At 74.7% G+C, this 54,882-nt stretch carries 59 protein-coding genes (2 of these 59 only partly in view); 37 read left to right on the top strand and 22 right to left on the bottom strand.

Annotated features, from left to right (window positions below; translation table 11 throughout):
- Positions 1-470, bottom strand: the beginning of a protein-coding gene (locus ACFPK1_RS07080) for an HNH endonuclease signature motif containing protein (RefSeq protein ID WP_378020186.1). The gene continues 1,288 nt to the left of window position 1, outside the view; the window shows 470 of its 1,758 coding nt (coding positions 1-470); it begins with the start codon at positions 468-470; its stop codon lies off the left edge, out of view.
- A gap of 459 nt (positions 471-929) precedes the next feature.
- Here ACFPK1_RS07080 and ACFPK1_RS07075 point away from each other — a divergent pair, with 459 nt between their 5' ends.
- Together ACFPK1_RS07075 and ACFPK1_RS07070 are read left to right on the top strand one after the other, a co-directional pair.
- The gene (locus ACFPK1_RS07075; protein ID WP_378020185.1) at positions 930-1,763 is read left to right on the top strand and encodes an EamA family transporter; all 834 of its coding nucleotides are present in this window, start codon (positions 930-932) and stop codon (positions 1,761-1,763) included.
- A gap of 20 nt (positions 1,764-1,783) precedes the next feature.
- On the top strand, positions 1,784-2,584 hold the full coding sequence (locus tag ACFPK1_RS07070; RefSeq protein ID WP_378020184.1) for a class I SAM-dependent methyltransferase: 801 nt from the start codon (positions 1,784-1,786) through the stop codon (positions 2,582-2,584).
- Here the strand turns inward: ACFPK1_RS07070 and ACFPK1_RS07065 are convergent.
- Complete coding sequence (locus ACFPK1_RS07065) at positions 2,568-3,563, bottom strand: helix-turn-helix transcriptional regulator (protein WP_378020183.1); 996 nt, start codon at positions 3,561-3,563, stop codon at positions 2,568-2,570. The two genes, ACFPK1_RS07070 and ACFPK1_RS07065, sit on opposite strands and share 17 nt — an antisense overlap.
- 119 nt (positions 3,564-3,682) lie before the next feature.
- On the opposite strand from ACFPK1_RS07065, the gene ACFPK1_RS07060 reads away from it, so the two are divergent.
- From ACFPK1_RS07060 to ACFPK1_RS07050, 3 genes are all read left to right on the top strand, one after another.
- Positions 3,683-4,480: an alpha/beta fold hydrolase gene (locus ACFPK1_RS07060; RefSeq protein WP_378020182.1), complete on the top strand. Its 798-nt coding sequence runs from the start codon at positions 3,683-3,685 to the stop codon at positions 4,478-4,480.
- Positions 4,481-4,482: 2 nt separating this feature from the next.
- Positions 4,483-5,640 (top strand): LLM class flavin-dependent oxidoreductase, encoded by a 1,158-nt coding sequence (locus ACFPK1_RS07055; RefSeq protein ID WP_378020181.1) that lies wholly within the window; start codon positions 4,483-4,485, stop codon positions 5,638-5,640.
- A gap of 99 nt (positions 5,641-5,739) precedes the next feature.
- Positions 5,740-7,032 carry an MSMEG_0569 family flavin-dependent oxidoreductase gene (locus ACFPK1_RS07050; RefSeq protein WP_378020180.1) on the top strand — a complete coding sequence of 431 codons (1,293 nt, stop codon included), beginning with the start codon at positions 5,740-5,742 and terminating at the stop codon, positions 7,030-7,032.
- A gap of 4 nt (positions 7,033-7,036) precedes the next feature.
- Here the strand turns inward: ACFPK1_RS07050 and ACFPK1_RS07045 are convergent, their stop codons facing one another.
- Both ACFPK1_RS07045 and ACFPK1_RS07040 read right to left on the bottom strand, forming a co-directional pair.
- Complete coding sequence (locus ACFPK1_RS07045; protein ID WP_378020179.1) at positions 7,037-8,254, bottom strand: fatty acid desaturase family protein; 1,218 nt, start codon at positions 8,252-8,254, stop codon at positions 7,037-7,039.
- 52 nt (positions 8,255-8,306) lie between these two features.
- On the bottom strand, positions 8,307-9,425 hold the full coding sequence (locus ACFPK1_RS07040; protein ID WP_378020178.1) for a ferredoxin reductase: 1,119 nt from the start codon (positions 9,423-9,425) through the stop codon (positions 8,307-8,309).
- 167 nt (positions 9,426-9,592) lie between these two features.
- On the opposite strand from ACFPK1_RS07040, the gene ACFPK1_RS07035 reads away from it, so the two are divergent.
- From ACFPK1_RS07035 to ACFPK1_RS07020, 4 genes are all read left to right on the top strand, one after another.
- Positions 9,593-10,387 (top strand): MerR family transcriptional regulator, encoded by a 795-nt coding sequence (locus ACFPK1_RS07035; protein WP_378020177.1) that lies wholly within the window; start codon positions 9,593-9,595, stop codon positions 10,385-10,387.
- Positions 10,384-11,394, top strand: coding sequence for a sigma-70 family RNA polymerase sigma factor (locus ACFPK1_RS07030; RefSeq protein WP_378020176.1), 1,011 nt, complete (start codon positions 10,384-10,386; stop codon positions 11,392-11,394). The genes ACFPK1_RS07035 and ACFPK1_RS07030 overlap by 4 nt, the downstream gene beginning before the upstream one ends.
- Entirely contained in the window at positions 11,391-12,242 is an 852-nt protein-coding gene (locus ACFPK1_RS07025; RefSeq protein WP_378020175.1) for a class I SAM-dependent methyltransferase, read from the top strand. The genes ACFPK1_RS07030 and ACFPK1_RS07025 overlap by 4 nt, the downstream gene beginning before the upstream one ends.
- A 100-nt stretch (positions 12,243-12,342) precedes the next feature.
- A complete protein-coding gene (locus tag ACFPK1_RS07020; RefSeq protein WP_378020174.1) occupies positions 12,343-13,758 on the top strand; it encodes a selenium-binding protein SBP56-related protein in 1,416 nt (471 codons plus the stop codon).
- 13 nt (positions 13,759-13,771) lie between these two features.
- Here the strand turns inward: ACFPK1_RS07020 and ACFPK1_RS07015 are convergent, their stop codons facing one another.
- Positions 13,772-14,587, bottom strand: coding sequence for an SDR family NAD(P)-dependent oxidoreductase (locus tag ACFPK1_RS07015; protein WP_378020173.1), 816 nt, complete (start codon positions 14,585-14,587; stop codon positions 13,772-13,774).
- 109 nt (positions 14,588-14,696) lie between these two features.
- Here ACFPK1_RS07015 and ACFPK1_RS07010 point away from each other — a divergent pair, with 109 nt between their 5' ends.
- The 5 genes from ACFPK1_RS07010 to ACFPK1_RS06990 are packed head-to-tail and all read left to right on the top strand — an operon-like array spanning position 14,697 to position 17,906.
- Positions 14,697-15,590, top strand: a complete 894-nt coding sequence (locus ACFPK1_RS07010; RefSeq protein WP_378020172.1) for a VOC family protein — start codon at positions 14,697-14,699, stop codon at positions 15,588-15,590.
- Positions 15,587-16,066, top strand: a complete 480-nt coding sequence (locus ACFPK1_RS07005) for an SRPBCC family protein (RefSeq protein WP_378020171.1) — start codon at positions 15,587-15,589, stop codon at positions 16,064-16,066. Before ACFPK1_RS07010 ends, ACFPK1_RS07005 begins: the two co-directional genes overlap by 4 nt.
- An 18-nt stretch (positions 16,067-16,084) precedes the next feature.
- Complete coding sequence (locus tag ACFPK1_RS07000; protein ID WP_378020170.1) at positions 16,085-16,486, top strand: nuclear transport factor 2 family protein; 402 nt, start codon at positions 16,085-16,087, stop codon at positions 16,484-16,486.
- Entirely contained in the window at positions 16,486-17,130 is a 645-nt protein-coding gene (locus tag ACFPK1_RS06995) for a class II aldolase/adducin family protein (protein ID WP_378020169.1), read from the top strand. The genes ACFPK1_RS07000 and ACFPK1_RS06995 overlap by 1 nt, the downstream gene beginning before the upstream one ends.
- A 23-nt stretch (positions 17,131-17,153) precedes the next feature.
- Positions 17,154-17,906 carry a GntR family transcriptional regulator gene (locus ACFPK1_RS06990; protein WP_378020168.1) on the top strand — a complete coding sequence of 251 codons (753 nt, stop codon included), beginning with the start codon at positions 17,154-17,156 and terminating at the stop codon, positions 17,904-17,906.
- Between the two features lie 3 nt (positions 17,907-17,909).
- Here ACFPK1_RS06990 and ACFPK1_RS06985 read toward each other — a convergent pair whose 3' ends face one another.
- From ACFPK1_RS06985 to ACFPK1_RS06970, 4 genes are all read right to left on the bottom strand, one after another.
- Positions 17,910-18,800 carry a VOC family protein gene (locus tag ACFPK1_RS06985; RefSeq protein WP_378020167.1) on the bottom strand — a complete coding sequence of 297 codons (891 nt, stop codon included), beginning with the start codon at positions 18,798-18,800 and terminating at the stop codon, positions 17,910-17,912.
- Positions 18,788-19,705 carry a fumarylacetoacetate hydrolase family protein gene (locus ACFPK1_RS06980; RefSeq protein WP_378020166.1) on the bottom strand — a complete coding sequence of 306 codons (918 nt, stop codon included), beginning with the start codon at positions 19,703-19,705 and terminating at the stop codon, positions 18,788-18,790. Before ACFPK1_RS06980 ends, ACFPK1_RS06985 begins: the two co-directional genes overlap by 13 nt.
- A 28-nt stretch (positions 19,706-19,733) precedes the next feature.
- Positions 19,734-20,849, bottom strand: coding sequence for an alcohol dehydrogenase catalytic domain-containing protein (locus tag ACFPK1_RS06975; RefSeq protein ID WP_378020165.1), 1,116 nt, complete (start codon positions 20,847-20,849; stop codon positions 19,734-19,736).
- Positions 20,850-20,955: 106 nt separating this feature from the next.
- Positions 20,956-21,552: a dihydrofolate reductase family protein gene (locus ACFPK1_RS06970; protein WP_378020164.1), complete on the bottom strand. Its 597-nt coding sequence runs from the start codon at positions 21,550-21,552 to the stop codon at positions 20,956-20,958.
- Between the two features lie 125 nt (positions 21,553-21,677).
- Between ACFPK1_RS06970 and ACFPK1_RS06965 the strand changes: the two genes are divergently transcribed.
- Positions 21,678-22,889 (top strand): pyridoxal phosphate-dependent aminotransferase, encoded by a 1,212-nt coding sequence (locus ACFPK1_RS06965; RefSeq protein WP_378020163.1) that lies wholly within the window; start codon positions 21,678-21,680, stop codon positions 22,887-22,889.
- Between the two features lie 306 nt (positions 22,890-23,195).
- On the opposite strand, the gene ACFPK1_RS06960 is transcribed toward ACFPK1_RS06965, so the two are convergent.
- Together ACFPK1_RS06960 and ACFPK1_RS06955 are read right to left on the bottom strand one after the other, a co-directional pair.
- A complete protein-coding gene (locus ACFPK1_RS06960; protein ID WP_378020162.1) occupies positions 23,196-23,969 on the bottom strand; it encodes an ABC transporter permease in 774 nt (257 codons plus the stop codon).
- Positions 23,966-24,592 carry an ATP-binding cassette domain-containing protein gene (locus tag ACFPK1_RS06955; protein ID WP_378020161.1) on the bottom strand — a complete coding sequence of 209 codons (627 nt, stop codon included), beginning with the start codon at positions 24,590-24,592 and terminating at the stop codon, positions 23,966-23,968. The genes ACFPK1_RS06960 and ACFPK1_RS06955 overlap by 4 nt, the downstream gene beginning before the upstream one ends.
- Before the next feature lie 74 nt (positions 24,593-24,666).
- Between ACFPK1_RS06955 and ACFPK1_RS06950 the strand changes: the two genes are divergently transcribed.
- The 10 genes from ACFPK1_RS06950 to ACFPK1_RS06905 all read left to right on the top strand — a co-directional run bounded on the left by ACFPK1_RS06950 (position 24,667) and on the right by ACFPK1_RS06905 (position 32,328).
- On the top strand, positions 24,667-24,840 hold the full coding sequence (locus tag ACFPK1_RS06950) for a hypothetical protein (RefSeq protein WP_378020160.1): 174 nt from the start codon (positions 24,667-24,669) through the stop codon (positions 24,838-24,840).
- A gap of 19 nt (positions 24,841-24,859) precedes the next feature.
- Positions 24,860-25,486 (top strand): hypothetical protein, encoded by a 627-nt coding sequence (locus ACFPK1_RS06945; RefSeq protein WP_378020159.1) that lies wholly within the window; start codon positions 24,860-24,862, stop codon positions 25,484-25,486.
- Positions 25,487-25,515: 29 nt separating this feature from the next.
- Positions 25,516-25,956: a hypothetical protein gene (locus tag ACFPK1_RS06940; RefSeq protein ID WP_378020158.1), complete on the top strand. Its 441-nt coding sequence runs from the start codon at positions 25,516-25,518 to the stop codon at positions 25,954-25,956.
- 99 nt (positions 25,957-26,055) lie between these two features.
- The gene (locus ACFPK1_RS06935; RefSeq protein WP_378020157.1) at positions 26,056-26,718 is read left to right on the top strand and encodes an HAD family hydrolase; all 663 of its coding nucleotides are present in this window, start codon (positions 26,056-26,058) and stop codon (positions 26,716-26,718) included.
- A gap of 65 nt (positions 26,719-26,783) precedes the next feature.
- Entirely contained in the window at positions 26,784-27,983 is a 1,200-nt protein-coding gene (locus ACFPK1_RS06930) for a sedoheptulose 7-phosphate cyclase (RefSeq protein WP_378020156.1), read from the top strand.
- Positions 27,980-28,801, top strand: a complete 822-nt coding sequence (locus ACFPK1_RS06925; RefSeq protein WP_378020155.1) for an O-methyltransferase — start codon at positions 27,980-27,982, stop codon at positions 28,799-28,801. Before ACFPK1_RS06930 ends, ACFPK1_RS06925 begins: the two co-directional genes overlap by 4 nt.
- An 11-nt stretch (positions 28,802-28,812) precedes the next feature.
- Entirely contained in the window at positions 28,813-29,601 is a 789-nt protein-coding gene (locus tag ACFPK1_RS06920) for a TauD/TfdA dioxygenase family protein (protein ID WP_378020154.1), read from the top strand.
- Complete coding sequence (locus ACFPK1_RS06915) at positions 29,598-30,905, top strand: ATP-grasp domain-containing protein (protein ID WP_378020153.1); 1,308 nt, start codon at positions 29,598-29,600, stop codon at positions 30,903-30,905. The genes ACFPK1_RS06920 and ACFPK1_RS06915 overlap by 4 nt, the downstream gene beginning before the upstream one ends.
- A 1-nt stretch (position 30,906) precedes the next feature.
- A complete protein-coding gene (locus ACFPK1_RS06910) occupies positions 30,907-31,923 on the top strand; it encodes a D-alanine--D-alanine ligase family protein (protein ID WP_378020152.1) in 1,017 nt (338 codons plus the stop codon).
- Positions 31,924-31,941: 18 nt separating this feature from the next.
- A complete protein-coding gene (locus tag ACFPK1_RS06905) occupies positions 31,942-32,328 on the top strand; it encodes a VOC family protein (protein ID WP_378020151.1) in 387 nt (128 codons plus the stop codon).
- Here ACFPK1_RS06905 and ACFPK1_RS06900 read toward each other — a convergent pair.
- From ACFPK1_RS06900 to ACFPK1_RS06880, 5 genes are read right to left on the bottom strand one after another with little or no spacing between them, the layout of a single operon-like run.
- Positions 32,316-32,981, bottom strand: a complete 666-nt coding sequence (locus tag ACFPK1_RS06900; protein ID WP_378020150.1) for an ABC transporter ATP-binding protein — start codon at positions 32,979-32,981, stop codon at positions 32,316-32,318. The two genes, ACFPK1_RS06905 and ACFPK1_RS06900, sit on opposite strands and share 13 nt — an antisense overlap.
- Positions 32,978-33,943 (bottom strand): oligopeptide/dipeptide ABC transporter ATP-binding protein, encoded by a 966-nt coding sequence (locus ACFPK1_RS06895; protein WP_378020149.1) that lies wholly within the window; start codon positions 33,941-33,943, stop codon positions 32,978-32,980. The genes ACFPK1_RS06900 and ACFPK1_RS06895 overlap by 4 nt, the downstream gene beginning before the upstream one ends.
- Complete coding sequence (locus ACFPK1_RS06890) at positions 33,940-34,857, bottom strand: ABC transporter permease (RefSeq protein WP_378020148.1); 918 nt, start codon at positions 34,855-34,857, stop codon at positions 33,940-33,942. The genes ACFPK1_RS06895 and ACFPK1_RS06890 overlap by 4 nt, the downstream gene beginning before the upstream one ends.
- A complete protein-coding gene (locus ACFPK1_RS06885) occupies positions 34,850-35,860 on the bottom strand; it encodes an ABC transporter permease (protein WP_378020147.1) in 1,011 nt (336 codons plus the stop codon). Before ACFPK1_RS06885 ends, ACFPK1_RS06890 begins: the two co-directional genes overlap by 8 nt.
- Complete coding sequence (locus ACFPK1_RS06880) at positions 35,857-37,458, bottom strand: ABC transporter substrate-binding protein (RefSeq protein WP_378020146.1); 1,602 nt, start codon at positions 37,456-37,458, stop codon at positions 35,857-35,859. The genes ACFPK1_RS06885 and ACFPK1_RS06880 overlap by 4 nt, the downstream gene beginning before the upstream one ends.
- Positions 37,459-37,575: 117 nt before the next feature.
- Between ACFPK1_RS06880 and ACFPK1_RS06875 the strand changes: the two genes are divergently transcribed.
- The gene (locus tag ACFPK1_RS06875; protein ID WP_378020145.1) at positions 37,576-39,786 is read left to right on the top strand and encodes a S9 family peptidase; all 2,211 of its coding nucleotides are present in this window, start codon (positions 37,576-37,578) and stop codon (positions 39,784-39,786) included.
- Positions 39,787-39,899: 113 nt separating this feature from the next.
- Entirely contained in the window at positions 39,900-40,514 is a 615-nt protein-coding gene (locus ACFPK1_RS06870; protein WP_378020144.1) for a superoxide dismutase, read from the top strand.
- A gap of 98 nt (positions 40,515-40,612) precedes the next feature.
- Here ACFPK1_RS06870 and ACFPK1_RS06865 read toward each other — a convergent pair whose 3' ends face one another.
- Positions 40,613-41,632, bottom strand: a complete 1,020-nt coding sequence (locus ACFPK1_RS06865) for an acyl-CoA dehydrogenase family protein (protein WP_378020143.1) — start codon at positions 41,630-41,632, stop codon at positions 40,613-40,615.
- A gap of 93 nt (positions 41,633-41,725) precedes the next feature.
- On the opposite strand from ACFPK1_RS06865, the gene ACFPK1_RS06860 reads away from it, so the two are divergent.
- The 4 genes from ACFPK1_RS06860 to ACFPK1_RS06845 all read left to right on the top strand — a co-directional run bounded on the left by ACFPK1_RS06860 (position 41,726) and on the right by ACFPK1_RS06845 (position 45,009).
- A complete protein-coding gene (locus ACFPK1_RS06860) occupies positions 41,726-42,445 on the top strand; it encodes a metal-dependent transcriptional regulator (RefSeq protein ID WP_378020142.1) in 720 nt (239 codons plus the stop codon).
- A gap of 69 nt (positions 42,446-42,514) precedes the next feature.
- On the top strand, positions 42,515-42,763 hold the full coding sequence (locus ACFPK1_RS06855) for a FeoA family protein (protein WP_378020141.1): 249 nt from the start codon (positions 42,515-42,517) through the stop codon (positions 42,761-42,763).
- Between the two features lie 3 nt (positions 42,764-42,766).
- A complete protein-coding gene (locus ACFPK1_RS06850) occupies positions 42,767-43,606 on the top strand; it encodes a FeoB small GTPase domain-containing protein (RefSeq protein WP_378020140.1) in 840 nt (279 codons plus the stop codon).
- Positions 43,603-45,009: a nucleoside recognition domain-containing protein gene (locus ACFPK1_RS06845; RefSeq protein ID WP_378020139.1), complete on the top strand. Its 1,407-nt coding sequence runs from the start codon at positions 43,603-43,605 to the stop codon at positions 45,007-45,009. The genes ACFPK1_RS06850 and ACFPK1_RS06845 overlap by 4 nt, the downstream gene beginning before the upstream one ends.
- 195 nt (positions 45,010-45,204) lie before the next feature.
- On the opposite strand, the gene ACFPK1_RS06840 is transcribed toward ACFPK1_RS06845, so the two are convergent.
- Entirely contained in the window at positions 45,205-46,062 is an 858-nt protein-coding gene (locus tag ACFPK1_RS06840; protein WP_378020138.1) for a CbtA family protein, read from the bottom strand.
- Entirely contained in the window at positions 46,062-46,274 is a 213-nt protein-coding gene (locus ACFPK1_RS06835; protein ID WP_378020137.1) for a CbtB domain-containing protein, read from the bottom strand. Before ACFPK1_RS06835 ends, ACFPK1_RS06840 begins: the two co-directional genes overlap by 1 nt.
- Positions 46,275-46,540: 266 nt before the next feature.
- Here ACFPK1_RS06835 and ACFPK1_RS06830 point away from each other — a divergent pair, with 266 nt between their 5' ends.
- The 6 genes from ACFPK1_RS06830 (at position 46,541) to ACFPK1_RS06805 (ending at position 53,219) form a co-directional block, all read left to right on the top strand.
- The gene (locus tag ACFPK1_RS06830) at positions 46,541-47,329 is read left to right on the top strand and encodes an ATP-binding cassette domain-containing protein (RefSeq protein ID WP_378020136.1); all 789 of its coding nucleotides are present in this window, start codon (positions 46,541-46,543) and stop codon (positions 47,327-47,329) included.
- Positions 47,326-48,120 carry an ABC transporter ATP-binding protein gene (locus ACFPK1_RS06825; RefSeq protein ID WP_378020135.1) on the top strand — a complete coding sequence of 265 codons (795 nt, stop codon included), beginning with the start codon at positions 47,326-47,328 and terminating at the stop codon, positions 48,118-48,120. Before ACFPK1_RS06830 ends, ACFPK1_RS06825 begins: the two co-directional genes overlap by 4 nt.
- Positions 48,117-49,373: an MFS transporter gene (locus ACFPK1_RS06820; RefSeq protein ID WP_378020134.1), complete on the top strand. Its 1,257-nt coding sequence runs from the start codon at positions 48,117-48,119 to the stop codon at positions 49,371-49,373. Before ACFPK1_RS06825 ends, ACFPK1_RS06820 begins: the two co-directional genes overlap by 4 nt.
- A complete protein-coding gene (locus ACFPK1_RS06815) occupies positions 49,370-50,854 on the top strand; it encodes an ABC transporter substrate-binding protein (protein ID WP_378020133.1) in 1,485 nt (494 codons plus the stop codon). The genes ACFPK1_RS06820 and ACFPK1_RS06815 overlap by 4 nt, the downstream gene beginning before the upstream one ends.
- Positions 50,855-50,930: 76 nt before the next feature.
- Positions 50,931-52,655 (top strand): ABC transporter permease subunit, encoded by a 1,725-nt coding sequence (locus ACFPK1_RS06810; protein WP_378020132.1) that lies wholly within the window; start codon positions 50,931-50,933, stop codon positions 52,653-52,655.
- Positions 52,656-52,664: 9 nt separating this feature from the next.
- Positions 52,665-53,219 carry a histidine phosphatase family protein gene (locus ACFPK1_RS06805; RefSeq protein WP_378020131.1) on the top strand — a complete coding sequence of 185 codons (555 nt, stop codon included), beginning with the start codon at positions 52,665-52,667 and terminating at the stop codon, positions 53,217-53,219.
- Here the strand turns inward: ACFPK1_RS06805 and ACFPK1_RS06800 are convergent, their stop codons facing one another.
- The 3 genes in view from ACFPK1_RS06800 to ACFPK1_RS06790 are tightly spaced (at most 29 nt apart) and all read right to left on the bottom strand, a layout consistent with a single transcriptional unit that may run on beyond the window.
- Entirely contained in the window at positions 53,220-53,594 is a 375-nt protein-coding gene (locus tag ACFPK1_RS06800) for an ester cyclase (RefSeq protein WP_378020130.1), read from the bottom strand.
- Positions 53,594-54,334 (bottom strand): precorrin-6A synthase (deacetylating), encoded by a 741-nt coding sequence (gene cobF / locus ACFPK1_RS06795; RefSeq protein WP_378020282.1) that lies wholly within the window; start codon positions 54,332-54,334, stop codon positions 53,594-53,596. Before cobF ends, ACFPK1_RS06800 begins: the two co-directional genes overlap by 1 nt.
- A 29-nt stretch (positions 54,335-54,363) precedes the next feature.
- Positions 54,364-54,882 carry the 3' portion of a hypothetical protein gene (locus tag ACFPK1_RS06790; protein WP_378020129.1) on the bottom strand. It continues 927 nt past the right edge of the window, so only the last 519 of its 1,446 coding nucleotides appear in the window; the start codon falls outside the window, past its right edge; it ends in the stop codon at positions 54,364-54,366.

Genomic DNA, 54,882 nt, shown 5'->3' with positions numbered 1-54,882 from the left:
GCCGTCTCCGGGTCGCAGGTCTCGGTCTGCTCGAGCAGCACCCGCGCGTGCCCCAGCGAGATCAGCCCCTCCTCGAGCGCCGCAAGGGTGCGGGGCAGGCGGTCGACCAGGGCCTCGGCCTGGAAGAGCCGGATCTCGCCGGTGCGCGGGGCGACGCGCGCCAGGGTGGCGACCTCCATCGCCACGGACTCGGACACCAGCTCGCCCCGCCCGGCGCCGCGGACCCGCGCCTGTCGCGCCTGCAGGTACTCCGCCGTCTCGCGGTGGAGCCGGCCGGTCGCCCAGTTGACGAGCGCCTCGTACCCGGCGAGCCGCTCGGCCGCGTCGTAGCCCTCGTCGACGGCGAGGTCGACGGGCTCGGAGGCCTCCAGGGCCGCCGCCAGCTCGGGCCCCGGGGCCCACTCCGACCAGAGGGGCGCAGCGGAGGGACGTGGCTCCTCGGCCACCGCCGTCCATCCACTGTCGAACACGTGTTCGATGATACCAGTCACAACGTCTCCGCGGGTGTCACCGCCGAGAGCGGCCCGCGTTGGAGGAGATGGCGGCGCGGTGCCGGCGGTGACCGCCGGGCGCTCACTCGCGGCGCTCGGTGGGAGTGGGCGTCGAGGCCAGTTGGTCTCGACTGGAGAGCGGTGGGCACCTCGACGGCCATCCGCGGTGTCGATCGGCGTCGGCCGACGGGCGACCCCCGAGCAGGGTGCGCCGATCGGCGTTAGGGTCCGGGCCAGCACGTGGTTGCGCCTAGGGTTCCGCCCGCCTCCCGTCGCCCAGCCCACAACCAGGGACGGCCGGGGTCTGGACCGAGCGGCGCCACGGCCGCCCCCGACCCACGGTCCGGGCCGGTCGACACCTGACGGGAGAGAAGCCCCGAGGGCTCCTGTTCGACGTGCCCGCCTCCGGACGGGCAGCGACACCAGGGAGCCTCCTCGGTGACACCCGCCATCACTGCCCTCACCCTGCTCGCCGCGGTCCTGCACGCGACGTGGAACGCCGTCGCGCACGGCGTGCCCGACCGTCTCGTGGGGTTCGCCCTCATCGGCACGACGTACGTCGTCATCGGCGGCGGTGCCGCGCTGGTGCTCGGGCTGCCGCCGGCCGCGGCGTGGCCCGCGATCCTCGCCTCGGCGGCGGTCCACGTCGTCTACACGCTGCTGCTCTGGTGGAGCTACCAGCTCGGCGAGTTCAGCCAGGTCTACCCCGTGGCGCGCGGCACGGCGCCGTGGGTGGTCGCGCTGGTCGAGATCGCGCGCGGCGAGGACGTGCCGGCGCTGCAGCTGGTCGGGATCGGCGTCGTCTCGCTCGGCCTGCTGAGCCTCGCCCTCGACGGCGGGCGGCTCTCGCGCGCCACGCTCCCCGCCCTCGGGGCGGCGCTGGCCACGGGCGTCAGCATCGCCACCTACACGGTCGTCGACGCCACGGCGGTGAGCACGACGCCGGTGCCGGTCTACGCGGCGTGGATGTTCCTGCTCCAGGGCCCCGTGATGCCGCTCGTCGCCGCGGCACGACGCGGACGGGGCCTGCTGACGCAACGCCGGGGCGTCGTGCTCGCCGGGCTCGGCGGCGGCGTGGTGTCCCTCGCGGCGTACGGGCTGGTGCTCGTCGCGCAGACCAGCGGGGCCACCGCCGCGGTCGCCGCGCTCCGCGAGACCAGCATCGTCTTCGGGGCCCTCATCGGCGCGGTCTTCCTCGGCGAGCGCCTCGGTCGCGGCCGGGCGATCTCCGCGGCGGTCGTCGCCCTCGGGATCGTGCTGGTCGACCTCTGAGGCGTAGCGTCCCGACGACCATGACCGCCTACAGCCAGGGTCACGCGGCGAGCGTGCTGGCGTCCCAGACGTGGCGGACGGTCGCCAACTCGGCCGCCCACCTCGCCCCGCACCTCGAGGCCGGCGCGCGGGTGCTCGACGTGGGCTGCGGCTCGGGGACGATCACCGTGGACCTCGCCCGGCGGGTGGCGCCCGGCGAGGTGGTCGGCGTCGACATCGACGACGCGACGCTGACGAAGGCCCGCGCACACGCGGCGGGCGTCGACAACGTCCGCTTCGTCACGGGGGACGCGTACGACCTCCCCGACGGCCCCTTCGACGTCGTGCACGTCCACCAGGTCCTGCTCCACCTCACCGACCCCGTCGCCGCGCTCCGGGAGATGCTGCGTGTCGTCCGCCCCGGCGGGCTCGTCGCCGCCCGCGAGTGCGACTACGCCGCCATCGCCCTGTGGCCGCACGACCCGCGTCTCGACCGCTGGCTCGCGATCTACCGGGGTGTCGCGCACGCCCACGGCACCGAGCCCGACGCGGGCCGCCGCCTGCTGGCGTGGGCGCACGCGGCGGGCGCCGCCCACGTGACCCCGAGCGCGTCGATCTGGTCGTTCGCGACGCCCGACGACCGTGCCTGGTGGGGCGGGCAGTGGGCGGAGCGCATCGTCGCCTCGACCATCGCCGAGCGCGCCGTCGACGGCGGCTTCGCGACGCGGGACGAGCTCGCGGACATCGCCGAGGCCTGGCGCACGTGGGCCGCCCACCCCGACGGCTGGTTCAGCATCCCTCACGGCGAGGTGCTGATCCGCCGGGCTAGCGACGCAACGTAGACGAGGGCGTCTCCCCGAACCGCGCCCGGTACGCGGCGGCGAACCGGCCGAGGTGCGAGAACCCGTGACGCATCGCGACCGCCGCGACACCCTCGCCGGGCTCGGCGGCGAGCAGGTCCTCGCGCGCGGCCTCGAGGCGCCGGCCCCGCAGGTAGCCCATGGGCGTGGTGCCCAGCTCGCGGCGGAAGGCGGCGTGCAGGGCCCGCTCGCTGGTGCCGGCGCAGGCGGCGAGGTCGGCGACGGTGAGCGTGCTGTGGTGGGCGGACTCGACGAGGTCGAGCACCCGGCGCAGCACCCGCCGCGGGGCGGGCGGGGACCGGCGGAAGATCCGCTCGCGGTGGTTGTGGCGCGTGCCCAGCAGCAGCGCGGTGACCACGGCGTGCTCGACCTCCCCCGCCAGCACCGCCGGGACCTGCCCCGGCGAGTGCGCGAGCAGCGCCCGCAGGCTCGCCACCGCCCCGATCACGGCGCGCCCGCCGCCGTCGACGTCCAGCCCCGGCTCGAACACCAGCGGCGTGTCGGGGACGTCCTCGACGAGGCCCCGCAGGCCGCGCTCGAGGCGCTCGCGCTCCATCGCGACCATGAACTGCTCGGTCCCCGGGCGCCACCGCATGTCGACGCGCTCGGCGTAGTCGAGGACGACGCCGCGCGCCCGGTCGCCGACGACGCTGCGCCCGGAGGCCGCGAAGGAGACCGCCCCGCGCGGGACGAAGCTGATCGTCACCCACGGGATCGGCGGGGTGCAGGTGACCGTCACGGGCGCGCGGTAGCGCGACCGCAGCACGCCGACCCCGCCGACGCGCCGCCACGACACCGCGGCGTCGAAGTCCTCGACGTGGTCGTCGACGGTCATCGTGTGCCCGCACCCGAGGAACTCCATCGTCCGCGACCGCGCCTCCGCGGGGCGCGCGGTGCGGACGTCGACGGTGTCGGCGCCGAGCTCGGGGCGCGCCAGGTCCTCGGTGAACGCGACTGACATCCCTGCTCCCCGCCAGAGAGGGATCCGCTGCAGGAACCGGCCGACGACGGCGGTCAGCGGATCGTGCCGGACGCGGCGCACTTCCTAGTGTCCGCACTCACATCCTGACAGGAGGATCCATGACCGTCACCGACGTCGACCCCTCCACACCCGCCATCCGGAAGCGCGACGCCGGCAGCGGCGAGATCGCGTACCGCCGCGCGGGGCAGGGGCACCCGGTGCTGCTGCTGCACTCCGCGGGCGGCGCGAACGAGTGGGGCCCGCTGCAGCTGGGGCTCGCCGGCGTCGGCGACCTCGTCGCCCCCGACCACCCCGGGTTCGGCCTGTCCGACGACCTCCCCGAGCTGCACACCGTCGACGACCTCGTCTACCACTACCTCGACCTGCTCGACGGCCTCGGCCTCGACCGGGTCGACGTCGTGGGCGTGTCCTTCGGCGGCTGGGTGGCCGCCGAGCTCGCGATGCACTCCCCCGAGCGCGTCCGGCGCCTCGTGCTCGGGGCGGCGGTCGGCCTGCGGATCCCCGAGGCGCCGATCGCGGACCTGTTCCTCATGAACCCGCCGCAGCTGATGCGCGCGCTGTTCCACGACGAGGCCCTGGTGACCGCGGCGCTGTCGGCGGAACCGACCACCGACCAGATCCTCGCCACCTACCGCGACCTCGGCGCCCTCGCCCGCTTCGGCTGGCACCCGTTCCTCAACGACCCGAAGCTCGAGCGCCGCCTGCACCGCATCACCGCGCCGACCCTCGTGCTCGCCGCGGGCGAGGACCGCCTGGTCCCCCGCGCGCACGCCGAGCGCTACGCCGCGCGCATCCCGCACGCCCGGATGCAGGTCGTCGAGGACTGCGGGCACGCCCTGCACGGCGAGCGGCCCGCCGAGGTCACCGCCGCCGTCGTCGAGCACCTGGGGAGCTGAACATGAAGGTCAATTTCTTCCACCTGATGCCCTACCCGTACCTGCCCGACGACTTCGACGACGTCGAGAAGTACCCGTCGCCGTCGCTGACGTTCTCCAACGCCCACTTCGACCCGGCGATCGGCGTCGACCTCTACCACCGCTACCTCGACGAGCTCGAGTACGCGGAGTCGGTGGGCTTCGACGGCGTCGTGGTGAACGAGCACCACCAGTCGGCCTACGGGACGATGCCCTCGCCGAACATCATGGCCGCGGCGCTGGCCCGCCGGACGAGCCGGGCGACGATCATGGTGCTGGGCAACGCGATCCCCCTGCGCGGCAACCCGCTGCGGGTGGCCGAGGAGATCGCGATGCTCGACCACCTGACGAAGGGCCGGCTCCTGTCGGGCTTCGTGCGCGGCATCGGCTGGGAGCACTTCGGGCACAGCATCAACCCCGCCGACTCGCGGTCCCGCTTCAACGAGGCGCACGACCTGATCAAGAAGGCGTGGACCGAGCCGGGCCCGTTCAGCTGGTACGGCGAGCACTACGAGTACCGCTACGTCAACATCTGGCCCCGCCCGCTGCAGCAGCCGCACCCGCCGATCGCGGTGCCGGGCGCGGGCAGCCCGGAGACGATGCGCTGGGTCGCCGAGAACCACTACACCTACGTCTCGGTCTACGCGCCGACCCGCGTGGTGAAGACCTGGTTCGACGGCTACCGGGCCGCGGCCGCCGACCTCGGCTACGTCCCGGAGCCCGAGAAGATCGGGATGGCGCTGCCGGTGTTCGTCGGCGAGGACGACGCGTCGGCCCACCGCGAGGCGCGCCAGTACGTCGAGTGGCTCTTCCACCGGGGCCTGCGGCAGGGCCTCGAGATCGTCTTCCCGCCCGGGTACATGAGCGCGGCGGCGATGCGCGGGCTGCTCAAGGCGAACCTCAAGGCCTACCCGGAGCTGTCCTACGACGAGCTCCTCGAGCACGGGTACGTCGTCGTCGGCGGGCCCGAGCAGGTCCGCAACCGGCTCGGCGAGCTGCGCGACGAGCTCGGGTTCGGCCAGCTCATGGCCATGCTGACCATCGGCGCGATGCCGGCGGACATGGTGCGGCGCAACACCGAGATCTTCGCCCGGGAGGTCATCCCGGAGCTCAAGAAGGCCCCGGTGACCGTGCCGTCCTGACCCGTTACACGCGGCAACGAGCGCGCAGTCCGGAGGCAATCGTCCCGCAACCGACCCCGCCGATCGTGAGGAGGAAGCCGAGCGACGCGGGGAGCGAGCATGGAGTTGTCGGGCGGGCACTGGCCGGTCGTCGTCGTGGGCGGCGGGCAGGCGGGGCTGTCGATGAGCCGGTGCCTCGGCCGGCGCGGGATCGACCACGTGGTGCTCGAGCGTGCCGAGGTCGCGCACTCCTGGAAGACCTACCGCTGGAACTCGTTCAGCCTGGTCACGCCGAACTGGCAGTGCCAGCTGCCCGACTTCCCCTACGCGGGCGACGACCCGCACGGCTTCATGGTGCGCGACCAGATCGTCGAGTACCTCGAGGCGTACCGGGCGTTCGTCGACCCGCCGGTCGTCGAGGGCGTCGAGGTCACCCGCGTCACCCGCGACGAGCGGGGCACCTACCGGCTGGCGACCGGCGCCGGCGAGCTGACCGCCGACCAGGTCGTCGTGGCCACCGGCGGCTACCACACGCCGATCACCCCGCCCCTGTCCCAGCCGCTGCCCGAGACGATCACGCAGGTCCAGTCGCAGGACTACCGGTCCGGCGCAGCGCTGCCGCCCGGCGAGGTCCTGGTGGTGGGCAGCGGGCAGTCCGGCGCCCAGATCGCCGAGGACCTGCACCTCGAGGGCCGGGCGGTCCACCTCGTGGTCGGCGACGCCCCGCGGGTGGCGCGGTTCTACCGCGGTCGCGACGTCACCGACTGGCTCGCCGAGATGGGCTACTACGACATGCCCGTCACCGAGCACCCGCGCCGCGAGGCGGTCCGGGCGCAGGCCAACCACTACGTGACCGGGCGCGACGGCGGCCGCGACATCGACCTGCGAGCGCACGCGCGCGACGGCATGGCGCTCTACGGCCTGCTCACCGACCACCGCGACGGCGTCCTGCACTTCAAGCCGGACCTCACCGAGCGCCTCGACCACGCCGACGAGGTCTCCGAGTCGATCAAGGACACGATCGACGCCCACATCGCCCGCCACGGGGTCGACGCCCCCGTCGAGGCGCGCTACACGCCGGTGTGGCGCCCGGACGGCGAGACCCTCGAGCTCGACCTCGCCACGAGCGGCATCACGTCGGTCGTGTGGTGCATCGGCTTCCGCCAGGACTTCCGGTGGATCGACGTGCCGGTGTTCACCGGCCGCGGCGCCCCCGCCCACAGCCGTGGGGTGACCAGCTCGCCCGGGCTGTACTTCCTCGGGCTGCCGTGGCTGTGGACGTGGGGGTCGGGCCGCTTCTCCGGCGTCGGACGGGACGCCGAGTACCTCGCCGAGCGCATCCGCTCGCAGCGCGGACTCACCGGCACCGGCCCGCGCGGGGACGTCTGCAACGTCCTCGCGCTGGGCTCGTGAGGGCTTACGTCCCGGGGTGCTTCGGGGTGTTCGCCGGCGCCGGCGCGGTCTGCGGCGTCGACGGGGCGTGCTCGCCCTCGGCGCGCACCACGCCCGCGCTGCGCGGGAGCCCCCGGGCCTGACGGCGCTCCGAGGCCTCGCGGAGCTTCTTCGCCGGCAGCGACAGGCGCCAGATCGAGCGCGTGGCCTGCCAGAACTGCCGCGGGAACGACCCCGTGGTGTAGGGCAGCTCATACTTCTCGCACAGCGCGAGGACGCGCTCCTGGATCTCCGGGTACCGGTTGCACGGCAGGTCCGGGTACAGGTGGTGCTCGATCTGGTAGCCGAGGCTGCCCGACATGATGTGCATCAGGCGGTTGCCGGTGAAGTTCGCCGAGCCGAGCAGCTGGCGCAGGTACCACTCGCCCTGCGTCTCGTTCTCCAGCTCCTCCTCGGTGAACACCTCGGCGCCGTCGGGGAAGTGCCCGCAGAAGATGATCGCGTACGACCAGACGTTGCGGATGAGGTTCGCCGTCAGGTTGGCGGTCGCCGTCGGGACGAAGTTCTTGCCCGTGAGCGCCGGGAAGAGGATGTAGTCCTTGCCGATCTGGCGGGCCTGCTTGACGAGGATCCCGCGGAACTTCCTCTTGAACTCCTCGGGGTCCTCGAGCTGCCACTTGACCAGGCCGTCGATGTCGAGGTCGTGGAGCGACACGCCGTACTCGAACGCCAGCATCAGCATCGCGTTCACGACGGGCTGGGTCAGGTAGTACGGGTGCCACGGCTGGTCGGAGCGGACGCGCAGGATCTCGTACCCGACGTCCTTGTCCTTGCCGATGACGTTCGTATAGGTGTGGTGCAGGTAGTTGTGGGAGTGCTTCCACTGGTCGGCCGGGCAGACGTTGTCCCACTCCCACGTCGCCGAGTGGATCTCCGGGTCGTTCATCCAGTCGAACTGGCCGTGCATGACGTTGTGGCCGATCTCCATGTTCTCGAGGATCTTGGCCACGGACAGCGTCAGCGCGCCCGCCCACCACAGCTCGCGGCGGTGGCTGCCGAACAGCATCGCGCGGGCGGCGACGTTGAGCCGACGCTGGATGGTGATCAGACGGCGGATGTAGGCGGCGTCCTCGTCGCCGCGCTTCTCCTCGAAGTCGGCGCGGATCTGGTCGAACTCGCGGCCGAGGGCCTCCACGTCCGCCTCGGTGAGGTGGGCGAACTCCTTGACGTCGGCGATGGCCATGGGGTCTTCCTTCCGACGGGATCGGGTCTCGGATGTCTGCGTGTGTCGAGGATCAGATGTCGAGCACGACGTCACCGGCGGCGGCGCCGATGCACGTCTGGACCTTCACGGCGTCCCAGTCGGCGCCGCCGCTGCCGTCGGCGCGGTGCTCGGTGCCGTCGCGCAGGTCGCGGACGACGCCTTGTCGCAGCGGGACGACGCAGGTGTGGCAGATACCCATGCGGCAGCCGAACGGGAGCTGCAGGCCGGCCTGCTCGCCCGCCTCGAGGAGGGTGGTGGCGCCGTCGATCTCGACGTCCACCCCCGACTGCTTGAACGTCACGGTGCCGCCCTCGGCCTCGCCGCCCGCGAGGTCGACCGAGAAGCGCTCGACGTGCAGCTGGTCGGAGAGGCCGGCGTCGGTGAAGACGCGCTCGGCGTCGTCGAGCAGCGCGTTCGGCCCGCACACCCAGGTCTGGCGCTCCTGCCAGTCGGGGCAGAGGTCGGCGAGGTTGTCGAGGTCGAGGTGGCCGTCGGTGCGGGTGTACTGCTTGTGCACGCGCAGGTTCTCGTGCTTCTCGGCGAGCTGGTCGAGCTCGTCGGAGAAGATCAGGCTGTCGGCGTCCGGCGCCGAGTGCGCGACGAGGACGTCGGGCATGGTGCCGCGGCGGTCGAGCGTGCGCAGCATCGCGATGATCGGGGTGACGCCGCTGCCGCCGGTGAGGAAGAGGATCTTCTTCGGCGGCGGGTCGGGCAGCACGAACTCGCCGCTGGGCGGCGCGAGCCGCACGATGGTGCCGGGCTCGAGCCCCTCGACGAGGTGCTTGGACAGGAAGCCCTCGGGCATGGCCTTGACCGTCACCGACAGATGCCCCTGGTCCTTCCGGGGCGGCGAGGTCAGCGAGTACGACCGCCAGTGGAAGCGTCCGTCCACCGAGACGGCGATGCCCACGTACTGGCCGGCCTGGTGGTCGAACGACCAGCCCCAGCCGGGCTTGATGACGAGGGTGACCGCGTCCTCGGTCTCGGGCACGACCTTGACGACCTTGCCGCGCAGCTCGCGGGCCGACCACAAGGGGTTGATCAGCGAGAGGTAGTCGTCGGGGAGCAGGGGTGTGGTGAAGCGGCTCGCCACCTTGCGCAGACGGCGCACACCGCGGGGGAGTCGGCCGGGGGTCTGCCCATCGCTCACGTCGCTCACCTCCGCCACGCTACACGGTACCTGAAGTACCAGGAACCGTGCGTCACAGTTACTCGCCCGTTGCCTCTGTATGACCCGCCACGCGAGGGATGAAACACGATCACGTGTCATATGTCGCCTGACGATGTCACGAACGGTGGTCGCTAGCGTGGGGAGTGGTGGAGACGGGGGAAGCCGGACACTCGGCGCACGACATGACGGTCGACGTCCTCGCCCGTCGTGCCGGCATGACGGTGCGCAACGTCCGCGCCCACGCCGCCCGGGGCCTGCTCCCGCCGCCGCGCCTGCACGGGCGCACCGGCTACTACGGCACCGAGCACCTGGCCCGCCTCGAGCTGATCACGCAGCTGCAGGAGCAGGGTTTCGCGCTGGCGGCGATCGAGCGGCTGGTCGCGTCGACCCCGCGACAGTCGGCGGAGGAGGCGCTGGCGCAGTACCTCCACATGCTCGCGCCCTGGGCACCGGAGCCCGCGCTGGAGCTGGCCGAGACGGAGCTGCCGGGCTGGCTCGGGGTGGACGTCAGCGGCGAGACGTGGCGCGCCCTCGTGGCCGCCGGCCTCGTGGTGCACCTCGAGGGCGGGCGCATCCGCGTCCCGAACCCGGGCCTGATCCGGGCCGGTGCCGAGGCCGTGCGCCTGGGTATGCCGGCCGCGGATCTCGTCGTCATGCGCGAGGAGCTGACCACGCACGTCGGTGCCGTCACCGCGCGCTTCGTCGACCTGTTCCGCCGCACCGTCTGGGCGGACTACGTCGGCGACGGGCTGCCCGCCGACCGCGCCCAGCAGGTGCGCGACGTCGTCGGCGCGCTCCAGCCGGTCGCCGCGCAGGCGCTGCTCGCCACGTTCCGGGAGTCGATGCCGGCCGCCATCTCGCTCTTCCTCGAGGAGGTCTCCGACGCCTTCGAGCAGGGTGGCCCCCGGGACGCCGCGGCTGCGGCAGACTCGGACCGGTGAGCGAGACGACGGTGCCCGACACGGATCTCGCGTCCGCCCGGGCGGGCGACGACGTCGCGTTCGGCCGCCTCGTCGCGCCGCTGCGCCGGGAGCTGCACGCGCACTGCTACCGGATGCTGGGCTCGTCGCACGACGCCGACGACGCGCTGCAGGACACCCTCGTGCGGGCGTGGCGGAAGCTGGCGGGCTTCGAGGGCCGCAGCTCGCTGCGCACCTGGCTCCACACGGTCGCCACGCGGGTGTGCCTCGACCTCGTCGACGCGCGGGGACGCCGCGCGCTGCCGATGGACCTCCACGCGGCGAGCGACCGGATCGTGACCGACGACGTGCCGCTCACCGAGGTGGCCTGGCTCGGCCCCTACCCGGACGAGCCCGGCGCGCGCGCCGAGGAGCGCGAGGCCGTGGAGCTCGCGTTCGTCGCCGCGCTGCAGCACCTGCCGGGCAACCAGCGCGCGGCGCTCGTGCTGTTCGAGGTGCTCGGCTTCTCGGCCGCGGAGATAGCGACCGCCATGGACACCTCGACGGCGTCGGTGAACTCGGCGCTGCAGCGGGCCCGCAAGCTGGTCGCGGAGAAGGTGCCGGCGGTCAGCCAGCAGCGCACGCTGCGCGAGATCGACGACGCCCGGCTGCGGTCGGTCGTCGCCGGCTACTCCTCGGCGCTCGAACGGGGTGACGCCGACGCGCTGGTCGCGCTGCTCACCGAGGACGTCACGTGGTCGATGCCGCCGATGGGCCGGTGGTACGCGGGGATCGCGGACGTCGAGGCGTTCGCGCGCGCCGTCCCGGTCAGCGGCAGCTGCGGGTCGTGGCGCCACCTCGAGGTCGTCGCCAACGGCCAGGTCGCCGTGGCGTCCTACCTGCGCCCGCCCGACGCGCCCGCCGGCGCGCCGCACCGGCCGTGGTCGATCGACGTGCTGACCCTGCGCGACGACCGGATCGCCGCCGTGACCTCGTTCATCGGCGCGGAGCACCACGCCGCGTTCGGGCTGCCGCCGGAGCTCCCGTGAGCACTCCCGGCGACGACGCCGGTGACGACGCCGGCAACCACGCCCAGCACGAGGCCTGGAACGGCCCGACGGGCACGATCTGGACGACGTGGGCGGACCGCTTCGACGCCGGGGTGGCCGCGCACCACACGGCGTTCCTCGACGCCGCGGAGATCGCGCCGGCCGAGGCCGTCCTCGACGTCGGCTGCGGCGCCGGGCGGACCTCCCTCGACGCGGCCCGCGCGGCGGTCGACGGCCCGGTCACCGGCGTGGACATCGCCGCCGGGCTCCTCGCGGTCGCGCGCCGCCGGGCCGTCGAGGCCGGGGTGCGCAACGTCGCGTTCCGGGAGGCGGACGCGCAGGTGCACCCGTTCCCGCCCGCCGAGCTCGACGTGGTCGTGAGCCGGCACGGGAGCATGTTCTTCGCCGATCCCGTCGCGGCCTTCACCAACCTCGCCGCCGGCCTGCGCCGCGGCGGGCGGGTCGTCCTGCTGACCTGGCGGGGCATCGAGCACCAGGAGTGGATGCGCTCGTTCCTCTCGGTCGCGGGCGTGCGCAACTCCCCGCCGACCGACGCCCCGGGCCCGCTCTCGCTGAGCGAGCCCGCCCGCATCCACCGCGTCCTGCGCGCCGCGGGCCTGGCCGACGTCAGCGTCACCGCCCACCGGGCGCCGATGTACTACGGCGCCGACGTCGACGACGCGTTCGGCTTCGTCGCCGACCTGCAGTCCGGCCTCCTGGGCGACCTGCGCCCGGAGACCCGCGACCGCATCCTCACCGCCCTGCGGGCCGACGTCGCGGCCCACGAGGGCGCCGACGGCGTCACCTACGACTCGGCCACCTGGATCGTGCGGGCCCGGCGCCCCTGACGCCGGACGGGCCTCCGCGCTACGGCGGACGACGCCTTGGACCCGGTCCGCGCGGCTGTGACGCTGGACTGTTCCACCGCCGACACCCGGGGGGCGTCCGATGACCTCGCCGACCACCGACCCGACCTTCTACCGCTCGCCCGCGGACGCCGCCGCCGCGCCGCCCGAGCAGCTCGCGTACGTCGCCGCGTTCGACCGGGCCGGGACGCTCCCGGACGCGATGGCGGTGGTCGACGTCGACTCGCGCTCGCCGCGGTACGGGCACGTCGTCGGCTGGACCGAGCTCCCCGCCGGCGCGGAGCTGCACCACTTCGGCTGGAACGCCTGCAGCAGCGCCCTGCAGCACGAGGGCCACGACACGGACGGCCTCTCCCGGCGCTACCTGCTCGTGCCGGGCCTGCGGTCCTCCGACGTCCACGTCCTCGACACCCACCCCGACCCGCGCGCCCCGCAGGTCGTCAAGACGATCGACGCCGCCGAGCTGTCGGCGAAGGCCGGCTACTCCCGCCCGCACACCCTGCACTGCGGACCCGAGGGCATCTTCCTGACCTGCGTCGGCGGCCCGCTCGAGGACCCGGACGGGCCCGGCGGGGTCGCACTGCTCGACCACACGACGTTCGAGGTCGTCGGCCCCTGGGAGACCGACCGCGGACCGCAGCGGCTGGCCTACGACGCCTGGTGGCACCTCAACCAGAACGTGCTGGTCTCCAGCGAGTGGGGCACGCCGTCGATGATCGAGGACGGCCTGGTGCCCGAGCGCCTCCTCGGCGGGGACTACGGCCACCACCTGCACTTCTGGGACCTCGCGAAGGGCGTGCACCAGCAGAGCATCGACCTCGGCGCCGAGCACCAGATGGTGCTCGAGATCCGCCCCTCCCACGACCCCGAGGCCACCTGGGGCTTCGTCGGCGTGGTCATCTCGACCGCCGACCTCTCCGCCTCGGTGTGGCGCTGGCACCGCGACGACCCCGGCGGCCCGTGGGAGCTGGACAAGGTCATCACGATCCCCGCCGAGCCCGCCGACCCCTCGCTGCTCCCGCCCGCGCTGGCCCCGTTCGGGGCCGTCCCCCCGCTCGTCACCGACATCGACCTCTCGGTCGACGACCACTTCCTCTACGTCTCCTGCTGGGGCACCGGCGAGCTCAAGCAGTACGACGTCAGCGACCCGGCGCACCCGCGCGAGGTCGGCTCGCTCCGGCTCGGCGGGATCGTCGCGCGCCGACCGCACCCCGGACGGCCCGACGAGCCGCTGGCGGGCGGCCCGCAGATGGTCGAGGTGAGCCGCGACGGGCGCCGCGTGTACGTCACGAACTCGCTCTACGGCGCGTGGGACGACCAGTTCTACCCCGACGGCGTCGGCGCCTGGATGGCGAAGCTGGACGTGTGGCCCGACGGCGGCTTCACCCCGGATCCGCGCTTCTTCCCGCACGGCGACGAGTTCCGCGGCCGCCGCGTGCACCAGGTGCGGCTCCAGGGCGGCGACGCGTCGTCGGACTCGTACTGCTACCGGAGCTGAGGCACCGTGCGGTTCAGCGGAAGCCGGCCGTGACCCCGCCGTCGATCGAGATGTTCTGGCCGGTGACCCACAGCGACTCGTCCGAGGCCAGGTAGACCGCGAGCGCGGCGACGTCGATCCCGGTGCCGGGACGCCGGATGAGGTGCATGCCCATCTGGAAGTTCCGCAGCTCCTCGCCGACGAACCGGTCGGTGGCCGGCGAGGTGACGAACCCCGGGGAGATCGCGTTGGCGCGCACCCCGCGCTCGGCGCCCTCGGCGGCGAGCGAGCGGGTCATGGCGATGACGCCGCCCTTGGCCGCCGAGTGCGCGACCTGGCCCAGGGGGGCGATGCCGCGCAGCCCTGACATCGAGGCGGTGTTGATGATCGAGCCGTTGCCGCTCGCCAGCAGGTGCGGCCAGGCCGGCGACGTGGTGTGGAAGACGATGTCGAGCTCGACGTGGAGCACGTGGCGCCAGAGGTCCAGCGACATGTCGTCGAAGGGCGCGAACCCGGCGCCGGCGGCGTTGTTGTAGAGCACGTCGATGCCGCCGAGGCGCTCGGCGCTCTCCTCCACCCAGCGCGCGGCGGCCGCCGGGTCGGCGAGGTCGACGGTGCTGCCGACGACGTCGAACCCCTCGGCGGCGAGCACCGCCGCGGTGCCCTCGGCGGCGCCGTCCTGCACGTCGCAGCCGGCCACGCGGGCGCCCTCGCGGACGAACGCCGCCTGCGCCGCCTCGCCCTGGCCGCCCGCCGTGCCGGTGAGCAGCACCCGCTTGCCGGCGAGTCGTCCCCCCGTCGCGGACGTCGGGGCGGGGGCGCGGGCGGCGTCGGCCAGGAGGGTGCTCATGGGTCCAGAGTGTGCACACCTTGGTGAGCGCGTCAATGCGTGCGGATGCGTCCCGAGCTGCTCCGTCGGCGTGGTTGACATCACCCGTAACTGTATTCACTCTGAGGGGGTGATCGAGCTGGTCGACATCGCCTACGTCCGCTCCGGCGCGGCCGACCTGGCCGGCGCCGTCCGGTTCGCGACCGACGTGGTCGGGCTGGAGCACGTCGACGGTGGGGAGCCCGGCGTCGCCCACCTGCGGGCCGACGGCCGTCACCACTGCCTGGCGTTCGTCGAGGGGGCGAGCGGCGTCATCGCCTCGGCCTTCGCGGTGGCCGACCCCGGGGCGCTCGCGCTGGCGGAGACCGAGCTCGAGACCCGAGGGTTCACCGTGCGCCGCGGCTCCCCCGAGGAGGCGCGCTCCCGGCGGGTCGGCGAGTTCGTCGGGTTCGACGACCCGTTCGGCAACCACATCGAGCTGGTCGTCGGGCAGCAGACGCTCGCGCGCCCGGTGCGCCACGGGCGGGGCGCGGGCATCACCGAGTTCGGCCACCTCTGCCTCGACGCCCCCGACGTCGCCGAGGCCCACCGGTTCTGGTCGACGACGTTCAACGCGCGGGCCTCGGACTGGATCGGCGACGCGGCCTGCCTCATGCGCATCGACGAGGTCCACCACAAGCTCGCGGTGTTCCGGGGCGACGGGCCGGGCCTGTGCCACGTCAACTTCCAGGTCGCCGAGCTCGACGACGTCTTCCGCAACTGGCACCACCTGCAGGACCACGACGTCGTGATCGAGATGGGCCCGGGCCGGCACCCGCAGTCGGGCGCGGTCTTCCTGTACTTCCTCGGCCCCGAGGGCCTGACCTACGAGTACTCCTACGGCGTCCGCCGGATCACCGACGAGGCGGCGTGGCGGCCCCGGTTCTTCGACCCGGCCGAGCCCGGCTCGATCGACATGTGGCTCGGCCCGACGCAGAAGCCGCTGACCCAACCCCAGCTGGTCCCGGAGGGCCTGCGCTCATGATCTTCGTGACCCACGCCCTGCCCGTGAACGAGCCCGGCGAGCCGCTGATCACCCGCGACGCCCTGTGGGACGGGCTCGTGCGCAAGGCGGAGAACGCGCTGCCGTTCGTCCCGGCCATCACCGACTGCACCGTGACCGCCCGGTACAGCGAGACGGTCTTCGACCGCGACATCGTGCTCCAGGGCCGGGCGTTCTCCGAGCGCATCACGCTCGAGCACCCGCACCGGGTCGTGTTCACCCGCATCGCCGGACCGGTGCTGGGCACGATCGCCAACGAGATCGAGGGCGACGACCCCGATCAGCTCACGCTGCGCTTCAGCTTCGCGCTGGTCGTGGCGGGCGAGCCGGGCGGGTCCGCGGGCGAGCAGGCGCACGCCGACCAGATGACCGGCATGTACCGCGGCGCGGTCGCCGCCACGCTCGACGCCGTCCGCAAGATCGCCGCCGGCGCTGCCGTCCGACCCCAGTCCGTCTGATCAACCCCGGGAGCCACCGTGTCCGATTGGGTCACCGACTACTACGCCGACGTGGACGCGCTGCGCCTCGAGCCGTTCGTCGCGCGCCACGCCGAGGACGCCGTCGTCGTCTTCGGCAACCAGCCGCCGACGGTCGGCATCGCGGCGATCCGCGACGCGTTCGAGGGGTTCTGGGCGATGATCGGCGGGATGCGCCACGAGGTGCACCACCGCTGGGACGAGAACGACGGGAAGACGGCGATCCTCGAGGTCACCACCCACTACACGACCCGGGGCGGCGCCCACGTGCCGCTGCCGTGCGTGTCGATCCTCGACCGCGACGACGCCGGCAAGGTCACCTCGTTGCGCATCCACATCGACCTGGCGCCGCTGTTCGCCGCGATGGAGACGGAGTCCCGGGAGGCTGCGACCATCTCGTGATGACCGAGGTGCGCGAGCAGGTCGCGCTGGCCGCACGGACGCTGGCCCGGCACGGCCTGGTCACCGCGTTCGGGCACGTGTCGGCCCGCGTGGGGGACCTCGTGGTGATCACCCCGCCGATCGCCCCGGGCGACGTCACCGCCGACGCGCTGGTGACGCTCGACGCCGCGGCCGACGAGCTGCCGGCGGGCACCGCCCCCGAGACCTGGGCGCACCTCGCGATCTACCGCGCCCGCCCCGACGTCGGCGCCGTGGCGCGCGCCCAGCCCGAGTCGGCGTTCGCCGCGTCGGCGATCGCGACCGAGCTGGTCCCGCTGCACGGGCAGGCGTCCTGGCTGGGTCGCCGGGTGCCGGTGCACGGGGCCGCGAGGCTGCTGCGCGACCGGGAGCGCGCCGAGGCCGCGGCGGAGACCCTCGCCGACGCGGACGCCGTGCTCCTGCGGGGCAACGGCGCCCTCACCGTCGGCGCCGACGCCGGGGCGGCGGTGGCCCGGATGTGGCTGCTCGAGGCGGCGTGCCGGGTGGCCCTGGCGACCGTCGGCCACGGCCCGCGGGCGCTGACCGACGACGAGATCGACGCGTGGCGCGGGGCCGCCCCGCCCCTGATGGAGCGGCTGTGGCGTCACCTCGCCGGGCTGCCGTGAGCACTTCTGCATACACTCCCCCCGTGTCGATCGGCGAGCTCCTCGGGGGACGGGACGGGCTGCGGATCCCGGACCCGCGCCAGACGAGCGTCACCGTCCACACCTACCTGCGCGACCTGATCATCAGCGGCGACCTCCCGCCCGGCACCCAGCTCAAGCAGGCCGAGCTGGCACGGGTGCTCGCGGTGTCGCGCACGCCGCTGCGCGAGGCGTTCCGGATGCTGCAGGAGGAGGGGCTCATCTCCGCCGAGCCCAACCAGCGCAGCCGGGTCGTCGGGCTCGACGCCGAGGAGCTCGACTCGCTCTACGCCGCCCGCGTGACCCTCGAGTCGCTCGGGGCGCGGCTCACCGCCGGCACGCTGAGCCGCGAGGAGCTGCGCAGCGCCACGGCCGCGTTCCGCGAGATGGAGCGCACCTACCGCGCCGGCGACATGGCGAGCTGGACCGTCGCCCACCGCAGCTTCCACCGCCTGCTCGTCGGGCGCTGCGGCGCGACCGTGCTGCGCACCATCAACTCCTACGCCGAGCAGAGCGAGCGCTACGTGCGCCTCGACCAGAACCAGCACGGCAACGACTTCTCGGCGCGCCAAGAGGAGCACCAGGCGATCTTCGACGCGGTGCGCACCGGCGACGGGTCGGCGGCGGTCGCGGCGATGGCGAACCACCTCGCGGGGACGGCCCGGCGCGTGGTGAACGGCCTGTCCACCAGGCCCCCGGGCCACGGCACGCCGTGCGTCGACGCGGCGCTGTCCCTGCTGCTGGATGGGTGTCGGTGAACCTCAGTGATCCAGTGACGGCGGGTCGATCGGCCCCCACTGGTTGACCGTCGCCAGGTCGACCTCCCACGTCCGCGGGTACATCGGGAACTCCTCGTGCCAGGGGCGCGGTTCCCAGTAGCCCTTGGCCTCGTCGTGCACGACGTCGATCTGGGTGAACAGCTCGATGACGTTGCCGTCGGGGTCTCGGTGGTAGGTGAACAGGTTGTGGCCCGGCCCGTGGCGCCCGGGACCCCAGTGCAGCCGGTACTGCTTCTGCGCGAGGTGGTCGAGCATCGAGATCAGATGGTTCGGGTCGCGCATCTCGTAGGCCACGTGGTGCATGCCCGAGTACTTCTGGCTGGCCATGAAGTTGGCGGCGTGGTGGTCGGCGTTGCAGCGCATGAACACGAAGAAGTCGCCGACGGTGTCCGACCACCGGAACCCGAGGAGGTCCTGGTAGAAGTCCTGCATCGGGGCCAGCTGCGGGGTGTAGGCCGCGACGTGGCCGAGCTTGGTGGGGCGCAGCGGGGTGAAGCCCCGGACGCCGCTGGGGTCCTGCGCGGTGACCAGGTGCAGGGCGACGCCGGTGAGCGGCTCGTCGAGCACCAGCACGTCCGGGGTGCCCGGGCCGATGTCGCTGCGCCGCTCGGTGACGTAGCCGGCGTCCTTGAGGCGCGCCTCGGCGCTGTTGAGGTCCTCCCAGAGCTCGTACCCGACGACCTGCCGCGCCTTCGCCTCGCCCCGGGTCACGACCACGCAGTGGTGGTCGGTGCCGGTGGTCAGGAACGCCCCGTGGCCGTCGCCCTCGACGAGCACGAAGTCCAGGACCTTCGTGTAGTACTCGACGAGACGCTCGACGTCGGGGGTCTCGAAGCCGACGTAGCCGAGCTTCGAGACGTTCACCGTGCCCATGAGACGTCCTCCCTCTCCATCACGTGGTTGCGCAGCGCCCCGATCCCGTCGATCTCGGCGAGGGTCTCGTCGCCCGGGGCGAGGAAGTCGCCGCGCGGGAAGCCGACGCCGGCCGGCGTCCCGGTGGCGATGACGTCGCCCGGCTCGAGGGTCACCGCGCGGCTCGCGGCGGCGATCAGCCGGTCGATCGGGGTCACCATGTCGGTGGTGCTCGAGTCCTGCTTCACGACGCCGTTGACCGACAGGCGCAGGGCGGTGTCCTGCGGGTCGCCGACCATCCACGACGGCACGATCCCCGGCCCCAGCGGGCAGAACGTGTCGCCGGCCTTGGCCAGGACCCAGTCGTGCCCGAACGGCGGGGCGACCGCGTCGCTGCGTTCGAGCAGGTCGCGGGACGTGACGTCGTTGACGATCGTCCAGCCGGCGACCACCTCGTAGGCCCGTTCGACCGGGACGTCGACGCAGCGGCGGCCGATCACCGCGGCGAGCTCGACCTCCCAGTCGATCTTCCGGCCGGCGCGGTCGGGCAGCACGATCGCGTCGTCGGGTCCGATCACCGAGGTGGTCGGCGGCTTGAAGAAGAAGTACGGCGCGACGTCGCCCTCGGGGCGCGCGACGCCCATCTCGGTGAGGTGGGCGTAGTAGTTGGCGCCGGCGCAGAGCACCTTGCGCGGGTGGAGCAGCGGGGCGGCCAGCACCGCGCCGGGCACCGGGTCGAGCCGGTCGGGGTCGAGGCCGCGCAGCGCGGGCGCGAGCTCGTCCCACGCCCCCAGCACCTCGAGCATCGTGCGCCCGGCGAGCTCGTCGGGGGCACGGCGGATCACGCCGCCGGCGCGCACACCGACCTCGGCCTTCGACACGTCACCCTGGTGGTGGGTGACGAGCATCCACGGCGGCTCGCGCACGCGTCCTCCTCCTCGTCCAGCCGTCGGTTCAGCCGTTGTCCGCGGCGGCGGTGGTCAGCACGATCCGGCCCATGTTGTCGTCGGCCTCGAGGAAGCGGTGCGCGAGCGCCGCCGCCTCCAGGGGGAAGGCGCGGTCGACTACCGGGCGGAACCCGCGCCCGACCTCGGCCCAGAGCTCGCGGGCGCTCGCGTCGTTGCCGGTGCGCACCCCGAGGATCCGCTGGTTGAGCGTGTAGAGCCGCGCCAGGTTCAGCGGCACGGTGCCGCCGAGGAAGGCCCCGGACGACACCACGGTGCCGCGCGGGGCGAGGACGTCGGTGACGCGGCCGAAGATCTCCGGCTCGCCGAGGTCGTCGACGGCCACCGCGACGCCGGCGCCGCCGGTGAGGGCGCGGACGTCGTCGACGAAGGGGTCCGAGGTGGGGTCGAGCGCGGCCTCGAGCCCGAGGCCGAGCAGGCGCTCGCGCTTCCAGCCGGCGCGCGAGGTGCCGATGACGCGGGCGCCGAGGTGGCGGGCGAGCTCGGCGGTGGTCGCCCCGAGCGCCGAGGCGGCCCCGACGACGAGCACCCAGTCGCCCTCGCGCATCCCGGCGCGGCGCAGCTGGTTCATGGCGACGGGGCCGGCGAGCGCGACACCGGCGGCGGTCGCGGGGTCGAGGTCGTCGGGGATCGCCCAGACGGCGGCCGCCGGGACGGCGGTGTACTCGGCGTAGGCGCCCCGGCCGTGCACCCCGGCGATGTGCAGGCGGGGGCAGGCCTCCTTGTCGCCCTCGGCACAGGCCGCGCAGTCGCCGCAGCCGAGCACCGGCCACACCGCGACGTGCTGGCCCACCTCGACCCCGCGCACGTCGGCGCCGACCGCCACGACCGTGCCCGCGTGCTCCACCCCGAGGACGTGCGGCAGCGCGGGCTTCACCGGGTGCCGCCCGGCGCGCAGGGACACGTCGAGGAAGCGCCCGACGCACACGGCCGCGACCCGCACGAGGACGTCACCCGGGCCGGGCTCCGGGGTGGGCACGGTGTCGAGGGCGAGCACGTCGGGCGGCCCGAAGCGGTCGAACACGACCGCCGACATCGTCGCCGGGATCGCGGACGGGACGGCGGGCCAGACCGCGGGGACCGGAGTCGCGGAGAGGGTCGGCATCGACGGGCTCCCTTCTCGTGCGGCACGGAGCGCAGCGGAGCTGCCGCGCCGGAGGCCGGGCACTGGCCGCCATAGTGCACACACTTTGGCGGCCCACGCAATGCGCTCAGGCGCCCCGGCGCACCCGGTACCGCAAGTGCGTCACGCGGCGTCCCGGCACCACCAGGTACGGGTCGTCGAGCACGACCTCCGGGGCGTCCTCGCCGAAGAACCGCTTGCCGCGCCCGAGGACCACCGGGGCCAGGTCGATCTCCACCTCGTCGACCAGGCCCGCGGCGAGCGCCTGGCCACCCACGTCGCCGGCCGTCACCGAGACGTCGCGGTCGCCGGCCCGCTCCTGCGCGACGGCCACCGCGGCCTCGATGCCCTCGGTGACGAACGTGAAGGGGGCGGTGCCGTGGTATGCCCAGTCGGTCGGCACGCGGTGGGTGAGCACGACGACGTGGCCGCCGGCCGGGGGGCGGCCCTCCCAGCCGTTCGTGTGGTCGAACAGGTGGCGCCCGACGACCCCGGCCTCGATGCGCCCCCACTGCTCGCGCATCCAGTCCGCGCTCGCGCGGTCCGTGCGGAACGGACGCTGCTCGTCCCCGGCGTGGACGTCGACCTCCCCCGCCGAGAACCAGTCGAAGATCGGGCCCACCGAGTCGTCGGGGCGGGCGATGAACCCGTCGAGCGACATCGTCGCGATCAGCACCACGGCCATCGCTCTATTCAACCACATAGTTGAACAACCGGAGAGGCCCGTCACACGTCCTCGTTTGGTAGACCGGGACGCGGCACGGTGTCGTGTCAGGGCTCACCGACGAGTGCGTGCGAGAGGTAGTGCCAGTGGAGTTCCGGCAGTCGAACAAGCTCCGCGACGTCTGTTACGAGATCCGCGGTCCGGTGGTCGAGCAGGCGAACCTGCTGGAGGAGGCGGGCCACAGCGTCCTGCGCCTCAACACCGGCAACCCGGCGCTGTTCGACTTCGAGGCGCCCGAGGAGATCGTCCAGGACATGATCCGGATGCTCCCCAGCGCGCACGGCTACACCGACTCGCGCGGCGTCCTGCCCGCGCGGCGCGCCGTCGCCCAGCGCTACCAGGCGCGCGGGCTCGAGGTGGACGTCGACGACGTCTTCCTCGGCAACGGGGTGTCCGAGCTGATCTCCATGGCCGTGCAGGCGCTGGTGGAGGACGGCGACGAGGTGCTCGTGCCCGCGCCCGACTACCCCCTGTGGACGGCCGTGGTCACGCTCGCCGGCGGCCGCGCCGTGCACTACCGCTGCGACGAGTCCGCCGACTGGGCCCCCGACCTCGACGACGTCGCCGCCAAGGTCTCCGACCGCACCAAGGCCGTCGTCATCATCAACCCGAACAACCCGACCGGGGCGGTGTACTCGAAGGAGGTCCTCGAGGGCCTGCTCGACATCGCCCGGCGGCACGGCCTGATGGTGATGGCCGACGAGATCTACGACCAGGTGCTCTACGACGACGCCGTGCACCACGACGTCGCCTCGCTCGCGCCCGACCTCGTCGCGCTGACGTTCTCGGGGCTCTCGAAGACCCACCGCGTCGCCGGCTTCCGCTCCGGCTGGCTCGTCGTCACCGGCCCGCGCCAGCACGCGCGCGACTACCTCGAGGGCCTGGCGATGCTGGCCTCGATGCGCCTGTGCGCGAACACCCCGGCGCAGTACGCGATCCAGGCGGCGCTCGGCGGGCGGCAGACCATCGGCGAGCTCTGCGCCCCGGGCGGGCGGCTGCGCGAGCAGCGCGACCGCGCGTACGAGAAGCTCAACGCGATCCCCGGCGTCTCGTGCGTGAAGCCCCGCGGCGCGCTCTACGCCTTCCCGCGCCTCGACCCGGACGTCTACCCGATCAAGGACGACGAGCAGTTCGTGCTCGACCTCCTGCGCGAGGAGAAGATCCAGGTCGTGCAGGGCACGGGCTTCAACTGGCCGACCACCGACCACTTCCGCATCCTGACCCTCCCCCACGCGGAGACCCTCGACGACGCGATCACCCGCATCGGCTCGTTCCTGGAGACCTACCGCCAGGGCTGATGAGGCACGGGGTGTGTCAGCGTGGCGGCCACGCTGACGTCGAATGCCAGGATCGCCACACGCTCACCGGCGCGACACGCCGGGCGGGCTCGCGGGTCCTCGTCACCCTGGAGATCACAAGCACCTGGTGCACCCGGATCCGCGCCCGGACGTGCGTGAGGTGCTCCTGATCAGTGCACGGGGCGGCGATCACCGGGCGCGCGAGGCCTCCCGGAGATCACGAGCACGTGGTGCACCCCGACCGGCGCCCCGACGTCGATGAGGTGCTCGTGATCACCAGGTCTCGGCGGGCCCGGGCGCGCCGGCTCAGGATGCGGGGCGACCGGGCACCACGAGGCGGTGGTCCGGGGTGAACAGGCGCCGCACGATGCCCAGGGCCACGACGGTGGTCGTCGTGGCGGACGCCGCGAGGACGAGGAACATCACCACGGCCTGCACGAGCACCGCGGACACCGGGTCGACGCCGGCCAGGATCAGCCCCGTCATCGCGCCCGGCAGGAAGACCAGGCCCGTGGCCTTCGTGGTCTCGATCTGCGGGGTCAGCGCCGAGCGCATCGCCGCCCGCAGGTAGGTCCGCGAGGCCACCGACGACGGCTGGCCCAGCGCCAGGCGCGCCTCGACCTCGTCGCGCTTGTCGCGCAGCTCCTCGACCAGCCGGCGCCCGACGAGCACGGTCGCGGTCATCGCGTTGCCGATGATCAGCCCGGCGATCGGCACCAGCGTGCGCGACGACAGCGGCAGCACCCCGAGCCCGAAGATCACGAGCATCGTCACCGCGCTCGCGGCCAGGAACGACAGCGCGGCGATCAGCAGGAGGCGCGGCACCTCCGGCGCGCGCTGCCGGGCCGTCCACCCGGCGTAGGCGACCATGAGCGCCACCCACAGCCACGACCACCACAGCGACCGCTCCGGCGCGAGCAGCAGCACGAGCACCCCGCCGACCAGCAGCAGCTGCACGAGGGCGCGCGCCGCCGCCCAGAGGATCGAGAGCTCCAGCCCCAGGCGCCAGGCCAGGGACACGCCGGCCGCGACGCCGACCAGCAGCAGCGAGGACGCGAGGCCGGGCAGGCTGACGGTCACGCCGTCACCCGCCCGTCGGCGACGTGCAGGACGCGGTCGGCGACGCGGCGCACTTGCTCCTCGTCGTGCCCCACCCACACGACGGTGAGGCCGTCGCGGGCCAGCTCGAGGACCGAGCGCTCGAAGGCCGTGCGCGGGCCCTCGTCGAGCGCCGAGGTGGGCTCGTCGAGCAGCACCGCCTCGGGCTCGGTGATCAGGGTGCGTGCGAGGCACATGCGCTGGAGCTCGCCGCCGGAGAGGGTGTCGGCGCCGCGGTCGAGGAGGGCGGCGTCCAGCGAGACGCGCTCGAGCACCCGGTGCACCGCGTCGTCGTCCGCGTCGGGCGCGGCGACGGCGAGGTTGTCGCGCACGGTCCCGGCGAAGGGCGTCGCGCGCTGGAACACCATGCCCACCCGCCGGCGCAGCGCGAGCACGTCGAGGTCGTCGAGCGGCGTCCCGTCGTAGGACACCGTCCCCGCGTCCGGGACGTCGAGGCGGTCGAGCAGGCGCAGCAGGGTCGTCTTGCCCGCGCCCGACGGCCCCCACAGCACCGTGACGCCGTCGGCCGGGATGTCGGCGTCGACGCCGTCGAGCACCGTGCGGTCACCGCGGCGGACCACGACGCCGCGCAGGGAGAAGGTCACGGGCACCGGGTTCCCCGCACACCCGAGAGATATCAGGTACCGTCAGTACCTAGTACCAACCGGAGGAGGAACCCATGCTCGGCGACATCGCCGGTACCGCGCCCCTGCGCGACGCCCTGACGACCACCAACACCCTGCTCGAGCAGGTGCTCGAGGAGCTGCGGCGCGTCAACGCCGACGGCCTCGTCACCGTGGCCCAGGAGCTGCGGGCCATCCAGGGTGCGCTGCCCGCTCCCGACGAGGCATGACGAACGCCACCATGGCCCGATGCCCCCTCCGCAACGCGGCGCCGTCGCCCCGGAGCTGGCGGCGGAGTTCCCGGGCCTCGGGCTGTGGTGGGTCGCCGTCGACGTCGCACCCCGGGCCCGCGAGGACGGGCGGGCGCGGCTGCACCGGCTCTCCGACGACTACCGCCCCCGCGACGCGCTGAGCCCCGGCGGGCGACCGGCCGCGCACGACGCCGCCCGGGTGTTCGCGCGGCAGGTCGGGCTCGAGCCGGACGCCGCGGGCCTGCTCCCGGACGCCGTCGCCCGCGAGTCGGCGCTCGCCGGGCACCTCGTCAGCCGCGGCGCCGTCGCCGACGCCCTGCTCGCGGTGGCCGTGACCGCCGGGGTGACCCTCACCGCCGTCGACGCCCGCGGCGTCACCGGCGCCCCGCGGCTGCGGACCGCCGCCGCGGACGACACGGTCGGGCGCCTCCCGCTGCCGCCCGGGACGCTCGTGGTGGCCGACGACCGCCGCGCCCTCGCGGCCCTGTTCACCGAGCCGCCGCACGACCTGCGGCCCCGTCGGGCGCGCGGGGTAGTGCTCTGGGCCGTCGAGGTGCCGGACGCTCCGCCGTGGGAGACCGAGGAGGCCGTCTGGCAGGCGGGACGGTTCCTCACCGGCGACTGACGCCCTACCGTCGGGGCGGGAGGGCCGCCATGACCGTCATCGACCACCGGATCGCGCCGCCGACCCCGCCGGTGCGGGAACGCGACGCCCGCGCCACCCTGCTCGCCCAGATCGCCCGCCTCGAGCACCGGCTCGCGATCGCCGCACCGCGGGACCGCGCCGCCCGTCCCGCCCCGGTCCCCGGGCCGCGCGTCCTGGACCTCGGCGAGCTGGAACGGGTCCGCGACGACCTCGCCGTGCGCGTCGGGATCGCGACCGACCTCGCCGCCGCGCGGGCCGCGGCCGTGGCGCAGGCCCACGCGCTCCTCGCCGCCATGACGGCCGACCCGGCGGCGCACCCCGGCGCCGTGGTCACCTCCGACGACCTCGGCGAACCCGGCTGCCGGCGCTGGGCCGTGCGCCCCGTCCTCGGCCCGGTCGGCCGGCTGGCGGGCTGGTGGCGGGTGCGGATGTCGTCCGGTTGCCCTTGACCGGATTCGCGGACGGGTGAGGAGGAGACGTTTCGGGCCCTCCTCCTCGGGGACCCGCGTCGAGGCGCGACACCCGCGCCCCCGGCGAAGGGACCCGCGGTGAGCGCACTCCTGTTCGGCTCCATCAGCAGCATCGCCGACACCTCCGAGATCCAGCGGGCCGCCTTCAACGAGGCCTTCGCGGAGCACGGGCTCGACTGGCGGTGGGACCGCGACGACTACCGGGCCCGCCTCGACCGCGCCGGCGGCGCCGCCCGCATCGCCGAGGAGGCGAGGCAGATGGGCGAGGACGTCGACGCCGCCGCCGTGCACGAGACCAAGTCGCGGATCTTCCGCGAGAAGCTGCGCGCCGACGGCGCCGCCCCGCGCGAGGGCGTCCTCGACACCCTGGCCGCGGCGAAGGACCACGGCTGGAAGATCGGTTTCGTCACGACGACCTCCCGCGACAACGTCCTCGCGGTGATCGACGCCCTCGGGCCGGCCGTCGGGCCCGACGACTTCGACGTCGTGGTGGCCACCGACTCGGTCGACACCCCGAAGCCCGACCCCGCCGCCTACGCCTTCGCGCTGCGCGCCCTCGGCGTGGACGCCGCGTCCGCCGTCGCGATCGAGGACAACCCCGACGGGGTGCGCGCCGCCGTCGCCGCCGGCGTCCCCGTCCTCGCGTTCCCCAACGAGAACACCGCCGCCGTCACGTTCCCCGACGCCGCCCGCCGCGTCGAGCGCCTCGCCGCCGACGACGTCACCGCGCTCGCCGCCTGACCCCACTCCTCCCCCAGGCCGCCGGAGCGCCGGCGGTCCGATTCCTCACGCCCAGACGGAGTCACATGACCATCGAGCCGACCCTCACCACGACGGACACCACCTTCCACGTCGAGGGCTACCAGAAGATCGACTACTCGCTCGTCATCACCGACGGGGTGTTCGCGCCGGGCAGCACGGGGCTCGCGGACGCCTACCGGCCGTACGGGCGCTGTCTGGCCGTGGTCGACGCGACCGTCGCCGACCTCTACGGCGACGCGATGCGCGCCTACTTCGCGCACCACGGGATCGACCTCACGGTGTTCCCGATCGCGATCGACGAGGCCGACAAGACCCTGCGCACCGCGGAGCGCATCGTCGACGCGTTCGGGGACTTCGGCCTGGTGCGCACCGAGCCCGTGCTCGTCGTCGGCGGCGGGCTGACCACCGACGTCGCCGGGTTCGCGTGCTCGATGTTCCGCCGCTCCACCGACTACATCCGCATCCCGACCACGCTGATCGGCCTGGTCGACGCCAGCGTCGCGATCAAGGTCGCGGTCAACCACGGCAAGGCGAAGAACCGGCTGGGCGCCTACCACGCCTCCCGGCAGGTGTTCCTCGACTTCTCGTTCCTCGCGACCCTGCCCACCGAGCAGGTGCGCAACGGGATGGCGGAGCTCATCAAGATCGCCGTGGTCGGCCACGAGGGCATCTTCGAGCTGCTGGAGAAGTACGGCGAGGACCTGCTGGCGACCCGCTTCGGGCACCGCGACGGCTCCCCGGAGCTGCGCGAGGTCACCGACCGGCTCACGTGGGACGCGATCGAGACGATGCTGCGCCTCGAGGTGCCCAACCTCCAGGAGCTCGACCTCGACCGCGTCATCGCGTTCGGGCACACCTGGAGCCCGACCCTGGAGCTCTCCGGCGACGAGCCGTTCTTCCACGGCCACGCGATCAGCGTCGACATGGCGCTCTCCACGACGCTGGCGCACCGCCGCGGCTACATCACCGCCGCGGCACGCGACCGGGTTCTGGGTCTCATGAGCCGCCTCGGGCTCTCGCTCGACAGCCCGGTCCTGACCCCCGAGCTGCTCACGAGGGCGACCGACTCGATCCTCCAGACCCGCGACGGCCTGCTGCGGGCCGCCGTGCCGCGCCCGATCGGGACCTGCCACTTCGTCAACGACCTCGACGCCGCCGAGCTCACCGACGCCCTCGCCGAGCACCGGGCGCTCTGCGCCGGACTCCCCCGCGGTGGCGCCGGCGTCGAGGTGTACCGGCGATGAGCGCGCCGGCCCGGCCCGTCACGCCGGTCGGCATCCTCGCGGCGACGCTCGAGCGGGTCGCGGCGGGCCTCGCGGACGTCGCGGACGTGCCCCACGACGTCCGCGACGACCTGGAGCGGGCCCGCGCCCTCGCCGGCGGGCTCGACCCCTACCTCGAGGCCTGCACGACCCCGGAGTCGCCGGCGCTCGCGCGGCTCGCGGCCGCCACGCGCGAGCGCGACTGGTCCGCCCGCGACGCCTCGGCGGTGTTCCTCGAGCAGGAGATGCTCTCCGGGCACGTCGAGGGGCAGACGCTGAAGATGCTCGTCGCGGCGACGCGGGCGCGCCGCGTGCTCGAGGTCGGGCTGTTCACCGGCTACTCCGCGCTGGCCATGGCCGAGGCGCTGCCCGAGGGCGGGCGGCTCGTGGCGTGCGAGCTCGACGCCGAGGTCGCGGCGGCCGCCTGCCGGTCGTTCGCCGACTCCCCGGCGGGCGGGCGGATCACCGTCGAGGTCGGGCCCGCCGCGGGCACGCTCACCGCGCTGGCCGCGGCCGGCGAGCAGTTCGACCTCGTGTTCGTCGACGCCGACAAGGCCGGCTACGCGGGCTACCTCGCGACGCTGCTCGACGGCGGGCTGCTCGCCCCGCACGGGCTGGTCTGCGTCGACAACACCCTGATGCAGGGCGAGCCCTGGGCCGGCGCCAGCGGCGAGAACGGGCGCGCCATCGCCGCGTTCAACGAGACCGTCGCCGCCGACCCGCGCGTCGAGCAGGTGCTCCTGCCCCTGCGCGACGGCCTGACCCTCATCCGCCGCGCCCACGACGACCGGGCCGAGTAGGGAGCCACCGCGTGCAGACCACCCCGCAGACCCCGATCGGCGTCGAGGTGACCGGGCTCGACCTCCGCGCCGGCCTCGACGACGAGCAGGTCGCCGCGCTGCGCACGCTGCTCGCCGAGCACGGCGTGGCCGTCCTGCCCGGACAGGACGGGCTCGACGACGACGGCTTCGCCGCGTTCCTCGCCCGCTTCGGCGAGATCACCTTCACGCCCGGCGAGACCCCCGTGCCGGGCCGCGACGACCTCAACGTCGTCAGCAACGTCGGGCGCACGACACCGCCGCGCAGCGTGTTCCACGTCGACACGAGCTACGTGTCCCGCCCGCCGACCTACACGGCGCTGCGGGCGGTGACGATCCCCGACTCCGGCGGCGAGACGCTGTTCACCAACCAGTACCGCGCCTACGAGACGCTGCCCGGCGACATCCGCAGCCACCTCGCCGGGCGCCGGGTCACGCACGTCGTCAGCGGCCTCGCCCCCGAGGACGCGGGGCCCGAGACCAGCGCGGAGCACCCGGTGTTCCGCCGCCACCCCGTCTCCGGGCGCACGTCGCTCTACCTCTCGACCCCCGAGCGCTGCGTGGAGATCAGCGGCATGGACCGGGGCGCGTCGCGGACGACGATCGGCTACCTCTACGAGCACTCGATCGCCGAGGACAACGTGTTCCGCCACGCCTGGTCGCCCGGGGACGTCGTCATCTGGGACAACGGCTGCGTCCTGCACCGCGCCGACCACGGCGCCGTGTCGGGCGACCGGGTGATGCACCGCGGGATGGTCACGGCGCCGGAACCGGCACCGTGAGCCGTCTGCGGACGCTCGGCGCGCTCGCCCTGCTCACCGTGCCGCTGCCGGTGACGCTCGCGGTCACCGCGGGGGCGCTGCTGCGCTCGCTGGTCGTGCGCCCGCACCGGGCGCAGGCCGTGCAGCCCCGCACCGTGCTCGTCACCGGCGGGAAGATGACCAAGGCGCTCGCGCTGGCGCGCGCGTTCCACGCCGCGGGGCACCGCGTGGTGCTCGTCGAGTCGGCGAAGTACCGCTTCACCGGCCACCGGTTCTCGCGCGCCGTCGCCGCCTTCCACGTGGTCCCCGAACCGGGGGCGCCCGGCTACGTCGAGGCGCTGCGCGACGTGGTGGTCGCCGAGGGCGTCGACGTGTGGGTGCCGGTCTGCAGCCCCGCCGCGAGCCGGTACGACGCGCTGGCCAAGCCCGTGCTCGCCGAGTTCTGCGAGGTCCTGCACCCCGACCCGCAGGTGCTGCGCATCCTCGACGACAAGGACCGGTTCGCCGAGTCCGCGGACACCCTCGGCCTGCCGGTGCCCGAGACCCACCGGGTGACCGCGCCCGCGCAGGTCGAGGACTTCGACTTCGCCGCCCGCCCCGGACCGTGGATCCTCAAGAGCGTCCCGTACGACCCGGTCGCCCGCCTGGACCTCACGCCGCTGCCGCGGCCCACCGCCACGGCCACCGCGGAGCTCGCCCGCGCCAAGCCGATGTCGGACGCGACGCCGTGGATCCTCCAGGAGCTCGTCGCCGGCCAGGAGTACTGCACGCACGCCACGGTGCGCGAGGGCCGCGTGCAGGTCTGGGCGTGCTGCGAGTCGTCGGCGTTCCAGCTCAACTACGCGATGGTCGACAAGCCGGAGATCGAGGAGTGGGTGCGCCGGTTCGTCGGCGCGCTGCGCGTGACCGGGCAGGTGTCGTTCGACTTCATCGAGACCCCGGACGGGCGGCTCGTCGCGCTGGAGTGCAACCCGCGGACCCACTCGGCGATCACGATGTTCCACCGCGACGCCGAGGCGCTCGCCCGCGCGTACCTCGAGGACGTCGACGGCCCCGCGCTCCGGCCGGCCCCGGACAGCCGCCCGACGTACTGGCTCTACCACGAGCTCTGGCGGATGATCTCGCGCCCGTCGACGATCCCCGAGCGGCTCGCGGTCCTGCGGGCCGGCACCGACGCGGTGTTCGACCGTGACGACCCGCTGCCGTTCCTGCTGCTGCACCACCTGCAGATCCCGTCGCTGCTGCTGCGCAACCTGGTGAGCGGGCGCCCGTGGATCCGGGTGGACGTCAACATCGGCAAGCTCGTCGAGCCGGCGGGGGACTGACGTGGGACTGCGCCTGCTGCACCTGGCCGGGTCGGCGGTGAGCGACTTCCACACCGACCTCTCCCTGACCTACGCCCGCGGGTGCCTCGACGCCACGGGGGACTCCTACGAGTCCCACCCCGCCGTCGTCTCGCCGGACGGGCGCTGGCGGTTCCCGGCGTCGTTCGACGCGGAGGCGATCGCCGCCGCGCCGGCGCTCGACCCCCCGGACGCCCTCGCCCACCTCGGGCGGCTCGGGCTCGACGTCGTGCTCCCCCAGATGTTCTGCCTGCCCGGCATGACGTCCTACCGCTCGCTGTTCGCGGTGCTGGGGGTCCCGGTCGTGGGGAACACCGGCGAGGTCATGGCGATCGGCGCGCGCAAGGCCGCCGCGAAGGCCCTCGTCGCCGCGGCGGGGGTGGACGTGCCGGCCGGCGAGGTCCTGCGCCGCGGGGAACGGCCGACGATCGCCCCGCCCGCGGTGGTCAAGCCCGAGGACGCCGACAACTCGCTGGGAGTGACGCTGGTGCGCGCCCCCGAGGAGTTCGACGCGGCGCTCGAGGCGGCCTTCGCGCACGCCGGGCGGGTGCTCGTCGAGGAGTTCGTGCCGCTGGGGCGCGAGGTCCGCTGCGGGATGATCGAGCGGGACGGTGAGCTCGTCGGGCTGCCGCTGGAGGAGTACCTCCTCGACGCCGACGCCCGCCCGATCCGCGGCTACGCCGACAAGCTCGCGCCGGGCGACTCCGGGCTGCGGCTGGTCGCCAAGGACAACCCCGACGTCGTCATCGTCGACCCCGACGACCCGCTGACCGCGCGGGTGTGGGACGTCGCGCGGCGCGCCCACGTCGCGCTGGGCTGCCGCGACCACTCCCTGTTCGACCTGCGTATCGATCCGGCCGGCCGCCCCGTGTTCCTCGAGGCGAGCCTCTACTGCTCCTTCTCCCCCGCCAGCGTGCTCGCGGTGATGGCCCGCGCGGGCGGCATCGAGCTCGACGAACTGCTGGCGATCGCCATCGCGGGTGCCCGCCGCCGTCGCTGATGCCTAGGGTCGGGTGCCATGGGCCCGACCGTCACCGGCTTCCACCACGTCAAGCTGCCGGTCTCCGACGTGGCACGCAGCCGCGCCTGGTACGAGCGCGTCCTGGGCCTCGAGGTGGTCATCGAGTTCGAGGAGGACGGCGTCGTCCGCGGTGTCGGTCTCGCCCTGCCGGACGGCGGCAGCGCGGGCGTCGCCCTGCGCGAGGACTCGGCGCGCGCGGCGTCCCTGGCGGGGTTCGACCCGCTCGCCCTCCTCGTCCCCGAGCGCGAGCAGGTCGAGCAGTGGCGCGCCCGGCTCGACGAGCTCGGTGAGCCCCACGGCGACATCGTCACCGGCGCCCACGGCGGCAAGGTCCTGGCGGTGGTCGACCCGGACGGGCTGGAGATCCGCCTCTACGCCGACTGACCCGCCCAGGGCCGCAGGACCTCGTCGGCCCAGGCGGCGAGGAGGGGCTCGTCGTGGCTGACGGTCAGGACGCCGAGCCCGCGCTCGACCTCGGCACCGATCACCGACACCAGGGCCGCCGTGGTGGACGCGTCGAGCGTGGCGGTCATCTCGTCGCAGAGCAGGTACGCTGGCCCGGGGGCCAGCGCGCGGGCCAGGCAGGCCCGCTGGAGCTGGCCGTCGGAGACCTCGTGCGGGCGCCGGCCCCGCAGCTCGGCGGTGAGCCCGACCCGCTCGGCGAGCTCGTCGGCGCGCGCCCCCAGCACGCCCGCGTCGCGCTCGCCGGCCGCGCGCAGGGGCTCGACGACGAGGTCGTCGAGGGTCAGGCGCGGGTCGGCGGCGGCGCGCGGCTGCTGGAAGACCACGCCGAGGCGCCGGCGCAGGGGAGCGGGGGCGCTGAAGCGCACCCGCGGCGTCGTCGCGCCGTCGACCGCGACGTGGCCCGCCCACGGCTGGTGCAGCAGCGCGAGCATCCGGACCAGGGTGGACTTGCCGCAGCCGCTGGGACCCGCGACGCCGACGACCCGCCCGCGCGGCACCGTGATGTCGAGATCGCGCACCACGGCGTGCCCGCGGCGCCAGCCGCCGGTCAGCGTGCGTCCGTCGAGGCTCATCGCGCCACGGCCCGGGTCGAGCTCCGCTGCGCTCCGTCTCCCACGCACGCGACGGCCCGCTCCCCGTACGGCACCAGCCGCGGGTCGTCGGTGCAGGTCGCGGCGTGCTCGGGGCTGCGTGGGCGGAACGGGCAGCCGTCCGGCAGCGCCGAGAGCTCGGGGGGGTGCCCGGGGATCGGGGTGAAGCCCTCGCCGGGCAGGGCGGCGACCAGTCCCGCGGTGTAGGTGTGCCAGGGGTCGGCGAGGACCTCGCCGATCGGGCCGGTCTCGAGCAGCCGCGACGCGTACATCACCGCGAGGTCGTCGGCGGCCCGGCGCGCGGCGCGCAGGTCGTGGGTGATCACCAGCACGGCCCGGCCCTCGTGCGCGGTCGCGGCGAGCAGGTCCATCGTGTGGTCCACGAGCGGCCGGTCGAGCCCCGCGGTCGGCTCGTCCGCGAGGAGCACCGGCGGATCGCCCGCGAGCGCGGCGGCCAGGGCGACCCGCTGCGCGGTGCCGCCCGAGAGCTCGTGCGGGTAGAGCTCCAGCGCCGCGGCGGGGAGCTGCACGCGCGCGGCGAGCTCGCCGACGTCGACCCCGGCACCCAGGTGCCGCACCGTCTCGCGCAGCTGCGCGCCGACCGTCCGCGTAGGCGTCAGGTAGGAGCCCGCCGACTGCCCGACCAGCCCGATCAGGCGCCCGCGCACCTTCTCCCGGAGCGTGCGCTCGTCGGCGTCGAGGAGATCCGTGGTCTGGTTCGAGTCGCCCAGGACCGCCTGCCCCCGCACCTCGGCGGTCGAGGGCAGCAGCCCGGTCAGCGCCTCGGTGAGCACCGACTTCCCGCATCCCGACTCCCCCACCAGCGCCAGCAGGCGCCCGGGCCGCAGGTCGAGGTCGACGTCGCTGACCGCGCGCACGTACCGCGGCGGGCGGCGCCCGAGACGGAAGCGGACGTCGAGCCCGCACACCTCGAGCGTGCTCACAGCGCCAGCTCCGAGCGTCGCCGCGGCAGCGTGCGGTCGCGCCACCACGCGGCGATGCCCGCCACGGCCAGCGTCGTCGCCGCGAGCAGCGCGGACGGGAACACCACGATCCACCAGCTCCCGAGCAGGACGGCCTGGCGACCCTCGGCGAGGATGTTGCCGATGCTCGCCAGGTGGGGCGGCAGGCCGAGCCCGAGGAAGCTCAGCGCGGTCTCGTGCCACACGGCGTGCGGCAGGATCAGCACCGCCGAGAGCACCGCGGGCGGCACCACGGCCGGCAGCAGGTGGCGGCGCAGGACCCGCCACCGCGAGGCGCCGCCGCTGACCGCCGCGTCGACGAACGGCCGCCCGCGCAGCGACAGCACCTCGGCGCGCACGACGCGCGCCACCGTCGTCCAGTGCGTCAGGCCGATCGAGGCGATCACCGCGAGGACGCTGCCGCGGTAGAGCGCGACGATGACGATGCCGAGCATGAGGTGCGGGACGGCGTTGACGCCGTCGACGAAGCGCATGAGCACGCGGTCGATCCAGCCGCCGAGCAGGCCCGACGCCGCCCCGAACAGGGTGCCGATCACCGTCGCGATCACCGCGCAGGACGCCGCGACGAGCAGCGAGATGCCCAGGCCCTTGAACGCGCGCAGGGCGACGTCACGCCCGACGCTGTCGGTGCCGAACGGGTGCGCGAGCGACGGCGGCTGCCGGACGGCCGCGTAGTCGATCACGCTCTCGTCGAGGCCGCCGATCCAGGGGATCAGCACCGCGGCGAGGGTCAGCACGATCAGCCCGCCGACGCCCCACACGAGCCGGGCGCGGCCACGCCACAGCGACCGCGACCCGCGCACCGACCCGGGCCGGCGGCGACCGGCTGGGCGCCACGGGGTGTCGGTGCGCGGTCGCGTGTCCAGCTCAACCATCCGCGCTCACCCGGGGATCCAGGAGCAGGACGGCCACGTCGGCCACGAGCGCGCCGGCGAGCACCGACACAGTGGTCAGCAGGGTCAGGGCCGCGAGCAGCGGGAAGTCGACGGCCAGCGCCGCGGTGACGATGGCCGCGGCGATGCCGGGCCACGAGAACACCGTCTCCACCAGCACCGCACCGGTCACGAGCTCGGGCAGGCGGTTGCCCAGCACGGTGACGAACGGCAGCAGCGCAGTCGGGAGCGCGTGGCGCAGGACGACGACGCGCTCGGGCAGGCCGCGGGCCCGGGCGCCGAGCACGTGGTCCTCGTCGAGCGCGGCGATCAGCGACGACCGCGCGTGCAGCACCAGCCACGGCGACTGCGAGAGCCCGAGGACCAGGGCGGGCAGGACGATGTGGCGCGCGACCTGGTCGAACGACACCGGGGCGCCCGCGTCGGTGAGCCCGGCGACAGGCAGCACCGGCCACGCGACGGCGAACACGGCGATCGCCGCCAGGGCGAGCACGAACGGCGGCAGGCCCTCCAGGGTGTGCCCGAGGGCGGTGATGGCCCGGTCGACCCAGCCGCCCTGGCGCCAGGCCGCGACCACCGCGGCGGCGAGCGACAGGACCACGCTCACCAGCAGGCCGACCGCCACCAGCAGCAGGGTCCACGGCAGCCGCTGCGCGATCACCGTGGACACGGGCTGGCGGAACGACAGGCTCTGCCCGAGATCGCCGGAGAGCAGCCCGCCGACCCAGGCCCAGAACTGGTCCCACACCGGGACGTCCAGCCCGAGCTGGGCGCGGGCGTTGGCGATGTCGGCGCCCGACGCGGAGAAGATCCCGGCGCCGAAGTACTGGTAGATCGGGTCGAACGGCGACACGGCGGCCAGCACGAACACCGCGATCGCCACGAGCACGACCACCGGCACGGCCACCAGGACCCGCCAGGCCACCAGCTTGGCGACCTCGCGCCCGCGGTGCCGCGCCGGTGGAGCAGCGACGGCGACGGTCACGAGCGCGGGACCCAGTCCTCGACGTTCCACCACGGGCCCCACGTCGTGCCGTGCGTGTGGGGCTCGACGACCGGCTGGTAGCCGTCGAATCGGTCACGGGTGAGGTAGCTGTGGCCGAGGAAGGTCAGGAAGACCATGCCCGGGTCGGCGGCGTAGGCGCTCTGGAAACGGCGCAGCTCCGCGGCGCGCGAGGCGCGGTCGGGAGCGCGCTGCGCGGCGTCGAGGGCGGCGTCGACCTGCGCGTTCCGGTAGGAGCCCGGGTTGTTGTACTCGTCGGCCGCGTTGGACGAGTGCAGCAGCTGCCAGGACTTGAACGCGGTGTCGAACGGGTTGCCGCCGCCGAGGACGACCGCGTCGGTGCCCATCCGCGGGTCGATGGCGTCCCAGCCGAGGCCCTCGAGGCGGACGTCCACACCGATCGCCCGCGCGTCCGACGCGAAGGCCTGCGCCAGGTCGCGGCGCACGGTGTCGCTCGCGCTGTACATGAGCGTGAACCGGGCCGGCAGGTCGCCCCGCACCCGCACGCCGTCCGGTCCGCGCACCCAGCCCGCAGCGTCGAGCATCGCGTTCGCGCCCGCCGGGTCGTAGGCGAACTGGGCGCTCGGCTCGACCTCCTCGGGCAGCACCTCGGGGATCGGCGTCGACGCCGGACGGCCCTGGCCCGCGAGCAGGGCGTCGATCATGCCCTGGCGGTTGACCGCGCGGTTGAGCGCCTGGCGGATCGTCAGGTCGGCGGTGACGGGGTTGGCGAACGGCATGGTGATCGTGCGGTAGTCCGCGCTGCTGTGCTCGCGCAGCTGCATGCCCTGCGCGGAGACCTGCCCGGCGATCCCGCGCGCCAGCGAGGGCGGGAGCACCGTGCCGTCGAACTCGCCGGTCGACGTGCGCTGGGCGCGGGTGTTGTCGTCCTCGGCCATGACGATGGTGATGCGCCGGACCGCGGGGGCGCCGCCGTGGTAGCGCTCGTTCGCGTCGAGGATCATCGACGAGCCCTGCCGCCACTCGGTCATCCGGTAGGGACCGGTGCCCACGGGCTGCGTGCCGAGGCTGAGGTTCGCGGCCGGGCCGGGGGTCGCCAGCGCCTCCGACGGCATGATCGGCAGCGTGAGCCGGCCCGGGAACAGCAGGAACGGGTAGTTCAGGTCGAAGCGCACCGTGCTCGGGTCGACGGCGGTGACCCCGCGCAGCATCGGGAAGCCCGAGCTCACCGTCGCCGCGCGCGCCGGGTCGAGGACCGCGGAGTAGGTCGCGACGACGTCCTGCGCGTCGAAGGGCGTGCCGTCGTGGAAGGTCACGCCCTGGCGCAGCGGGACGGTCCACGACAGCCCGTCCGCCGAAGCGGTGGGGACGACCGCGGCGAGGTTGGGCTGCGGGTTGCGGTCGGCGTCGAACGAGATGAGGCCGTCGTAGATCTTCGACGCCCCTTCCTCGCCGTACCCCATCAGCGGGTTGAGGTCGTCGGGCTCGTAGCCGTCGGCCAGCACCATCGCCGCGGGGTCGGTACCGGGCGCCGGGCCGGTGGTGGGCGCGGAGCAGGCGCTGACGGCGACGCTCACCACGGCGAGTAGCGCGACGACGACCAAACGGACACGAGTCACGTTGTCGCACAGTAGGTCTCGTTGTTCATGCGAAGCAACGACTTGTCTTTCGCTGCTGCATCAGATAGGCATCAAGATGCTTGACCATGCCGCGGCGGCACGGTGTGGACTCGGGGCATGAGCAGCGACGTCGTACTGACCGCCGCCGACTATGCGCGCGCCGAGCAGATGCTCGCGCCCTACCGGGCTCGACGGGTGCCCACGGTGACCCCGCAGTGGCTCGGCGACGGCGAGCGCTTCTGGTACGTCGCGGGCACCCGGCACGTGCTGGTCGACCCGCCCCGGGGCGAGCGGAGCGAGCTGTTCGACCACGAGCGGGTCGCCGCCGCGCTGTCACGGGAGACCGGGCAGGCCGTGGAGGGCGAGGCACTGCCGGTGGTGGCGGTGGAGGTCGACGAGGACGGTGTGCGCTTCAGCGCGCTCGGGCAGCGGTGGCGCTGGGCCGACGGCGCGCTCAGCCGCCTCGACGAGGCCCCGCTGCTGCCGGGTGAGATCCTCTCTCCCGACGGGCGCCGGGTCGCCTTCGCGCGTGACGGGGACGTGTGGGTGCGCACGCGGGACGGGAGCGAGGAGGTCGCGCTCACCGACGACGCGGAGCCCGGCCTCGCCTACGGCGCCGCGAACGCGCCGATGGCCATGGGGACGCTGTTGCGCTCGCTGGGCCTCGGCCCGCTCTTCCACGCGACCTGGTCGCCGGACTCGACGCGGCTGCTCGTGCACCGGCTCGACGAGCGGGGGCTGCCCGAGCAGGTGCTCGTCGAGTCCGTGCCGCCGGGCGGCGGGCGCCCGGTGGAGCACCGCCTGCCCTACCCGATGCCCGACGACGAGGCGCACCCGACGATGACGTGGCACGTCCTCGACGTCGCCGCGCGCACGCGGGTGGACGGGCAGGACCCCCCGGAGCCGGCGGTGCACGGCACCGCGTTCGTCTACGCGTGGTGGTCTCCCGACGGCCGGGACGTCCACTACCTGCGCCAGTCGCGGGACGCGAGGACCCTGCGCCTGCGGCACATGGACCCCGCGACGGGGGCGACGACGACGCTGCTCACCGAGACCGGCGCGACCCGCGTCGACGCGACCCCGCAGCTCGGCGAGCCGACCATGACCCACGTGCTCGCCACCGGCGAGGTCCTGTGGTGGTCGCAGCGCGACGGGTGGGGCCACCTGTGGCTGCACGACGGGGACGAGGCCACCCAGGTCACCCGCGGCTCCTGGCAGGTCCGCGCCGTGCTGCGGGTCGACGAGGAGCGCCGGCAGGTGTGGTTCCTCGCGGGCGGCCTGGGCGGCGCCGAGGGGGACCCCTACGTCCGCCAGATCGCCCGGATCGGCCTGGACGGCACCGGTTTCGTCCGCCTCACCGACGACGAGCTCGACCACGACACGCTCGCCCCGCCCCGCGGCCGCCACCTCGTGGACCGCGCCTCCTCCCCCGCCGTGCCGCCGCGGGCACGGGTGCTCGACGGGGACGGGACGGGGCTCCTCGAGCTCGAGGCACCCGGCACCGACGCGCTGCGCGCCGAGGGCTGGACCCCGCCCGAGCGCTTCCGCGCCACCGCCGCCGACGGCCGCACCCCGATCTTCGGCCTGCTCTGGCGCCCGCACGGGTTCGACCCGCAGCGCCGCTACCCGGTGATCGACCACGTCTACCCCGGCCCGCAGAACCACCGCGCGCTCCCGGCCTTCGACTCCCCGCACCAGGGCGAGCCCGAGGCGCTCGCGGCGCTGGGGTTCGCGGTCGTCGCGATCGACGGGCGCGGCACCGCCGGGCGCAGCAAGGCCTTCCACGACCACTCCTACGGCGACCTCGGCAACGCCGGCGCGCTCGACGACCACGTCGCCGCGATCCGCGAGCTCGGCCGTCGCCACGCGTGGCTCGACACCGACCGCGTCGGCATCACCGGCCACTCCGCGGGCGGGTTCGCCGCGGCGCGCGGGGTGCTGGCCCACCCGGACTTCTACCGGGTCGCCGTGGCCGTGGCGGGCAACCACGACGACACCCACGGCCTGCAGATGTGGGCCGAGCACTACCACGGTGACGCCGACCGCAGCAGTCTCTCGACCCCGGCGCTCGCGGCGAACCTGCAGGGCAAGCTGCTGCTCGTCCACGGCGAGCTCGACGAGACCGTCCTGGTGTCGCAGACCCACCGCCTGGTCGACGCGCTGATCACCGCGGACAAGGACGTCGACGTGCTGATCGTCCCGGGTGGCGACCACGCGATCCTCCACCGCCGCCACGTCGTCTTCCGCCGGACCTGGGACCACTTCGTGCGCCACCTCCACGGCCAGGAGCCGCCGGCGTACCGGGTGGCGCCGCTGCCGCTGGGGTGACCGGGACGGGACCGGCAGGTTTCCGATCACGCCGAGCGGCTATCCCCGCTGGAGTTGCAACATCATCGCAACAGCAGCACGCTGGTGCACAGCCCCCTCCGACGGGAGACCCGATGGCCGACTACACGCTCCCCGATCTGCCCTACGACTACGGCGCCCTCGAGCCCCACATCTCGGGCAAGATCATGGAGCTGCACCACGACAAGCACCACAACACCTACGTCACGGGTCTGAACGCGGCGATCGACGCCCTCGCGGAGGCCCGCGACCAGGACACGATCGGCACGACGGCCCTGCTGTGGGAGAAGAACCTCGCCTTCAACTACGGCGGGCACATCAACCACTCGGTGTTCTGGAAGAACCTCAGCCCGGACGGCGGCGACAAGCCGACCGGTGACCTCGCCTCCGCGATCGAGCGCGACTTCGGGTCGTTCGACAAGTTCCAGAAGCACTTCACCTCGGTGGCCACGACCATCCAGGGGTCGGGCTGGTCGATCCTCGGCGTCGACACGCTGACCGGGAAGCTGCGCATCTTCCAGCTCTACGACCAGCAGGCGAACGTGCCGCTGGGCATCGTGCCGGTGGTCATGCTCGACATGTGGGAGCACGCGTTCTACCTGGACTACCAGAACGTGAAGCCGGACTACGTCAAGGCCTGGTGGAACGTCGTGAACTGGGCCGACGCCGCCCAGCGCTACGAGCACGCGCAGGGGCTCACCATCGCCTGAGCACCCCAACGAACTCGCGCGGTGATCGTTCCGACAAGCGCCCGCCGCGCGGCGCGCGGCGACCCCCCGCCCCTCCTCGGCCGGGGGGTCGTCGTGTCCTAGGGGAGGGTGTCGAGCAGCTCGGCGCGGATCTCCGGGCGCCCCGCGGCGACGAGGGTGAACGCGGCCTCGCGCGCCAGGCGGCGGGCCGGGTGGCGTCCGACGATCGCCCGGCTCCCGACGGCGACGGTCAGCGTCGCGGCCGCGCGGACGGCCAGCGCGGACGCGGCGGCGCGGGCCGGGGCCATGCGGGCGGCGTCGGCGAGGCCGGCGTCGAGGTCGTCGCGGGCCGCGTCGAGCGCCTTGCGCAGGGCCGCCGCGGCGTCGGACTCGCCGGCGTCGTCGACCAGCGTGGCGCAGCGCCCCGCCACCCCGAGCGCCAGGCAGCCGTTGACCCGCGCGCTGACGTGCTGGCCGGCGAGGAACTCCGCGCGCGAGGGCGTCGCGACCACGGCGTCGTCGGCGACGGACCAGCCGTCGACGTCGAGGCGCACGGTGCGGCTGCCGTTCGCAGCGGCGAGGTCGAGGGGGTGCACGCTGACGCCCTCGGCCGCGTGCACGGGGACGAGCAGGGAGACGACGCGGGCGTGCTCGTCGTCGGCGTCCGCGGTCGCCGCGTCGCGCGCCGAGACCTGCAGCAGGTCGACCAGGCCCCAGCCGGTGACGAGCGGCGCGACGCCGTCGAGGCGCCAGCCGCCGTCGACCACGGTGGCCCAGAGCCTCGGCGGCTGCGGGATCGCGCCGGCGAAGGCCACGCCGCAGCGGGTCGTGCCCCGCACGGCGTCGGCGAGGTGACGCTCGCGGAGGGCGGTGTTCGCCGTCGACGAGAGCCCGCGCACCACGCCGTGGTGCTGCATCCACGTGAACGTCGTGGTCAGGCACGCCCCGGCGAGGACCTCGACGACGCCGACGAAGTCCTCGAACGCCACGTCGTCCGCGCCGGCCAGCCCGTAGAGCCCCGCGTCGGCCAGCGCGCGGAAGTGGCCCTCCGGGATCGTCGAGGTCCGGTCGACCTCGTCCGCCGCCGGGGCCAGCACGTCGGCGGCCACCGCACGGGCCCGGTCCAGTACGTCGCCCATGGCTCCCGAGGGTAGCCACCGGCGAGCTCCGGACCGGCCGTTCCGTCACGCACCACGCTCGGAGCGGCCCTGCCCCCCGCTACCCTGAGACCCATGTCCGAGACCGCCGCGCCCCGCACGGCCGCGGTCGACGACTACATCAAGGCGATCTACGCGGTGTACGAGCGCGGCGAGGGCCCCGCGTCGACGACGGCGCTGGCCAAGCGGCTCGGCGTGGGCGCGTCGTCGGTGTCGGGGATGCTGCGCAAGCTCACCGACCAGGGGCTCGTCGAGCACCGGCCCTACGGCGGCGTGCGGCTCACCGACGACGGCACCCGCGCCGCGCTCGACGTGCTGCGCCGCCACCGGCTGCTCGAGACCTACCTGGTCCGCGAGCTGGGCTACGGCTGGGACGAGGTCCACGACGAGGCCGAGGTCCTCGAGCACCACGTGTCGCGCCGCCTGCTCGACCGCATGGACGCCCGGCTCGGCCACCCGCGCTTCGACCCGCACGGCGACCCCATCCCGGGCGCCGACGGCACGGTGGCGGAGTTCTCCGGGCGGCGGTTCGCCACGCTCGAGCCCGGCGACCGGGGCCAGCTCGTGCGCGTCGACGACACCGAGCCCGCCATGCTCGCGTGGCTGCGCGAGCACACCGTCGAGCTGGGCGTGACGCTCGAGCTGGTCGCCCGCCGCCCCTTCGGGGGGTCCTTCGAGGTGCGGGTGTCCGGGCAGGAGCCCGAGCAGGACCTCGACCTCGGCCCCGAGCTCGCCGACGCCCTGTGGGTCGACGATGTCGTCGAGGGGCTGTTCCATCGGGGTCCCGCAACGTAGAGTTCGGCCAGACGAACTTTACGTGTAGGTTCGGGCGAAACCTTCGGCGGGCGAACGACGGGGAGAGCCATGACCCTCGACGAGCTACCCCGCGGCCGGCGTGCCGTGGTCACCGCGCTCGACCTGCGCGGCGGCGAGCGACGCCGCCTGATGGACCTCGGGCTGCTGCCCGGCGCCGCCATCCGCGCCGACATGACCAGCCCGCTGGGCGACCCCACGGCCTACGAGGTCCGCGGCGCGCTCGTCGTGCTGCGCCGGGGCCAGGCGAGGACCGTGCGCATCCGGGAGACCGAGCACGCCGATTCCCCGGAGCGCTGAGCCGTGGCGACCCCGCTGCCTTCCCCGGGTGTCGGTGGTCCGTCCGGCGACGAGCCGTCCGGCGCCTGCGGCTCGTGCGCGCTGGCCCCGTCGACCGCCCGGCTCGCCCGCCTCGGCCTCGCCCCCGGCCGCTACGACCACGTCGTCGCGCTGGCGGGCAACCCGAACACCGGCAAGAGCACCGTCTTCAACGCCCTGACCGGGCTGCGCCAGCACGTCGGCAACTGGGCGGGCAAGACCGTCGCGCGCGCCGAGGGCGGGTTCTCCTACGGCGGCACCGGCTACAGGATCGTGGACCTGCCCGGCACCTACTCGCTGCTGTCCACCAGCACCGACGAGGACGTCGCCCGCGACGTGCTGCTCTTCGGGCGCCCGGACGTCGTCGTCGTGGTCGTCGACGCCACGCGCCTCGAGCGCAACCTGCCCCTGGTGCTGCAGATCCGCCAGATCACCGGGCGGGTCGTGGTCGCGCTCAACCTCGTCGACGAGGCACGCCGCCACGGCATCACCGTCGACACCCGCCACCTCACCCGCGAGCTCGGCGTCCCCGTCGTCGCCACCGCCGCCCGCCGGAACGAGGGGCTGCCCGAGCTGCTCGCGGCGATCGCGCAGGTCGCGACCACCGACGACCCGCCGAAGCCGCTGCGCCTGGTCCACCGCGACCCCGCCCTCGAGCGGGCCGTCGCCGACCTCGCGGCGCAGGTCGAGGCCCGCTTCCCCGGCGTGCCCAACAGCCGCTGGGTGGCGCTGCGCCTGCTCGAGGGGGACGCCGGCATCGAGGAGGCGGTGCGCCACGGCACCCTCGGCGAGCTGGCGGGGGACGCGCTGGAGCACGCCGGATGACCGACCTCCTCGACGAGGCCGCCCGCCTGCGCCGCGGCCTCTCCGACGACGTGGGTGACCGGGTCGTCGAGTCGCTCTACACCGACGCCGCCCGCATCGCCGCGACCAGCGTCGACCGCGACGACGCCCGCGCCCGCCTCAGCGTCGACCGGGCGCTCGACCGCGTGCTCACCCACCGCGTGTGGGGCTTCGTGGCGATGGGCGTGCTGTTCTTCGGCGTCTTCTGGTTCACCATCGCCGGCGCCGCGGTGCCGTCCGACCTGCTCTACGTGCTGCTCGTGGGGAACGGGCACGCGTGGCTGCGCGAGGTGTTCGCGGCCGTCGGGTCGCCGTGGTGGGTCACCGGGCTGCTCGTCGACGGCGTCTACCTGGCCACGGCGTGGGTGGTCGCGGTGATGCTGCCGCCGATGGCGATCTTCTTCCCGCTGTTCACGCTGCTCGAGGACTTCGGCTACCTGCCGCGGGTGGCGTTCAACCTCGACCGGCTGTTCGCCCGCTCCGGCGCCCACGGCAAGCAGGCGCTGACGATGATGATGGGCTACGGCTGCAACGCCGCCGGCGTCACGGCCACGCGCATCATCGACAGCCGCCGCGAGCGCCTCATCGCGGTGATCACCAACAACTTCAGCATCTGCAACGGCCGCTGGCCGACGCTGATCCTCATGGGGACGATCTTCGTCGGCGCCGTCGTGCCGCCCTGGCTCGCCGGGTTCGTCGCCGCGGGCAGCGTGGTGGCCGTGGTGCTCGTCGGGATCGGCGTGACGCTGGCGGTGTCGTGGCTGCTCTCGCGCACCGTGCTGCGCGGTGAGAGCTCCGTGTACTCCCTCGAGCTGCCGCCGTACCGCCCGCCGCAGATCTGGCGCACGCTCTACACCAGCATCATCGACCGCACGCTCAAGGTGCTGCGCCGCGCGCTGGTGATGGCGGCGCCCGCCGGTGCGGTGATCTGGCTGATCGGCAACGTGCACCTCGGCGACGCCAGCGTGGCGGCGCACCTGGTCACGGCGCTGAACCCGCTGGGCTGGGTGATCGGCCTCAACGGCGTCATCCTGCTCGCCTACCTCGTGGCGGTGCCGGCCAACGAGATCATCATCCCGACCATCGTCATGTTGACCCTGACCCTCGGGGCCAACACGCTGGGCGCCGCCCCGGGCGTGATGCTCGAGCTGGGCGACGACGCGCAGATCGGGTCGGTGCTGGTCACCGCGGGCGGCTGGACGCTGCTCACCGCGGTGAACCTCATGCTGTTCACCCTGCTCCACAACCCGTGCAGCACGACCGTGCTCACCATCTGGCACGAGACCCGCAGCGTGCGCTGGACGGCGGTGGCGACCCTGCTGCCGCTGGGGCTCGGGTTCGCCGTCTGCGCGCTGACGGCGTTCGTCTGGCGCCTCGTCGTCTGAGGGGAGCGGGACTCCGCGAGCAGGGCGGACCGACCCGCGAACCATCTTCACCGAGGTCGGCGCGCGGGATTCCGGCGAAGGGCGCCCCTCGCCCATCTATCCGAGCGAAGGTGCCCTTCGCTCAGAACCGGGCGCACACGACGACGGCCCCGGTGCTCGCTCGCGCGGCGAGGAACGGGGCCGTCGTGCGTGAGGTCAGGCGGAGGTGGTCTCCGCCGCGCGCCCGGTGGTCTCCCCGCGGGCGAGGCGGCGCTCGACGAGCGCCCCGAACACCAGGCCGAGCACGCCCCAGAGCAGCGCCTGGGCCGCGAACGACGCGACGCGGAAGTCGTAGAGCACGTCCGCGTCGAAGCCCGGGTAGAGGATCGCCCCGGAGGCGTCGCGCAGCGGCAGCGGCGTCTCGCTGACCCGCGGGCCGTTCTCGACGACGTTGATCGTCAGCTCGCCGAGGCCCGGCAGCAACGTCATGAGGATCGCCGAGAGCGCGACGTAGACGACGCCGCCGACGAGCACCGCGTTCCAGGTGCCGAGCCGCTCGCGCAGCGCCCGGGCGACCCACACCGCCGCGGCGAGGAACACGATCGAGCCGACGACCATGACCAGGTACAGCGCGGTCCGGTCGCCGATCGTCTCGTCGCTGCCGACCGCCGGCGGGCTGGCCGGGTACTTGACGAACGGCGTGGCGTAGATCGTCAGGAATCCCGCGCCGGCGACCAGCAGCGCCAGCACCCGCGGGCGCACCCCGACCCGGCCGTGCAGCAGCGTGTAGGCCACGGCGAACAGCAGGCCCAGGGCGACGCCGATGCCGACCATCCCGATGCCGACGCCGATCGTGGCCTGGAACCCGCGGCTGACGACCTCTTCCTCGGCGCCGCCGGCCGGGGCCGCCCCGGCCGCCGTGGCCAGGGCCTCCTCGGCCGCGCCGCGACCCTCCTCGTATCCGATCGCGGCCTCGACCTGCGGCTCGGCGAAGACGAGGGCGAACAACCAGGCGACGACCCCGGCGAGCGCGCCGGCGAGCGCGCCGCGCAGGACGAAGGAGCGGGCTTCCATCAGTGGCAGGGGAAGCCGAGGAAGTGGCGGGCGTCGTGCACCAGCTCGTGGATGTAGCTCGTGTCGCCGAGGACCGAGACCGCACCCTGGTCGATGCCGATGAAGTAGTAGAGCACCAGTCCAACGAGCAGGGCGCTGGCCAGCCAGGGCAGCGTCTCCGAGGCGGACACGGTGGTGGCTCTGGCGCGAGCGACGGCACCGGCAGTGGTCACGGGCTTCTCCTGTCCACGACGAGGACGCCCTCCCGGACGGAGTGCGGCCGGTGCGACCGTAGGTGCCCGACGATCACGCCGTCAACGCCTCAGCATGTGATGAGCTATCGGGACTGAGCTGGGGCATCATCTCCGTGCACGGGCGATCGCGGGGAGCGTTTCGCCGCTTGATGGCAACTGATGAACACATGCGCGTGCGACCTCTGCGTTGCAGACCACGCGATGCAGCCGCCCGGGTACGGCGAGAAGCCTCTAGGGTCGCGACGATGACGCCCACCCCGGTCGCCGATGTCCGTGATGCCCGCATCGCGGCCGCCGGCGCCACCCTCGTGGACGGGCTGACCCTCACCGTCGGCGCCGGGGAACGGTGGGGGATCGTCGGCCCGTCCGGCGCCGGGAAGTCGCTGACCGCCGCCGCCGTCGCCGCCCTGCTGCCGCCCGGGACGACGGCCGCCGGCAGCATCCGGGTCGACGGGACCGAGCTCGTCGGGGCGTCCGCGAGTGCCTGCGCGGCGGTCCGCGGACGGGGCGTCGCGCTCGTCGCGCAGGACTCCGCGGTCGCCCTCCATCCCCTGCTGACGGTCGGGCGCCAGCTCGCCGGTCCGCTGCGCCGCCACCAGGGTCTCGACCGCGCCGCCGCCCGCGCCCGCGTGCCCGCGCTGCTCGCCGAGGTCGACCTGCCCGCCGAGGTGGCCCGCGCCCGCCCGGCGCAGCTCTCGGGCGGGCAGCGTCAGCGGGTCGCGCTCGCCGGGGCGCTGGCCTGCCGGCCGCGGCTGCTCGTCGCCGACGAACCGACCGCCGCGCTCGACCCGCCCGTGGCCCGCGCCCTGCTCGACCGGCTGGACCGCTCGCTGACGGCGACGGGCACCGCGCTGCTGCTGGTCACCCACGACCTCGGGGTCCTCGCGGCCGTCTGCGAGCAGGTCGTGGTGCTCGCCGGCGGGCGCGTCGTGGAGTCCGGCCCGGTGCGCACGGTGCTCGCGGCCCCGGCGCACGAGGTGACGCGCGCGCTCGTCGACGCCGCCGCGCTCTCGGTGCCCGAGGTGACGGCGTGACCGACACGTTCGCGCTGGCCGGGGTCGCCCGCCGCTACACCGTGCCCGGCGACCGACCCTGGCGCCGCGTGCCGCGCGTCGCCCTCGACGGCGTCGACCTCACGGTCCCGGCCGGGCGTGACCTCGCGATCGTCGGCGCCTCGGGGTCGGGCAAGTCGACGCTGCTGCGGCTGCTGCTCGCCCTCGAGGCACCCGACGCCGGCGCGGTGCGGTTCCGTGGCGACGTCGTGACCCCGCGGGACCCGGGCGCGCTGCGCCGCGCCGTCGGCGTCGTCGCCCAGGACCCGGGCAGCTCGCTCGACCCGCGCCTGCCCGTCGGCGCGAGCATCCGCGAACCCCTCGAGTGCCTCGCCGTCCCCGGCGACCACGGCGCCCGCGTCGCCGAGCTGCTCGACGGCGTCGGCCTCGACCCGGCCGTCGCCGGCCGCCGCCCCGCCGGCTTCTCCGGGGGTGAGCGCCAGCGGATCGCGCTGGCCCGGGCGCTCGCGGCCCGGCCCGCGGTGCTCGTGGGTGACGAGCCCTTCAGCGCCGTGGACCCGACGACCCGGCGGCGCCTCGTGACGCTCGTCGGCGACCTGGCGCGCGCGTCGGGGACCCAGTTGCTGCTCGTCACCCACGACCTCGGGATCGCCCAGCACCTCTGCGCCGACGTCGCCGTCCTCGACGCGGGCCGGGTCGTCGAGACCGGCCCGGTGGACGCGGTGTTCGCCGACCCCGCCGCCGGCGCCACCCGCGCCCTGCTCGACGCGGTGCTCCGGGTGGGCGGGTCACGAGGAGGAGCGGTCGCGTGAGGGACCTGCTGCGCCGCTGGTCGGTGCTCGGGCGCCTGGGCGAGCTGCCCGCCCCGATGCGCCTGATCGTGCTGGGCCAGCTCGCCTTCAACACCGGCTTCTACCTGGTCCTGCCGTTCTTCGCGCTGCACCTCACGCGCGACCTCGGGTTCGGCGGGGCACTGGTCGGGCTGCTGCTGGGCCTGCGCACGTTCAGCCAGCAGGGGCTGTTCTTCTTGGGCGGGGCGCTGGCCGACCGCTTCGGCACCCGGCCGGTCGCGCTCACCGGGTTCGTCGTCCGCATCGCGGGGTTCCTGCTGCTCGCGCTGGCCACGGGCCCGGTGCTGCTCGTCGCGGGGACGGTCGCGACCGGGTTCGCCGCGGCGCTGTTCTCCCCCGCCGTCGAGGCCGAGCTGGCCCGGCGGGCCGGGGAGCTGGAGAGGTCCGCGGGTCCGACCCGGTCCGAGGCGTTCGCGATGTTCGGCGTCGCCGGGGAGGTCGGCATCGTCATCGGGCCGGTGCTGGGCTCGCTGCTGCTGACCGTCGACTTCGCGGTGACGACGGTGGCCGCCGCCGGCGTGTTCGTCGTGGTCCTGATCGCGTTCGTCCGCGGGATGCCGCGCGGGCCCGCGGCGCACGCGGGCGAGCCGATCCTCGCGGGCTGGGGCGAGGTGCTGCGCAACCGGGCCTTCCTCGCGTTCACCGCCGCGTACTCGTCGTGGCTCCTGAGCTACAACCAGCTCTACCTCGCGCTGCCCGTCGAGCTCGACCGCGTCGGGCTCGCCGGCCTCCTGGGCGGGCTGTTCGTCGTGTCGGCGGTGATGGTGGTGCTCGGGCAGCTCCCGCTCGCCGAGCTCGTGCGCCGCCGGCTCGGGACGCGCGCGCTGCCGATCGGGTTCGCCGTGCTCGCGCTGGCGTTCCTCGCCACGGCCGCGCTCGTCGCCGCCGACGCCCCCGGCCCGCTGCCCGCCGTCGTCTTCGTGGTCACGCTGACGCTCGGGCAGATGACGGTGGTGCCGGTCGCGCAGGACGCCGTCGGGCGCCTGGCCGGCGAGCGTCGCCTGGGCGCGTACTTCGGCGTCCTCGCCTCCGCCGGCGGCCTCGCCGTGCTCGGCGGCAGCGCCCTGCTCGGCGCCCTGCTCGACGCGGGCGGCCCGCCCGCCCTGCCCTGGGCCGCCACCGCCGCCCTCCCCCTGGCCAGCGCGGTCGTCATGGGCGTCCTCGTGCGCCGCGTGCCCGCGCTGGACACGTCCCTCGAGAGGAACCGCTCATGAGTCGCCGGCTGGCCGTCGTGATCGCCGTGCTCGGGCTCGCCCTCGCCGGGTGCTTCAGCGGCTCCGGGGGCGGTGGGGGCGAGGGCCGGCTGCGGGTCGGGCTGTCGTTCCCGCCCACGTCGGGCCTGTCGCCCTACGGCAACGAGGCCACCCTCGCGACGCGCCTCGGCGTCACCGAGCCGTTGGTGGTGCTGGACGGCGGCGCCCCGACGCCGGCGCTCGCCACGGCCTGGGCCCAGGCCGACCCGAGCACGTGGCGGTTCGCCCTGCGCCCGGGCGTGACCTTCCACGACGGCTCGCCGCTGACCCCTGACGCCGTCGCCGGGAGCCTGAACCGGGCCGCCGCGGCCACCCCGGTGCCGCGGGCGCTGGCCTCGCTGGCCGAGGCGGGGCCTGCCCTGAGCGCGCGGGCCGACGGCGACGGCGTCGTGGTCACCACGCCCGTGCCCGACCCGGTGCTCCCCCAGCGGCTGGCCTCCCCCGAGCTGGTGGTCCTCGCGCCGGCCGCCTACGCCGACCCGGCGCGCCCCAGCCCGGTGCGCGCCGGGACCGGGCCGTTCGTGCTCGAGCGCGTGGACGGGTCGACCGGCGCGACGCTGGCCGCGAACCCGTCGTCGTGGCGGGGTCCCGTCGCCGCGCCCGGCATCGACGCCCGCTTCCTCGCCGACGGCACCGCCCGCGCCAACGCCCTGCGCGCGGGGGAGCTCGACGTCGCCGAGGCGATCCCGGTCTCGCAGGTCCCGACGATCGCGCCGCCGCAGCAGGTGGTCGGCGTGCCGCTGCCGCGCAGCGTCGCGGTGTACCTCGACCAGCGCTCGCCGGTGCTCGCCGACCCGGGCGTCCGGGCCGCGGTGCGCGCCGCGCTCGCCCCGCTCGACGTCGCCGGCACCATCTACGAGGGCCGCGCGGACGCCGCCGCGGGGCTGTTCGGGCCCGCGACGCCCTGGGCGGCCGCGCGCCCGCCGCACCCGGAGAGCGCTCCCGGTCCCGTCGCCGGCCAGCGCCTCCGGCTCGCGACCTACTCCGACCGCGCCGAGCTCCCCGAGATCGCCGCTGCCGACGCCGACGCCCTGCGCCGCGCCGGGTTCACCGTCGACGTCACCGTGCTCGAGAGCTCGGCGTTCGAGGCGCAGCTGGGGACCGGCGCGTTCGACGCGGTGATCATCAGCCGCTCGCAGCAGCTCGACACCGGCGACCCCGTCGGCTACCTGGCCAGCGACTTCTCCTGCGCCGGCAGCTACAACCAGGCCCGGTACTGCGACCCCGCCACCGACGCGGTCCTCGCCGCCGCGGGGCAGAGCAGCGACGTCGAGACCCGCCGGCGCGCCGCCCTGGAGGTGGAGGCCCGGGTGCTGGCCGCCGACGCGGTCGTCCCGCACGTCACCGAGCGCGCCCGGGTGGGCGTCGGGGGCGGCGTCACCGGCGTGGCCCAGGACCCGAACGAGCAGTTCCTCATCACCCACGAGACCCGCCGCGGATGACACGCGCGCGTGTCAGCGTGGCGGCCACGCTGACGTTGAGCGTCAGGAAAGCCACCCGCTCGCTGGGGCGGCGCGCGTGACCACCGCCCGCCGCCTGTTGCCGCTGGTCACCGGCGCAGTCGCGGTCCTCGTACTGACCGTCACTGTCGCCGCGCTGCCCTGGCTCTGGGACGAGGACCCGGCCGCGAGCGTGCTGCGCGTGCGCTACCCCGAGCGCGGTATCGAGCCGGCGGCGCTCGACGCCCTGCGCGCCGAGCTGGACCTGCCCGCGGACCCCGTCACCGGCGCGCTCGGCTGGCTCGGCGGCGTGCTGACCGGCGACCTCGGCACCTCGTGGGTGTCCCGCGCGCCGGTCGGCCCGTCGGTGGCGGTCGCGCTCGGGGTGTCGCTGACGCTGGCGCTCGCCGCGGTCCTCGTGGCGGCGCTCGCCGCGGTCGCCCTGCTCGCGCCCGGCGTGTGGCGGGCGGCGCGCCGCGGGGCGTCGGACACGGGGCGCGGCGGCGCGGTCGCCGCGTCGGTGCTCGGCGCGGTGCCCGAGATCGTGCTGGGCGCGGTGCTCGTGGCCGTCGTCGCGGTCGCGTGGGGCCTGCTGCCGAGCACCGGGTTCACCGGGCCCGCCAACCTCGTGCTGCCCGCACTCGCGCTGGGCCTGCCGGCGGGCGGGTTGCTGGCGCGGATGCTGTCGTCGGCGGCGGAGGCGGCGCTGGCCGAGGGCTGGGTGCGGACCTGGCGCTCCTGGGGCACGCCGCCGGGCACGCTCGCGCTCGGTGTGGCCCGGCGCGCCGTCGCCACGGCGACCCCGCAGATCGCGCTGCTCGTCGTCGGGCTGCTCGGCAGCGCGGTGGCCGTCGAGCAGCTCTTCGGCATCCCGGGCGTCGGTTCGACGGCCCTGGACGCGGTCCTCGCCCAGGACCTGCCCGTCGCGCAGGCGGCGGTGATGCTGCTGGTGGTGCTCGGGCTCGTGCTCGGTGCGGTCGGGGTGCTGGCGCACCGCGCGCTGCTCGGGCCGGCGCGGGCGGGCGGGGAGCTGCCGGTGGGGGTGCCGCTGCCGAGCGGGCGGGCGGGCGCGTGGGCCCCCTGGGCGGCGGCGTCGGTGCTCGCCCTCGTCGTCGTGACGGGCCTGCCCCGCGACGCCGGGACGACCGACCGCCGCCTGGCCCCGCCGTCGGGGTCGGCGCCGATGGGCACCGACGCGGTGGGCCGGGACCTGTGGGCGCGGATCGCGCACGGGGCGCTGCTGACGGTCGGGACCGCGGTGGCCGTGACGGCGGTGTGCCTGGTGATCGGCCTGCTGGTCGGAGTGGGCGGACGCGCGGCGCGAGCCGGAGCGGCGGACGTGGTCAACGCGGTACCCCCGGTGGTCGTCGGGCTGGTCGTCGCCGCGATCGCCGGGCCCGGGCTGCTCGGGGCGGCGATCGCGGTGGTCGCCGTCGGGTGGGTGCCGCTGGCGGTGCACGCGCGGACCCTGGCGACCGAGGCGCGCGCGTCGGGCTACGTCCGTGCGGCCGTCCTGGCCGGGGCGACGCCGTGGCGGATCGCGCGCCGGCACGTCCTACCCGCCGTCGTCGGCCCAGTGACGCGCCACGGGCTCGCGCGGGTGCCGCACGCCGCGCTCGGGATCGCCGCGCTGAGCTTCCTGGGGCTCGGCGCGGCGCCGGACTCGCCGGAGTGGGGCGCGATGCTCGCCGACTCGCTCGACTACGTCGAACGCGCGCCCTGGACGATCCTCGCGCCCACCGTGGGGCTGGCGCTGCTCGCCGTCGTCGTGGCGCTGGTGCGCGAGACACGGACCAGCAGCTAGGAAGTCAGCGTGCGACTGCACCTGCTCGCCCACGCCGCGACCGCCGCCTCGCGCGCCGCGCGCTTCCCCGTCGACGAGTCGCTCGACGCCGGGGGGCGCCGGGCCGCGGCGGAGGTCGAGCTGCCCGTGCCCGAGCACCTGTGGTGCGCACCCACCGCGCGGTGCCGGGAGACGGCCGCGCTGGTCCTGCCCGCACCGTCGATCGACGGCGACGCGCCCGCCGGCCCGGACCCGGGCGCCTGGGCCGGGCGCTCGCCCGCCGACCTCGCCGCCGAGGACCCGGCCGCCCTGCAGGCCTGGCTCACCGATCCGGCCGCCGCCCCGCCGGACGGGGAGTCGCTCGCGACGCTGGTGAGCCGCGTCGGGGCCTGGATGGACGGGCTGGCCGGCGACGACCGGGCCCTCGGGCTCGCCGTCGTGGACCCGCCGGTGATCCGCGCCGCGATCGCCCACGCGCTGGGCGCCGGTCCGGCGGGCGTCTGGCGCGTCGACGTCGCGCCGCTGACCCTGACCGTCCTCACGGGGCGCTCCGGGCGCTGGAACCTGCGGTCGCTCGGCCCGTGATCAGGCGAGCTGGTCGCGCACCGACTCGATGTCGATCAACGACCGCACGTCCGCGATCCGGCCGTCGGCGAACCGGTAGAACACGTGCTCGGCGAACGCGACGCGCCGCCCGTCGGCCTCGAGGCCCCGCCATCGGCCCCGCGGCGTGCAGTCGAACCACAGCCGGGCGGCCACCTCGTCCCCGGCCACCACGAGCCGGTCGACGACGAACGCGAGGTCGGGGATCGCGGCCACGTCGGCGGCGATCAGCTCGGCGAACCGCGTCCGCGTCATCGGCGCACCGTTGTAGGTGATCGTGTCGTGGACGTAGGCGTCGAGGTCGTCGAACCGCCGCTCGTCCAGGCACGCCAGGTACGCGCGGTAGACGGTCTCCATCAGCGGCGCCGCACCAGGTACGTGTCCATGAGCCAGCCCTTGCGCTCCCGGTGCTCGGCGCGGGCGGCGAGGATCTCGGCCCGGACGTCGCCCACCCGCCCGGCGATCAGCACCTCGTCGGGCGTGCCGACGTAGGCGCCCCAGTAGACGGTGGCGTCGTCGGGCAGGTGGTCGAGGCCGTGGTCCCGGGCGCTGTCGAGCATGACGACGAGGTCGGCCTCCCCGGAGTCGACGCTGTCGTCGAGCACGCGCCGCGCCGGCGTGATCGTCGCGGCGCGGGCGGTGCGGGTGAGCGTCGTGCGGTGGGCCGCGGCCAGCACCGTCGGCGCACCGAGCCCGGGCACGACCCGCCAGTCGAGGTCGACGCGACCGCGCGCGTCGAGGCGGTGCAGCATCTCGACGGTGCCGTCGTAGATCGCCGGGTCGCCCCACACGAGCAGGGCGCACGAGCCGCCGTCGGGCACCTCGTCGAGCAGCGTCTGCTCGTACAGCGCGGCGCGCTCGTCACGCCAGCGCTCGGTGGCGCCCTCGTAGTCGGGCGACGTGCGGTCGCGCACGGCGTCGTCACGCTCGACGACCCGGGCCTGCGGGGCGAAGCGCTCGACGATCCGCGCCCGGATCGCGGTGAGCTCGTCGGCGGGACCGGGCTTGTGCAGCAGCACCACCACGTCCACCCCGCCGAGCGCCTCGACCGCGTCGAGGGTCAGCTGCCCCGGGTCGCCCAGTCCGATCCCCACCACCTGCACGGTCCGCACGGGGAGGCACGTTCTCACGGAGCGGTCGCCGGTGGCTGTGTGACGTCGACCGTCACCGGCACGGTGACGATCTGCCAGTCCCGCTGGACCTGCACCCAGAGCTGGTGGCGGCCCGCGCGTGGGAAGGTGTGCTCGAAGGAGATCCGCGGCCCGTACGTGCCGGCCGGGCCGGGCGCGCCCATGTCGTGGACGTGGCCGAACGCCGACGCCGGGTCCATCGGGTCCGGCGTCCCGCCCAGCCCGGGGCCGAGCACCAGGAGGTGGCCGGCCATGCCCAGCCAGCCCTGCAGGTCGGTCACCTGGCGGCCGCCCTGCCCGAACGTCGCGGTCACCGACGTCGGACGCCCCGCGACGGCCTCCGGCACGGCGACGTCGACCTGCATCCCGGCGACCTCGCGCAGGCCCGGCCCGGGGGCGGGTGCGGCGGCCACGGTGGCGGGGCCCGCGACCTCGAACGCCGTGCGCGCCACCTGGTGCCCGCCGTCGCCGGCGCGCTCCATCTCGGCGAAGACGCCGTACCGGCCGGCGACCCC

It is taken from the genome of Actinomycetospora rhizophila, from assembly GCF_042657905.1.
Lineage (GTDB): Bacteria > Actinomycetota > Actinomycetes > Mycobacteriales > Pseudonocardiaceae > Actinomycetospora > Actinomycetospora rhizophila.
The sequence above is the reverse complement of the archived record's forward strand: the minus strand, read 5'-3'. Positions and strand labels throughout refer to the sequence as shown.

Bases quoted from the DNA above. Each gene is read 5' to 3' on its own strand.
- ACFPK1_RS07070 (WP_378020184.1), top strand. From the start codon at position 1,784: ATGACCGCCTACAGCCAGGGTCACGCGGCGAGCGTGCTGGCGTCCCAG.
- ACFPK1_RS07055 (WP_378020181.1), top strand. From the start codon at position 4,483: ATGAAGGTCAATTTCTTCCACCTGATGCCCTACCCGTACCTGCCCGAC.
- ACFPK1_RS06870 (WP_378020144.1), top strand. From the start codon at position 39,900: ATGGCCGACTACACGCTCCCCGATCTGCCCTACGACTACGGCGCCCTC.
- ACFPK1_RS06900 (WP_378020150.1), bottom strand. From the start codon at position 32,981: ATGAGCCTCGACGGACGCACGCTGACCGGCGGCTGGCGCCGCGGGCAC.
- ACFPK1_RS07065 (WP_378020183.1), bottom strand. From the start codon at position 3,563: ATGTCAGTCGCGTTCACCGAGGACCTGGCGCGCCCCGAGCTCGGCGCC.
- ACFPK1_RS07060 (WP_378020182.1), top strand. From the start codon at position 3,683: ATGACCGTCACCGACGTCGACCCCTCCACACCCGCCATCCGGAAGCGC.
- ACFPK1_RS06840 (WP_378020138.1), bottom strand. From the start codon at position 46,062: ATGGAAGCCCGCTCCTTCGTCCTGCGCGGCGCGCTCGCCGGCGCGCTC.
- ACFPK1_RS06860 (WP_378020142.1), top strand. From the start codon at position 41,726: ATGTCCGAGACCGCCGCGCCCCGCACGGCCGCGGTCGACGACTACATC.
- ACFPK1_RS06855 (WP_378020141.1), top strand. From the start codon at position 42,515: ATGACCCTCGACGAGCTACCCCGCGGCCGGCGTGCCGTGGTCACCGCG.
- ACFPK1_RS07015 (WP_378020173.1), bottom strand. From the start codon at position 14,587: ATGAGCACCCTCCTGGCCGACGCCGCCCGCGCCCCCGCCCCGACGTCC.
- ACFPK1_RS06950 (WP_378020160.1), top strand. From the start codon at position 24,667: ATGCTCGGCGACATCGCCGGTACCGCGCCCCTGCGCGACGCCCTGACG.
- ACFPK1_RS06865 (WP_378020143.1), bottom strand. From the start codon at position 41,632: ATGGGCGACGTACTGGACCGGGCCCGTGCGGTGGCCGCCGACGTGCTG.
- ACFPK1_RS06930 (WP_378020156.1), top strand. From the start codon at position 26,784: ATGACCATCGAGCCGACCCTCACCACGACGGACACCACCTTCCACGTC.
- ACFPK1_RS06875 (WP_378020145.1), top strand. From the start codon at position 37,576: ATGAGCAGCGACGTCGTACTGACCGCCGCCGACTATGCGCGCGCCGAG.
- ACFPK1_RS06985 (WP_378020167.1), bottom strand. From the start codon at position 18,800: ATGGGCACGGTGAACGTCTCGAAGCTCGGCTACGTCGGCTTCGAGACC.
- ACFPK1_RS06905 (WP_378020151.1), top strand. From the start codon at position 31,942: ATGGGCCCGACCGTCACCGGCTTCCACCACGTCAAGCTGCCGGTCTCC.
- ACFPK1_RS06925 (WP_378020155.1), top strand. From the start codon at position 27,980: ATGAGCGCGCCGGCCCGGCCCGTCACGCCGGTCGGCATCCTCGCGGCG.
- ACFPK1_RS07050 (WP_378020180.1), top strand. From the start codon at position 5,740: ATGGAGTTGTCGGGCGGGCACTGGCCGGTCGTCGTCGTGGGCGGCGGG.
- ACFPK1_RS06815 (WP_378020133.1), top strand. From the start codon at position 49,370: ATGAGTCGCCGGCTGGCCGTCGTGATCGCCGTGCTCGGGCTCGCCCTC.
- ACFPK1_RS06975 (WP_378020165.1), bottom strand. From the start codon at position 20,849: ATGCCGACCCTCTCCGCGACTCCGGTCCCCGCGGTCTGGCCCGCCGTC.
- ACFPK1_RS07005 (WP_378020171.1), top strand. From the start codon at position 15,587: ATGATCTTCGTGACCCACGCCCTGCCCGTGAACGAGCCCGGCGAGCCG.
- ACFPK1_RS07045 (WP_378020179.1), bottom strand. From the start codon at position 8,254: ATGGCCATCGCCGACGTCAAGGAGTTCGCCCACCTCACCGAGGCGGAC.
- ACFPK1_RS06945 (WP_378020159.1), top strand. From the start codon at position 24,860: ATGCCCCCTCCGCAACGCGGCGCCGTCGCCCCGGAGCTGGCGGCGGAG.
- ACFPK1_RS06845 (WP_378020139.1), top strand. From the start codon at position 43,603: ATGACCGACCTCCTCGACGAGGCCGCCCGCCTGCGCCGCGGCCTCTCC.
- ACFPK1_RS06890 (WP_378020148.1), bottom strand. From the start codon at position 34,857: ATGGTTGAGCTGGACACGCGACCGCGCACCGACACCCCGTGGCGCCCA.
- ACFPK1_RS06800 (WP_378020130.1), bottom strand. From the start codon at position 53,594: ATGGAGACCGTCTACCGCGCGTACCTGGCGTGCCTGGACGAGCGGCGG.
- ACFPK1_RS06970 (WP_378020164.1), bottom strand. From the start codon at position 21,552: ATGGCCGTGGTGCTGATCGCGACGATGTCGCTCGACGGGTTCATCGCC.
- ACFPK1_RS07020 (WP_378020174.1), top strand. From the start codon at position 12,343: ATGACCTCGCCGACCACCGACCCGACCTTCTACCGCTCGCCCGCGGAC.
- ACFPK1_RS06940 (WP_378020158.1), top strand. From the start codon at position 25,516: ATGACCGTCATCGACCACCGGATCGCGCCGCCGACCCCGCCGGTGCGG.
- ACFPK1_RS06830 (WP_378020136.1), top strand. From the start codon at position 46,541: ATGACGCCCACCCCGGTCGCCGATGTCCGTGATGCCCGCATCGCGGCC.
- ACFPK1_RS06995 (WP_378020169.1), top strand. From the start codon at position 16,486: ATGACCGAGGTGCGCGAGCAGGTCGCGCTGGCCGCACGGACGCTGGCC.